We start from the raw sequence: 56,877 nt of genomic DNA on the forward strand, positions 1-56,877 counted from the left end.
GCGCTTTACGTTGCTGGTGACCGATGCCAACACCGATCAGCAGGTGAGTCAGACTCTGGAGCGTCCGGTTGAGCACATGGTAAAAGTACGCGGAGCCGGCGGCATGGAGCAGAGACCCACTGTCACCATGACCATTTGCCTGGGTGACAAGGTGTATGAAGATTGGTTCACCCTGCGGGATCGCAGCAAGATGAACTACCCGGTGCTGCTCGGTCGTCGTCTGCTGGAAGACCTGGGGGCGGTCGATTCGAGCCGGACCTTTACGGTGCAACCCAGCTGCCGCTGACGGGTGTCGCGCAGGGACGTTGAGTAGGTACTGCAAACAGAATAAACGGGGGCTCAGGCCCCCGTTTTCTATGTGTGCGGGTTGGCGTTATAACAAAGGCGACGGCGCGGGCAACAACACGCTCACCTCCAATCCCCCCTCTGGCCGGTTGTGGATGTCCAGATCCGCGCCGTGCAGCTGGGCGATGCGCGAGACGATGGCCATGCCAAGGCCGACTCCGTCCCCTTGCTGGGGATTGACCCGAAAGAAGCGCTCGCACAGGCGTGACAGGGCGGCGGTGGGAATGCCGGGACCGTTGTCGCGGATATCGACTCTGACCCTGTGGCCTTCGTGCTGCACCTCGACCGAAATCTCGCCCCGAGCCGGGGTGTAGCGCAGGGCGTTGTCGATGAGGTTGCTGAACATCAGATCCAGCAGGGTAGCCTGGCCCATCACCGTCAGCGGCTCCGCCCCTTCCAGCGACAGCTGCTGATCTTTTTTCAGGGCGATGGGAGCCAGGGTCGCCAGCGTGCCTTGCAACAGCTGGTTCAGGTTGAGTTCGGTGAGCTCCAGTCCCTGCTGGCTGTCGATGCGGGCCTGGGTCAGCAGCTGGCGCAGCAGGCGATCGCTGCGATCGAGTGCCAGCAGCATTTTTTGCAATGACTGCTCGCGGCTGGTGGCATCCTCGGCCGCCAGCGCATTTTCACTGTGAATGCGCAACACCGCCAGCGGGGTGCGCAGCTCGTGGGCTGCCTCATTGGTGAACTGTTTCTCCCGCTCTATGGTGTCGGCCAGGGCGTGCATCAGCCGGTTGATCTCGTTGGTGAGCGGGGTCAGTTCCTGGGCGCGGATCTTCAGGTTGAGCGGGCTCAGGTTGGCCGGGTGGCGCTCACCGATGGCCTGGGCCAGCAGCCGCAGCGGTGCCAGGCCACGGGAGATGAGCCACCACAGCAGGCCGAGCAAGAAGGGCAAGGTGATGAGCAGTGGCAGCATGGTCAGGGTAGCCATCTTGCTGGCCAGTTCGCTGCGCTCGTCGTCCCGTTCCGCCACGATGAGCCAGGTATGCTCGTCCTGGTTGTAGAGAGTGAAGGTCCGCCACTCGTGGTTGTCCCTGGTGACGTTGTTGAAACCGGGGGCCAGTTCACCGAGAGGCTGGGTTGGGGCGCTGGGGGATCGCAGCAGAATACGCCCCTGATCGTTGAGCAGCTGGAAGTAGAGGTTGCGCTCGAACTCGTGACCGAAGGGCGTCAGCTCCCTGTCCTCACCTTTCAGGTTGAGACTGGTGTCTTTCTGCCACTGGTCCGGGTTGCGCTGCTCCCAATCTTCGTAGACGGTGCCGTTGGCGGGCAGATCACCATTTTGCTCCATATAGCGACTGAGCAGCTGATTGGTGATGCGGGAAGATTGGGCGAGACGGGCATCGAACAGCTCCTCCATTTCATGGCTGGCCTCGAGATAGCCGATGAGGGCGCTGATGGCCAGACTGGCACTGACCAGCGCCAGTATGCCGGAGAGCAGAAAACGGCGGATGGAACGGGGACGATTCATGCCCGGTTGTCTCGGCGTTGTGGCTGCTCAAGCTGGGGAATGATGTAGCCGACGCCGCGAATATTGCGGATGAGGTCGCTGTAGAACTTCTTGCGCAGATGGTGGATATGCACCTCCACCGCATTGCTCTCGGCGCCTTCGTCCCAGCCGTAGAGGCTCTGTTGCAGCTGATCCTTGCTCAGCACCCGGCCACTCTGGGTAATGAGCTCCTGCAGCAGTTTGTATTCATGCGGGGTCAGCTTGACCGGCTCGCCCAGATAGGTGACCTGTTGTGACTCGGGATAGAGCAGCAGTTCGCCATATTCCAGTATCGCCTGGGCCTGGCCCTTGCTGCGGCGCACCAGGGCGCGCAGGCGGGCATTGAGCTCCTGCAGGGCGAAGGGCTTGACCATGTAGTCGTCGGAGCCCGCGTCCAGGCCCAATACCCGGTCGTCCAGGGCATCGCGGGCGGTGAGGATCAGCACGGGCAGCACCTGCCCCTCCCGTCGCAACTTGCGCAGCAGGCTGATGCCGTCAATGTCGGGCAGGTTGAGATCCAGAATGAGCGCGGCAAACTCTTCGCTCTTGAGCACCGACAGGGCGGGCAGCCCCTGCTGCAACCAGTCCACGGTATAGCCACTGCTGCGCAGGGCATCCACCATGCCATCTCCCAGCATCACATCATCTTCCACCAACAGGATCCGCATAGTCACTCCCCTTAAACGACGCTGCCCACCAGTATGCAAGCGGGCGGGCAGAGTTTAAATAGCTGTTTGATCCAGCTTGATTTTATAGCTTGGCGAGGCGGTCGCGGATCTCGATGCGGCGACCCTGATCCGCCAGCTCGCGGCCGGGGCGGTCCGGCGCCGCGAGTGCCTTGTTCAGATAGGTTTTGGCTTCGTCCTTGCGGCCCTGATCGAGCAGGAAGTCGCCGTAGAAGAAGTTCGGATCTATGCCGGTCGGGTTGAGGGCCAGCGCCTGCTTGAGCAGCAGCTCGGCCTTCTCGTCATCGCCAAATCCCACCGGCCAGCCCGGCACCTGATAGTAGAGCGAGCCCAGGCTGGTGTAAGCGGAACCTTCCAGCGCCTTGGGATCCTGCTTGAGGGCTATCTCCAGCTTGGCCTTTGCCTCCTTGACCAGACCGAGGGCACCCAGTCCACCCTTGGCGCCGGCCCAGGTGCTCTTGACGATGGCCGACCAGATCAGCAGATCGGTACGAAAGGCTTCCTTGGCGCTGGCCTGATCGGCCTGGCTGCTCAACTGGGCCAGGCAGTTCTCCTTGGCCTTGCCGGTCTGCTGATACTGGCAGACGGCCCACTGTTGCTGAATGGTGGGCAGGGCGTCGGCAGCCTGAGCCATACCGGTGCCCAGAGTGAGCAACAGGAGTACGCTGTGACCCAAATGGGGGCGGAAAGTGGCGTGCTTCATCTTAACGTTCCTTCTCTGTCATGGCGGCGGTGGGGTTGCCTTTGCCTGTGGTGGGGGGGGGCGAGTGGCGGGCGTAGCGTTCTATGATGGTTTTTTGCCTGGCCAGTGCCTTGTCGACGAGGCCGGGCAACAGGCCGTTGAGCCGCACGAACAGCTTCTCCGGCCAGCCGAGCCAGCTGCGGCGAGTCTCGTTGCACAGGGCGATGACGGCAGCCTCCGCCACGTCCTGCGGGCTGTCGGTCTGGGTGCCGAGCTCGGCATTCATCTCGTAAGCCGCCTCCGAGTTGAGGCGGGTACGGGTGGCGCGAGGAGCAAAGTGCAGCACCTTGATGCCGGTGCCTTCCAGCTCGCGACCCAGCGCCTCGCTGAAGCCGCGCAGGGCGAACTTGCTGGCGCAGTAGACGCTGTAGCCGGCATAGCCGATGGCGCCAAAGCTGGAGCCTATGTTCATCACCACGGCGGGCTTGCGCAGCCGGGGCAGCAGGACGCGGGTGAGCTGGATTGGCACCTCTATGTTGAGCAGCAACTGGCGCTCTACCTGTTCGCTGCTCTGATCCTCCAGCCAGGCAAACTGGTTGCAGCCGGCGTTGTTGATCAGCACGTCCAACCCTTCGTCCAGTGCCGGATGTTGCAGCAAGCGGGCCCGCTCCTGAGGAGAGCCGAGATCGGCGATCACCGTCTGGTGGCGCTCCGGATGGGGTAGCTCCTTGCAGAGGCGATCCAGCGCGCTGGCCCTGCGTCCGTGCAGCAACAAGTGCGCCCCTTGCGCCGCCAGCTCCTGGGCCAGCGCTTCGCCGATCCCGCCGCTGGCGCCCGTGAGCAGCACGAGTTTTCCTTCCAGTTTCATAGTTCAGATCCAGTGAGCTGATAGAGCATATCGGCGTAGAGGCGGTAGACCACCTTGGCCGAGTGAATGATGGCGGCCTGATCAGCCGGGTCTTCTACCCGGTTCATTAGGGATTCGAAAAACTTGAGGTGCTCCTGATCCAGCGCGCCGTGAGAGCTCAGATAGCTCATTGCCTGAGGCGGCAGGCCGAGCCCCGCCTTGAGCTGGTCCGCCACGGTCAGGGCGATGGCGACACTGGTGCCTTCCAGCACCTGCACCATGCCAAAGAACCCCATGGGGTTGCCGCGCTGTATCTGGTCATAGAGAAATGCCACCATCAGCTCGATGGGCAGGCCAGGCTGGCCGTGGCGCACAGCCTCGGCATCGCCGCCACAGGCGCGGATGTCGCTCAGGATCCACTCCTGATGGCCGTATTCCTCGTTGATGTACTCGGCAATGGCGCCGCGTACCCATTCGTATTCCTGACCCAGCTTGCCGCCGGTGGCCATCAAGAGCGGCACAGTGTGGCGCACGTGATAGAAGGCCTGGGCGAGAAAGCGCAGATAGATGTCGCGGGAGATCTCTCCCTTGCGGCACGCCTCTATGATGGGGGCCTTGAACAGATGTTCCCTGGCCGGGGCAGTGGCTTGTTGCAGCACGTGATAGAAGCTCATGAGGTCTCTCCTGTGAGGCATTGGCTGATTTGCCGGGAAAAGTGGTGATAGATCCGCTCGCGGCGGGGGCGACCGTTGGCAGTCAGCAGATCGGGATGCTGATCCAGTGCCACCGGCAGCCAGTGATGGATGCGGGCGTAATCGGGCAGACGGTGGTTGAGCTGCTCGATCTGTTGTGCGAGCAGGGCGTCGGCACCGGGCAGCGGTTGGATCAGGGCGACGTTGGCCGGCTGGCCGTCGCCGAAGATCACGATGCGGGCGATGGCCGGACAGAGCTGGGCTTCCGCCTCTATCCACTCGGGGGAAAAGTTGCGGCCGAAGGCGGTGATCTGCACGTTCTTCTTGCGCCCCGTGATGTGCAGATAGCCCTCCTCATCCAGGTGGCCCAGGTCGCCGGTGGCAACCAGCGCGTGAGCCGGTTCATCGCTGCCCAGATAACCGAGCATGGTGGCCCCTTCCACCAGGATCTCGCCGTCGGCGGCGATCGATACCCGGCAGTGATGCAGCGGCTGGCCGACGCTGCCAAGGCTGTGCCCGTCCGGGCCATTGAGCGCCACGACGGAACCGCACTCCGACAGGCCGTACCCCTCGTAGACAGGCAGCCCCAGCTTGCGAGCGCGACTGATGAGCTCGGGCGATACCTTGCCGCCGCCCACCGCGACGAAGCGCAGCGCCGCCAGTTGTTTGGCCAGCGCCGGATTGGCGCTGCACAGGGCCAGCAGCAGACGCAGCAATTCGGGGACCAGCACCAGGCTGTGGGCGGGCCAGCGCAGCAGGGCCTGAGCCAGGGTGGCCGGGTCCAGCTTGCTGGAGCCGGAAAAGCCCAGCTCTCCCAGCGAGGGGATGTGGCTGCAGGCGCCGGTGAGCAGCGGTACGTAGAGGCCGGTCAGGTTTTCCAACAGGGTGGTCAGCGGCAGCAGGGTCAGGTGTTTTTCAACTTGGGCGGGCGCGACGCGCTGTGCCAGTGAATCGCATACCGCCACCATATGGTCAAGGGAGAGGCAAACCCCCTTGGGCTGCCCCGTGCTGCCGGAGGTATAGGTGATCTTGGCCGTGCCGATGGGCAGGGGGGGCACACGGGCAGGTTGTTTGCGCCACAGCGGCAGCTCGCCGACCGAGAGAAGCAGCGGCGTGCTTGCCTGCCAGCCTGGGTGATGAGGGCCGATCAGGGCGTCGGCTCCACTGCTCTCCAGCAGCCACTCCTGTTGATCCGGGCTGAAGAAGTGGGGAACCGGGATCACCACTATGCCGGCCTTGGCGCAGGCCAAGTCGATCAGAGCCCAGGGCAGACCGTTGTCCAGTTGCAGCGCCAGCCGGTCAATGCCGGCCTGTTGCAGGCGTTCGGCCAGGGCGGAAATCTGCAGCCACAACTGTTCGTAGCTGATGCGATGCTCGCCGCCGCTCAGGGCCGGGCTGTGGGGCGCATGGCGGGCGAAGTGGGCTATCTGGTCAAACAGCATCATAAGGCGCTCCGATGCTGGCAGTTGAACAGGGATGGCATGGGCGCCAGCAAGGAGAGCAGCAGGCTGCCCTGGGCCAGCGCCTGGCGTCCCAGACCGAGATCCCCGACCATCACCTTGGGCTGGCAGTGGTAATAGGCGCCCCAGGCACTGGCATCGTCACCCACTTTGTCGGCCTGGGCAGGAGCCAGCTCGACCGGGGTGAGGTGCAGGCGATGGAAGCTGTTGCGCAACTTGGCGGTGCCGGTGAACACCACGTAGTCGAGGGCGTTGTCACACAGCAGGCGGCACAGCGCCGCAAACATCAGGCGGGCGTTGCCCGGTTCGCTGCAGGCCAGATTGCCCACCTCGACGATGCGATCCCGCCGGGCGCGCACCCCCAGTCGGGTCTCGATGGCGGCCTCTATGGGGTGGTCCAGATACTGTTCCAGATAGAGGCGCTCGGTGCTGGCCAGCTTGAGGCCGCAGGCGCCGACCAGCAGGCCGTCGGCCCGGTAGAGACCGAGCAGGCAGGGCAGAAAATGGGGAATGCGGGCATCGAATTCGTGGCTATAGGCCGCCTGTATGTAGGCCTGCAACGCCATGACCTGCTGCTGGGTATCGGCCAGTACCAAACGGTAGGGGGCTTGAATGTCTGTGGTCATGGATGGCTCCTTCTTGTCTGTTGCTGTCAGACTAAAGGGGCAAACTTAAGAAACACTTAAGAGTGGGGAAATCAGTGCCTTTTTGTAGCGGAATACCTTGAGAGCCATGGTTGTCAGCGGAGGTGAGTGGTCGTGAATCCATGAGACAAACTCCTTGTCAGCGGCGGTCTGGGCAGGCAAGCTGGCGCCCATTTCGAGCCCATCCCGGATTGGGCCAGCCACTCTCGTGAGGAAACCCCATGTGCCCGTCCCCTTGCCCGCTGTGCGATGCAGTCGACACCTATGTCCTGCCGGTGGCCGGCAAGCAGTACCATCGTTGCCGGGCCTGCGAGCTGGTCTGGCTGGATGCGGCAGAGCACCTTGATCCCGAGTGCGAGAAGGCGGTCTATGACGGCCACGACAACCGGGTGGACGATCCCCATTACCGCCGCTTTTTGATGCGGGCCTTCGGCGAGGTGCTGAACCGCCTGCCCCCGCCGGCCAGCGGCCTCGACTTCGGTTGCGGCCCGGGCCCGGCGCTCATCGCCATGGGGCGGGAGGCGGGCTACCAGATGGCGGGCTACGACAAGTTCTATGCCGACCGGCCCGAGCTGTTGACGCAGCAGTATGACTTCATCACCAGCACCGAGGTGATTGAGCACATCGCCACCCCGCGTGCCGTGCTGGACGGGCTTTGGGACTGCCTCAAGCCCGGTGGCCTGCTGGTACTGCAGACCCAGCGGGTGCTGGGGGACGAGCGCTTCAAGAGCTGGCGCTACCGCCATGATCCGACCCACATCGTCTTCTTCGCCGAGGCCTCGTTTCGCGCTCTGGCGGCCCGCTGGCAGGCGGCAGTCTGTTTTCCCCATGCCGATGTGGCTGTCATCACCAAACCCTGAACGGGGCATTTTCATTTGGCGGTGGCTTGGGCATGCTGATGGCCTGATTGCCGGGATCCTCTTGCCTGTTTCCCTGCATTGACCCATAGGCGTGGCGAGCTGCAAGCCGCCTGCCCCCCGACACCAAGGAGTGGTTCGTCATGTCGATTCCCCATCTTTCGCTGCAGGATGTCCGTCATCTGCAACTGGCGGCCCAGGGCCTGCTGACGCCGCGCCGCGGCAAGGCGCGACCGACCGACGTGCTGGCCGCCATCCGCCGCATGGCGCTGCTGCAGATAGACACCATCTCTGTGGTGGCCCGCAGCCCCTATCTGGTGTTGTTCAGCCGGTTGGGGCAGTACGATCCGCGCTGGCTGGAGCAGTTGCTTGCCGATGGCGATCTCTTCGAATACTGGGCCCATGAGGCCTGCTTTGTTCCCCGCGAGGATTACCGGCTGCTGCGCCATCGCATGCTGGATCCCGCCACCATGGGCTGGAAGTTTTCGGCCAACTGGCTCGCCACCCATCAGCAGGAGATAGGCGAGATCATCGAGCGCATTCGCCAGTACGGCCCGGTGCGGGCGGCCGACTTTGAACGCAAGGGGGAGAAGGGCAACGGCTGGTGGGACTGGAAGCCGGAGAAGCGCCATCTGGAGGTGCTGTTTACCGCAGGTCAGCTGATGGTGCGCGAGCGGCGCAACTTCCAGCGGGTCTATGATCTGGCCGAGCGGGTGATGCCCGAGTGGCGCGACGAGCGGGATCTGCCGAGCCCCGAACTTGCCCGGCGGGACATGGTACGGACCAGCTGCCGGGCGCTGGGGCTGGTCAAGACCGGCTGGGTCGCCGACTACTATCGGCTGCGGCGCGGCAAATACGACGCCCTGCTCCATCAGCTGGCGGACGAGGGGGAGCTGTTGCCGGTGCGGGTGGAGGGGTGGCAGCATGGCGCCTTCGTGCATGTGTCGCTCGCCGATGAGCTGGCGAGGGCGCAAGCGGGCACGCTCAAGGCGACCCACACCACGGCGCTGTCGCCGTTTGATCCCCTGGTGTGGGATCGCAAACGGGCCAGCGAACTGTTCCAGTTCGACTATCGCATCGAGTGCTATACCCCGGCACCCAAACGCCAGTACGGCTACTTCGTGCTGCCGCTGTTGCATCGTGGCAAGCTGGTGGGACGCATGGACGCCAAGGCCCATCGCAAGGAGGAGGTGTTCGAGGTCAAGAGCCTCTATCTGGAGCAAGGGGTCAGGGTAACCGCCAGCCTGGCGCAGGAGCTGGAGAAGGCGCTGCAAAAACTGGCCGACTGGCACCAGACCCCGCTGCTTCGTCTTGGTGCCATGCCGGCGCCCTTGCAGGCCCTGTGGCCAACGCCACGTCCTTAGTCCGCACGCTGAATATCAGCCAAACAAAAACCGGGCACTGGGCCCGGTTTTATCATCTGTTGCTGGCAACGGATGGATTACTGGAAGACCAGCACCATCAGCAGACCGACGGTGATGGCAGACACCAGAAAGGCGAAGCCATAGAACACATAGTGGTGCAGCTTGGTGGTGTGGATCCCCAGATCATGCAGGCCGTGGTAGATACGGTGCATGCCGTGCCAGATTGGCAGCGCTATGATGACCAGCAGGATGCAGGCACCCCACCAGGAGCTGGCGAACTCGAGTGCGCGTTCGTAGCTCATGGTCTCCACGTCCATGATACCCATGGGCACCAGCAGACCTGTGATGAGGACAATCACCGGCAGCAGCATGGCGACCACCATGCCACCGGCACCAAACAGACCCCAGTAAATGGGTTCGTCAGAACGTCTCATTATTTTCTCCTCAAGCCACGATGATCAGGATCAGCAGGGATACCGCCGCCAGCGCCACATACTGGGCGATAACGATCGGCTTCTCCGGCACCAGGTCTTCACCACGGAAGATGCGCATGGCCTTCGGTGCCAGTGCGAACCAGGTCTTGGCGTGGAACAGGCAGGCGGCCAGGGCGATGACGTGGAACAGAATGGCGATCGGGCTTTGCAGGGATTCCAGCCAGCCGTTGAACGCCTCCTGACCCTGAACCAGGCGCAGCAGGCCCCACATCAGCACGACGGCATAGATGGAGACGAAGATGCTGGTGCCTTCGCGGATCATGTAACCGGTGTAGAAGGCATTCTTCAGCCACCAGTCTTTTTTCATTTCGCGGACGTAAGGCTTACGTTTGCTATTGGTGTTGTTCATGGTCTCATTCCTGATCTCAATCTGGCTTGAACATGGCGATCATGTAGTCCTTGGCGCTTTCGACCTTGCCAAGCTGGATGGCAGCGGCCGGATCCACGCCTTTCGGGCACACTTCGGAGCAGTAGCCCACAAAGGTGCAACCCCAGACGCCTTCGTCCTGGCTGATGATCTTCATCCGCTCTTTGGACGCGCTGTCGCGGTTGTCGGCGTTGTAGCGATAAGCCAGTGCCAGTGCCGCCGGACCGGTGAATTTCTTGTTGATGCCATATTGCGGGCAGGCTGCGTAGCACAGACCACAGTTGATGCACATGGAGAACTGGTGATACTTCGCCATGTCAGCCGGGGTCTGGGTGTATTCGCCCTCGCACAGGCTGCGCGGCTCGGACGGGATGATGTAGGGCTTGATGCTCTCCAGCTTCTCGATGAAATCGGACATGTCGACCACCAGATCGCGCTCGATCGGGAAGTTGTTGAGCGGCTCTATGGTCATCTTGCCCGGCAGATAGTCACGCAGGAAGGTCTTGCAGCCCAGCTTGGGAATGCCGTTGACCATCATGCCGCAGGAGCCGCAGATCGCCATCCGGCAGGACCAGCGGAAGCTCAGGGTAGAGTCCAGATGATCCTTGATGTATTGCAGCGCATCCAGCAGGGACATCTCTTTCAGATAAGGCACCTGGAAGGTCTGCATCCAGGGCTCGTTGTCCTGCTCAGGGCGATAACGCAGGATTTCAATTTCGATCATCTCAGCCATTCTTCTTAGCCTCGTCTTGTTTCTCACCCTCGGAACCGTATACGCGTTTTGCCGGTTGGGATTTAGTGATCTTCACATCGGAGTAATCGATGGTCGGGGCGCCTTCCTGGTTGTAGAAGGAGAGGGAGTGCTTGAGGTAGTTCACGTCATCCCGCTCTTCATAACCGTCCAGACGCTGGTGGGAACCGCGGGACTCTTTCCGGTTGATGGCGGAGTGCGCCATGGCTTCGGCCACGTCCAGCATGTAGCCCAGTTCGATGGCGTACAGCAGATCGGTGTTGAAGACAGAGGACTTGTCGTTGATCTTGACCTTCTTGTAACGGGCCTTCAGCTCGTTGATCTTGTCGATGGTGCCTTGCATCAGCTCCTCGGTACGGTAGATACCGACACCGGCTTCCATGGACATGCCCAACTCGTTGCGGATGTCGGCCGGGTTTTCGGTACCGTCTATGTCCATCAGCGAGAGGTGTTGCTTGATCAACTGCTCGGCCTTGGCGGCCAGCGCCTGCGTGTCGCCGTGCGCCTGGGTCTTGGCGAATTCACCGGCGTGCTCGCCCGCTACCTTGCCGAATACCACTATCTCGGACAGGGAGTTGGAGCCCAGACGGTTGGCGCCGTGCAGACCGACGGAGGCACACTCGCCTAGGGCATACAGACCCGGCATGCGGGTGGCGCACTGACCGTTGGTCTCGATCCCACCCATGGTGTAGTGGGCGGTCGGGCGTACCGGGATCGGTTCCTTGACCGGATCCACACCCACGTAGGCCTTGGCCAGCTCGCAGATGAAGGGCAGACGCTCTTTCAGGTACTTCTCGCCAAGGTGGCGCAGATCGAGGTGAACCACGTCGCCCATCGGGCCCTGGATCACGCGGCCTTTCTGCTGCTCTTGCCAGAATGCCTGGGAGAGGCGGTCGCGGGGACCCAGCTCCATGTGCTTGTTCTTCGGCTGGCCGACCGGGGTTTCCGGGCCCAGGCCGTAGTCTTGCAGGTAGCGGTAACCATCCTTGTTGACCAGGATACCGCCTTCACCACGACAACCTTCGGTCATCAGTATGCCGGTGCCCGGCAGACCGGTCGGGTGATACTGAACGAATTCCATGTCGCGCAGCGGCACGCCGTGGCGGTAGGCCAGCGCCATGCCGTCACCTGTGACTATGCCACCGTTGGTGTTGTAGCGGTAAACGCGACCGGCGCCACCGGTGGCCAGAATGACGGACTTGGCCTGGATGAAGCGGGTGATGCCGTTCTGGATATCGAAGGTCAGCACGCCCTGCACGCGACCGTCGTCCACGATCAAGTCCATGCAGAAGTGCTCATCGAAGCGCTTGATGGTCGGATACTTGATGGAGGTCTGGAACAGGGTGTGCAGAATGTGGAAACCGGATTTGTCTGCCGCGAACCAGGTCCGCGGGATTTTCATCCCGCCGAAACGACGCACGTTGGCCTTGCCGTCCGGCTTGCGGCTCCAGGGGCAACCCCAGTGCTCCAGCTGGATCATCTCGTTGGTGGCGTTGTTGACGAAGTAGTCGACCACGTCCTGCTCACACAACCAGTCGCCACCGGATACGGTGTCGTTGAAGTGGTTTTCGAGGGAGTCATCATCACGGACAACGCCGGCGGCACCGCCTTCTGCGGCCACTGTGTGGCTGCGCATCGGGTAGACCTTGGAGATCAGGGCGATGTCCAGATCCGGGTGTGCTTCTGCTATGGCGATTGCGGCACGCAGGCCACCACCACCAGCACCGATGATGGCGACATCGGTCTTGATAATATCCACATCTGCCTCCTTAGGGATAGATTTGCTGGGCACGATTTTGCTCTATGAAAAAAATTCAGGCTTGATGCAAGTCAAACTGGTTTGTTTTAGTGCTTGGCAATGGTGACTTTTATCAAAATCACCCCATTCCTTGGATGAAAACGCCGTAATTATCGCCATCCTTCAGTTATCGGTATCAGCCGCTGTCATTGCTATGGTTATTTTAAGCTCAGGATTATACGTAGTTTTCTTTCAAAAAAATGAGAAACACCTCTCTTTTTAGGTATTACCCATAAAGTTTTTAAGTTTTTTATCAAAAATATTTAATAAGAATTATTCACGGATTGGCTAATGGCGCGGGTGGGTTCAAAAAACTAATCCGAATATAGGTATTGATGCGTTGCTTTATGACGAGATACCGCTTCATATGAGCATTTTCATCCCCATAGCCCCGATCGTTGATGTGGTAATAACTATTGAAACAAAAGCATTTTTTCATAAAAAAAGGGGCCTGTGTGGCCCCTTTGATTTGTGTCGATCAGATACGGAACATGCCGACCTGATTGCTCAGTTCACCTGAAATATTTTTAAGTTGTTCAGACAGATGACGAGAACTGTCGGCGTCCACTGCCAGTTCGTCCGACACATCCTTGACCGCCTGGATGTTGCGGCTCACCTCGTCGGTCACGGCGCGCTGCTCTTCGGCTGCACTGGAGATCTGGGTAGCCATGTCGGAGATCTGGTTGATGGAGGCGGTGATCTGCTCCAGCGCCTGCGTGGCATCATTTGCATCTTCCACGCTGTTCTGGGCCAACAGCTGGCCTTCGTGCATGGTGCTGACGGCGCCCTGGGTGTTGCGTTGCAGTGTCTCTATCATGCTGCGGATCTCGACGGTGGAGCTGTGGGTACGCTGTGACAGCACCCGCACCTCGTCGGCCACCACGGCAAAGCCGCGACCCTGTTCACCGGCCCGTGCAGCCTCGATGGCGGCGTTCAGCGCCAGCAGGTTGGTCTGCTCGGCTATGCCCTGAATGGTGGAGAGTATGGTGTTGATCTCCTGCGCGTTTTTCTCCAGCTCCTGAATGATGCCGGAAGCCTGTTTGACCTGGGTGGCGAGATCCGTGATGGAGCGCTGGTTGCGGGCGATGACCTGCTTGCCATGATCACAGCTGCTGGAGGAACTGCGGGCCGCATCTGCGGTCTGTTCGGCATTGCTGGCCACCTCCACTGCGGTGGCGGACATTTCGTGCACCGCAGTCGCGATCTGGGAGATCTCGTTCTGTTGACGTGCCAGACCCTGACTGGATTTCTCCGCCATGTTGTGGGAGGACTTGGCTTGCTGGTTCAGCTGGCCGGAAGAGTTGGAGATATCCTGCACCATCACGTGAATGCGCTCGATGAAGGTGTTGACGTGTTTGGCGACAATGCCCACCTCGTCTTCACGCTCGATCTTGATGCGACGGGTCAGGTCACCGTTGCCGCGGGAGAGATCGGCGATGGCCTCCCCCAGGGTTTTAAGCGGAGCCAGAGAGCCGTTGATAGCAACATAGGAAAAGCCCGCCACAATGATGATGGTGATAAGCCCTTGCAGCAGAGCCGAAGTGATCATGCGTCTGACTGACTGGTAGGCGACGGCCTCATCAACCACTATGCCGTAATACCAGTTGGTGTTGGGGATCTGGTTCAAGTCAAAGACGCTGAGCTTACCGCTCACTTCAATCTCGGAGATAGTTCCGTCAGTGGCAATACGATTGACCCCGGAAGCCGTGAGTTCTGGAGATAGCGCCGTAGCCGGCTTAAGGGTCAGTGAGGCATCAGGGTGTGCGATGATGGTGCCATTGCTGTCAACCAGAATGGCGTAGGTACCCTCTGTGTTGACCGCCAGAATGTCGGAGACCAAACCGCTGATGGAGACATCACCGGCAATCACTCCTTGTGTATTGCCGCGGGTGAAAGGCTCGGCGATGGTAATAATCAACTGGCCCGTGGTGATGTCGGCGTAGGGGGACGTTATCGTCATCTTGCCAGCGGCCATGGCATCCTTGTACCAGGGGCGTTGACGAGGATCATAGCCTGCGGGGAGATTCGTCGGTTTACTCTGGATCATGCGACCGTCTTTGGTGCCAACGTAAACCAAGTCAAAACCACCTGCATTCATGGATTGCGCCAGATGGCTGATGGGCTCGTCTTCCTTGGTGAAGGCTTCCTTGGTGGAGCTGATCATGCTGACTCTGGAGTCGATCCAGCGGGAAATGCCCTTGACGTTGGCCATGGAGCTCTCATCAATGGTGTTCCAGACTAGACGTTGAGTTTCACTTCTCAGTTGGGAGGTGTTGTACCAGACCTGCAGGCCTGTGATGACCAGGATAATGACCCCGATGGCGAGGACAAGCTTGTTCTTGATCGATAAGTTCATGTGTACATCCTTGTGGGCGTCAATCTGCGATGTGTCGTTTTATTGTTATGAGCCAACTGTGTATCGGCCAAAGTAGAACTTTTTGTATCCCGGTACGCACTTAAATTTATAGTCTAAATCAGCGTTTATCGATCACCTGCCTAAATAATGAGTCCGTTTGGGCGAGGCAGGAAGTAGTCCGGCCGGTTGGTAAAGATGCCATCTACCCCCAAGGCGGCCAGGTCGGTCTGGTCGGCAGGATGATCGACCGTATAGACCAGCACTTGCAATCCCCGCCGATGGGCATCCATCACCAGTATCTCGTCCACAAAATCCACATCGCAGTTGAGCGACCAGGCTCCGAGCTCGGCCGCAAATGCAGCCAGGGTGAGTGGAATGGTAGCAGTCAGCGCTCCTAGCCGGATCCCGGGCCGCAAGGCCGCAAAACGAGCGAGCTCAGGATGATGGAAGGAGGAGACGATCCAGTGTGCTGGCGTGAAGCCCAGCTCCGCCTCGGCCCGTCGGGTCAGCACGGCTACCTCGTCAGCCGTGTTGGCGCCTTTGAGTTCTATGTGCAACTCGGCTTGGCCAGCGATGGCTTCCATCACCTGCCACAGCGTCGGGATCGACTCTCCTTCCCCCGCGTCGAGGCCTGCCAGATAGGCACGGGATTGCGCCGTCAGCACGCCGCAGCCGTTGGTGCAACGCTCCAGTCGTCGGTCGTGGAATACCCACAGCTCGCCGTCGGCCCGCTGTACGTCTATCTCGATGGCCTTGGCCCCCAGTGCCAATGCCAGCCGGATGGCCTTGAGGGTATTTTCCGGTGCCAGCCCGCTGGCCCCGCGATGGGCGATGATCTGCATGATATGACTCCTGTTGCGCCCTGATCAGGCGCGGCTCAGTCGAATGTCGATCTGCTGGTGCGGCAGCCCCAGCCCCTGTTGTTGCAGCTTCTCCAGCACCAGCGAGTGCACCTCGTGGGTGATGGGCATGCGGTGATCCATGCTGTTCACATAGAGCCGGATCTCGTAGATCAGCGCCGAATCGGTGAATTCGATCAGGAACACCTCGGGGGAGGGGGTCTCCAGCACCAGAGTGGAGGCCCGGATCGACTCTTCCAGAATGGTCTGTATCTTTCTGGGCTCCTGGGTCAGGCCGATGCGGATGCGCAGCCGTACCCGGGTGATGGCATCGGACAGGGACCAGTTGATGAACTGCTCGGTGATGAAGGCCTTGTTGGGGACGATGATCTCCTTGCGATCCCAATCCACTATGGTGGTGGCGCGAGTCTTGATCTTGGTGACCGTGCCGGTCAGATCGCGAATGGTGACGGTATCGCCGAGCCGGATCGGTTTCTCGAACAGTATGATGAGGCCGGAGACGAAGTTGGCGAAGATCTCCTGCAGGCCGAAACCCAGGCCGAGAGAGAGCGCCGCCACCATCCACTGCGCCTTGGACCAGTCGATGCCGAGGATGGAGAAGCCGGTCAGCGCCCCCACCACCAGTACTATGTATTTGGTGACTGTGGTGATGGCAAAGCCGGTGCCGGGGGAGAGGCTCAGGTGCTGGAGCAGGGTCAGTTCCATCAGGCCCGGCAGGTTGCGGGCGGTGACCACGGTCAGGATGAAGGCAAAGGCCGTCAGCATCAGATCCTGCAAGGTGATGGCGGAGAGCTGCTCTATGCCGCCAATCTTGCTGGTGACCTGCCACACCTCGATGCTGCGCAGGAAGCTGAACGCCGAGTTGAGTTCTGACCACTGCACCACCACCAGCATGGTGAACCCCAGCATCAACAGGGTGCGCACCAGCCCGAGCGACTGGGCGCTGATGGTATCCAGATCCAGCTCGGTGTCTTCCACTACGTCCGGGATCTCCGAGCTGAGCTCGTCGTGCCCCTCTTCCCGGCCGCGCTGGGCCAGGATCTCGGCCCGCTTGCTCTTGGCCCGCTCGAAGGCGAGACGGCGGCGCTGGATCAGCATCCAGCGGTGCGCCAGATAGTAGACGAGCAGACAGCCCAGCCCCATCAGCAGGCTCAGCTCCAGCTGGCGCAGCAAGATGCGCGAGGTGTAGAAATAGCCGAGCAGGGAGCCGATCACCGCCAGCAGCGGGGCCAGCATCAGGCTGTTCCAGATGAAGTGGTGCAGCAGGTGGGGCTTGCTCATGTCGGCCTGGCCCCAGGTGAGCGGCAACCGCTCCCGGTTGAGGCGGGCGAAGAACAGCAGCAGCCAGAGGGCGCCGACGATGAAGGCCAGTCTGCCGAGGGAGTCGTAGAAGGCGTGATCCTGATAGCTGTTGGCCATCCCCTGCACGAAGAAGCTGGGGATGATCACCAGCAGCAGGGTGCGAAACTGGCTCCATACCTTCTGTACCCGTTCCTTCTGCCAGCGAAAATGGAGGATCAGGATCCCCTTCTCCAGCGTCAGGTGGCGCGCCATCAAGAGCGCCAGCAGCAGGAACCAGATCTCGCCGAGACCGCGGGCCACCGCCATCGCGAACGGATATTGCCAGGCGCCATCGAGCAGGCCGCGCACCATCAGCACCATGGCGGGCAGGGGCAGGGAGGCGAGCAGGGAGCGCATCAGCAACCGGCTGGTGAGGCTGAACTTGTCCTGGGTCACCTTGCCGATGCGTGACGCTATGTGCTGGCTGTATTGAGTCAGATGGCGAGCCAGCTTGAACCAGCACCAGGCCAGCACCAGGATGCCGATGCCGGCTAAGGTGAGGGTGATGGGGTTGTTCTCGGCAATGGCCCGGGGCAGTTGCAACCAGTTGACCGGATTGAGGACGAGGCTGAGGGCCGCCGGTACACCGAGCAGCACGGCCGGGGTGAGCGGGCGCACGTCCGGCATCCAGAACAGGTGGCTGGCGCTGAGATCGCGGATCTCGTCGATCTTGCTGTTCTGGCGGCTGTAGAGCAGCTTGAGCCGGGTCTGCTCCTGGATCAGGCTGTCGGAGGCGTCGTTGAGCCGGGTCAGCAGCTGTCGCCTGGCCTTGAGCAGATTGTCGAGCACGGCCTGCTGGGAGCGGTCGAGGGCCATGCCATCGGTGGCCATCAGTTGCTCGCGCAGCTGGCGCGGATCCTTGAGTGCATCCTGCTCCGTCTCGTACTGGTACTTCGCCATGCGCGCGTTGACGATGGCGGATTCCAGCTTGTCGAGGGGGAAGTAGGCCGGCAGGTCGGAGAGCTTGCTGCGCAGGTTCTCACCGTAGGCGTTGCTTATCTGCAGCCACTCCAATTGCTCGCGCACCGAGTTGACCAGATCGTTCAGGGTCGAGAGGTTCTTGTCGATGGCCCTTTGATCGTCCTGTACCCGTTCTATCTGATCTTCCAGTGCGCCGAGCTGGATGGAGAGCGCCTGGTTCTGCTGTTGCTGTTCCAGCAGCAACGGCATGTCGGAGGTGAGCTGCTTGCGCAGACGCTCGCTCTCCGCCAGCGCCTGTTCCGTCTTGTCGCGGCGCAACTGGTTTTGCTGGTTGAGCAGGCTGGTCTGCCACTCATCCTCGTCGGTGATGGCGAGGTTGAGCTCCTGCAGCCTGAGCTTGCCGAGGTCGTTGCGCTGCTGGGCGGAGAGCTGCTCCAGCTCCAGCATCTGGATCCGGTCGGACAGGCTCTGCTCCTTGAGGCGGGTGACCAGCTGTTGGGCCTCCTGCTGGCGATCCGATTCGCTGCTGAAGCTGAGCCGATCAAGCAGGGTGCGGGTCTGCTGCAACTGCTTGCGCAGCTCGTCGACCCGCAGGTGATACTCCTGACCCGTGCTCTCCAGCTGGTTGAGGCTGTCCATCACAGCCTGACGCTCCTTGCGCAGGTTGAGCTGGCGGTTGCTGCTCAGGCCAATGGCCTGGCGCAGCGCCTCTTCCTTCAGGGAGGAGATCTGCGGGCGGGGCTGGGGCTGGTAGTTGTGCAGGCTCTCCTTGAGGCGGGCCGACTCCTTGGGGTAGTCGATGAGGATCTGCTGATAGGCCTTGCCCTGTTCGCGATAGCGCTGGGCCTCCCGGGCAAATTGCAGCGCCTGCTGATAGCTCTCCCGCAACTTCTGGTTTTCCGGGGTGTCGGTCTTGGGCACGCTCTGCAGCAGCTCTTCGACCTGAGCGATGGCGTCATCGGCCTGAGCGAATGCGGGAAGGAGACAGAAGGAGAGCAGCAGCAGAGAGAGCAGGCGTTGCAACATGGCGCACGTTTCCGTTCATGAGAGGTCGGCCTAGCCTAAAGCAGGGGCCGAGTCGGGTAAAGTTTTCCATATTAATGATTTGTAACATAAATAACGGGCACTCCAGACCTTGTTTGGCTATTATTCCGGCCGTTTTCCCCTCCTTCGAGCATCTCTATGTCTGCAGTCGATCTGGGCACGGCCCCTCTTTCCCGCCTGTTTTGGCGCTACGTCACCCCGACCGTGGCCGCCATGCTGGTCACCGGCATCTATGTCACCATAGACGGCATCTTCGTCGGCCATATCCTGGGCCAGGACGGGCTGGCGGGCATGATGTTGGCCTATCCCATCTGCGCCGTACTCTATGCGGTGGGGGCGCTGATCGGCATGGGGTCCTCGTCGCTCGCCTCCTTCTACCTCGGCAAGGGGGAGCCGGCGAAGGCGCGGCACATAGTCGGCAATGCGCTGGTGATGGTGTTGCTCACTTCGGCAGTGCTTGCCTTCATCGGTATCAGTTACGGCGAGCCCATGCTGGCCTGGATGGGGGCCGAGGGGGAGATCTTCGATGCCGGCCTCGCGTATCTGCAGTGGTACGCCTGGCTCGGGGTGTTTGCCGTGCTCTCCATGGCGTTCACCGCCCTGCTGCGCAATGACGGGCGACCCGGTCTCGCCACCTGGATCCTGGTGGGCGGCGGCGTGCTCAATGTGCTGCTCGACTATCTGCTGATGGCGGTCGTCCCCTGGGGCCTCGCGGGAGCGGCCATCGCCACCATGCTCTCCCAGGCGGTAACCGGCGGGCTCTGTCTGTGGCACTTCTTCACCCCGCGCAGCCAGTTGCGCATTCGCCTGGATACGCTGGTACCGGACTGGCGACTGATACGGGAGACGCTGCGGCTCGGGGTATCCAGTTTTCTGATGTACCTCTACCTGTCGGTGGTGCTGGCGCTGCACAACAAGGCGCTGCTGGCGGTGGGCACCTCGCTGCACGTGGCCGCCTATGGTGTTATCAGCTACAGCGAGGCCTTCTTCTATCTCATCTTCGAGGGGATCGCCATGGGCATACAGCCCATTGCCAGCTTCAACGCGGGGGCGGGCAACTGGCAACGGGTGCTGCGGGTGCGCAACCTGGCGCTGGGCGTCACCCTGTTGGTGGCGCTGGGCGGCATGATCCCGCTCTATCTGTGGCCGGAAGGGGTCGTCTATCTGTTTGCCGGTGACAACGCGGCCCTCTTGCCGGTGGCGAGCCTCGGCATCTGGCTCTACTTCTGGGGCCTGCCGATGGAAGGGTTGTTGCTGGTGGGGGCCACCTACTTCCAGGCCATCAACCGGGCCCGCATCGCCTCCCTGCTCACCGGCGGCAAGTTGGTGCTGATCGGCGGCTTCCTGTGGGGCTTCTCCTCCCTGTGGGGGGTGGCCGGGGTCTGGCTGGCGTTGCCAACTTGCAGCACTGTGCTGGTACTGGTGATGTGGCGGGCCATGCGCAAGGAGGCCGGCCTGCACGCCGCGACCGCTTGATACGCCATCATCCGTCCATGAAAAAGGCAGCCCTGGCTGCCTTTTTCGTTTTATCCGGCCTGCTCATCACAGCAGATGGACGGGATTGGTTGTCTCGGGTCAGGGCTTGAAGGCCCCGATAAAGATGGCGGGATCGACGCGTGCATCGTTGAGGCTGACGTTCCAGTGCATGTGGGGGCCAGTGGCGCGGCCGGTGGCGCCAACCCGGCCGACTATGCCGCCACGGGGCAGGGTCTGGCCCAGTTTCACATCGATCTTCGACATGTGGCAGAACATGCTGATCAGCCCCTGGCCGTGGTCGACGAACACCGTATTGCCGTTGAAGAAGTAGTTGCCGATGAGGATCACCTTGCCGGCTGCCGGGGCCTTGATGGGCGTGCCGGCACCGACCGCAAAGTCGAGGCCCGAGTGGGGGTTGCGCTCTTCGCCGTTGAAAAAGCGGCGCAGGCCGAACGGGCTGGAGAGCGGGCCCTGCACCGGCTTGTCGAACAGCAGGTTGCTGGGTTGGGCAGGGCTGAAGGTCTGGTAGGCCCGGGTCTGCTCCGCCAGTTCGCGGTTGATGCGAACCATGTCATCGGCCAGCGGGTTGACCTGGCGGCCGTTTTTGAGCTTGATGTGCTGCTCGCGATAGTGCTTGCTGCCGACCGTGAAGCCGAGGGTGCGGCCATCATTCACCGTCAGTGTATGAGCTCCTGGCTGGCTTTTGAGGGGAATGCCGACGATGGCAATCCAGCGTTTGTTCTCTTCGTGCACCACCAGCACAGGTTTGTCCTGATAACGGGCTGCGGGGGCCTGCGCTGCATTGCCAAGCTGCACCACGGCAACGCCGCCCGGCACCGGATGGTTGAGCAGACGGCTGATAAATCCCTCGGCAAGGGCGGACTGGCTGGCCAGCAGCAACAAGATACAAAAAACGACTCTCATGATGGTTCCACGCTATGGGCTGGGTCAAACGAACAAGGAAAAGGGCATCAGGAGGCGGGCTGGAAGCGCTGATAGATGGCTTCCATCTGGACCGACACCTCCTGGCGCACCAGATCCAGCTCCAGCATGTCCTGCACGACTTTCAGCTGGCTCGGGTTGAGAAAGGCACGGCTGCTCTCCAGCACGCGCTGGGTATAGGCCTTCTGGTTCTCCAGATAGGTGCCGGCATCGCCACTCTCCTGCTGGGCCAGTTGCTGGTTGGCGTCGCTCAGCAGGCGCGTCAGGGATTGACGCTGGGCCGGGGCCAGCAGCTCGCCCCGCTCTGCCAGTCGGCCCTGGATCTCCAGCAGGCGATTGATATCACCCGAGTAGAGCTCCTGTTCGAGCCGGGTGCGTGTGTCGTCACCCAGCAGGTTGCTGATGTTGCTCCAGATGCGCTGGCTCTCCTGTTCGTAGGCATCGGGGTGATCGAAGCCGAGGCGATAGAGTTCACGCAACTGCTCCTGCACCTGACCGCGTACGTCCTCCACCACGTCCAGCCGATCGAAGACAGTGGTGAGCTGGCTGCCCTGCTCGGCATCGTAGAGTCGCTCTATCAGTACAGAACCGTCGCTGGACTGGCTCCACTGGCTGATGGCGGCCTCCAGCTCCGGATTGGGGGTTATGGTCTCCTGCACGGGGGCGGGCTCTCCCTGAGAGCCCTTGCCGGGCAGCTTGGTCATCGGGTTCTGGCTTGCGCTGGTGCTTTGGCTGGCCGCTGTGTCGCACTGGGCCACGGCTGGGCTGTCAGCGGAGCCGGATTGCGGCTGGGACGCTGTGGTGGTGGATTGAGCCTGCCATTGCCAGAGGTTGAGCAGCAGGGAAGCCAGCAGGATCGGCGCCAGATGAAGTGTACGCATCTTGGATTCTCTTGAATAAGTGAATGCCCCCTGGTGCGGGGGTCTCTTATGATAACCGTAACGTCTGATACAAGCAGCCCTGACATGCAAAGCATCAACCGACGAGCGTCCGTCATTGAGTCGGCCTGCCCATGGCTCTAGAATCGGCAGCCAGCCTGTCATTATCTGAGGAAATGTTATGAATGGATTGTCCCCCCTGCGTGCCGAGCCCGCCCGTCACCCCATCGGGCGTGGCTGGGTCTGGGTGCGATCCGGCTTCGATATTTTCAACAAGGGCATGGGCGTCAGTGTTGCCATGGTCCTGATCTGGTTCGTGGTCGGCCTGCTGCTGGAGCGTCTGCCGGCGGGCGGCCTCATCTCCCAGTTGCTCTACATGGTGTGGGGCGCCGGCTGGGTGGTGGTGGCCCAGCGCGGCTATGAAGGCAATCAGCTCAAGTTTGTCGACTTCTTCGCCGGATTTCGCAACAAGCTGACTCCGTTGATGCTTGGTGGCCTGCTGGTGCTGGCTCTGTTCACTCTGATCGGGCTCATCTGCCTGGGGTTGCTCTCCATGTGGGGGCTCACCTCCCTGCTGACCCAGGATCCCGAATCCCTGGTGGTGACGGCGGCGCAGGCACAAGGGCTGCTGCTCTGCCTGCTGCTGGGGCTGCTACTGTTGATCCCCGTATTGATGGCCATCACTTTTGCGCCCGCTCTTATCTATTTCCACGATGTCAGCATATGGCAGGCTGCCAAGCTCAGCTTCAAAGGTTGCCTGACCAATATGTGGCCTTTCTTCTGGTGGGGGTTGATCGCCGCCGGGTTGATGCTGTTTGGTGCCGCCCTGATGTTGATAGGCCTGCTGGTGGTGATACCGGCCCTCAATTACTCCATCTATGTGGCATATCGGGATATCTATCTGGATGTGTCCCAAGAGGGACAGTCAGAGGCGCCATTGACCGGCTTCGAAGCCTGATCCGGATACAGTTGACCGGAATGTCATGAACAAGGGGCCTGCGGGCCCCTTTTTGTATGGCGGAATTATTCCTGCCACATGGGGGCGGCCGCCATGCGTACCACCAGAAAATCGAGAAAGCTGCGCAGCAGGGGTGACATCTGTTTGCGGGTTCCATAGACCCCGTAGACCCCGAGCCGTTTGGGTTGCCAAGCCTCGAGCAGTGGTACCAGGGCGCCACTTTCCAGGTGGGATTGCACCGAGTAGCGGGGCTGCATGCTGATGCCGGCGCCACCCAGAGTAGCCTCCAGCAGCAGGTTGGATATATTGGCACTGAGATTGCCGCTGACCGGCACGGACTCAGGCCCGTCGGGTCCCTGAAACTCCCACAGGCTCTTGCCGAAATAGGTGTAGGTGAGGCAATTGTGCAGGGCGAGATCCTGTACCTTGTGCGGGAGCGGGTGTCTGGCCAGATAGGCCGGGCTGGCACAGACCACGGAGTGGCAGGTGCCGAGCCGGCGGGCCACCAGATTTGGATCCAGATCATTGGTAATGCGGATGGCCAGATCGATCCGCTCCTCCACCAGGTTGACGGTGCGATCCAGCAGCAGGATATCGATGGCGGTACCGGCATACTGGGCCAGATAGTCGTTGGCGGCCCCCACCAGCAGGGCTTCGGAGATTGAGTAGCTGCTGGTGATGCGCAGTTGTCCCTTGGGCGCTTCATCGCCCCTGATGGCGATCTGCTCCATCTCCTCCCCCAGTGCCAGCATGGCTCTGGCACGGTTCAGTGCCTCTTCCCCCGGGCCTGTCAGGCTCAGGCGCCGGGTGGTGCGATGCAGCAGACGGGCCCCCATCCATTGCTCCAGTTCAGCGAGGTAGCGCGTTACCATGGCGCGCGACATCTCCAGTTTCTCCCCGGCGCCACTCAGGCTGCCCTGTTCGACAACGCTGACAAAGACCCGTAATGCGGTCAGTCGATCCATGTGCAGCCCCTCTATATGCTCGATTAATGCAACAGTTATGCGCTCATTATGCTGTATTTGTACCGATAATGATCCAATAAACTGTGTCCATCTGATGAACCCCTGATGACTTGATGAGGAATACCTGATGAACAGCACCCTGATCCGCAACCTGGCCCTGGCCACCACCCTGCTGAGTGGCGCCGCCATGGCTGCTCCCCTGACAGTGACTGTCTACAACCCGGGCGAGAAGGCCATCTTCCCTGTCTCCTCCTCTCTGGTGGCCGGTGAAAAAGAGGCCATTCTGATCGATGCCCAGTTCGATGTGAAAAATGGTCAGGCCCTGGTCGACATGATCAAGCAAAGCGGCAAGCAGCTGACCACCGTCTATATCAGCGCGGGTGACCCTGACTTCTACTTTGGTCTGGAACCCATCATGGCGGCATTTCCTGGTGTCAAAGTCCTGGCTGACCAGCATGTGGTCGACCACATCAACAAGACCAAGGATGACAAACTGACCTATTGGGGACCTATCCTGGGCGCAGGTTCACCCAAGACCCTGACAGTACCGGAAGTGATGAGAGCCTCTTACCTGACCCTCGAAGGCGAGAAGATCGAGATCAAGGAGATGAACACGCCGACCGCTTATCTGTGGGCGCCGTCCATCAAGACCGCATTGGGTGGTGTGCCGGTTTATCACGGTGTCCACGTCTGGATGGCGGACAGCCAGACCAAGGAAGCTCGCGCTCACTGGGTGAAGACCCTCAACGAGCTGCTGGCCATGAAACCCGAGCGTGTCGTACCAGGCCACTTCCTGGGGGCCGCTCCCAAGGGCACCGAAGCCGTGACCTTTACCCGTGACTATGTCCAGCGCTTCGAGCAGACACTCGCCAAGTCCAAAAACGCTGGCGAGCTGATTGAAGGTCTGAAGAAAGCCTTCCCGTCCCTGCCTGTCGACGATGGTCTGGCCATCGGTGCCAAGGTCAACACCGGTGAAATGAAGTGGTAATTGCCTGACGCCTGCTTCCCTGTGTTTTTTACCGGGCCCTTGGGCCCGGTTTTTTTAGCCAAACAATCGAGAATGAATCACATGAATGAGACAAGCCTGCATTACGTATATGACCCTCTCTGCGGCTGGTGCTATGGCGCAGCCCCCTTGCTGCAGGCGGCGGCCGGGATCCCCGGTCTTCGCATAGAACTGCATGCCGGCGGCCTCTGGCTGGGCGAGCGTCGTCAGCCGATGGGTCAGGCCCTGCGTGACTACGTCCGCCCTCATGACGAACGGATCCAGGCCCTGACCGGCCAGCCCTTCGGCGAACGCTATTTCAATGAGCTGCTGCTGCGCGATGGTTTGTTGCTCGACTCGGAGCAACCCATCCGCGCCATCCTGGCGATGTCGGCGTTGGGCAGCAAGGGTTTGACCCTGCTGCATCGCATCCAGCAGTCCCACTACCGCGACGGCATCTGGATAGGTTCCCTCGAGCACCTGAACAGCCTGGCGGCGGAGCAGGGCATTGACGCCGCGGTATTTGCAGATGCTTATCAGAACGTGGATCTGGCCGGCCATCTGGTGGACAGCCAAGGCTGGATGCGTCGCCTCGGCGGACAGGGCTACCCCACGCTGGGTCTGGTGCAGGGGGAGAAGGTGACGCGGCTGTCCGCTGCTTCCTTCCTGGGTGAGCCGGCGGCCTTTGTTCGCCAGATCCAGTCGGTGATGGGACGCTGAATCCGAATCCGACGGCTGGCTCACGGGATAAAAGCGAACCTTTGCTGAAGGAGGCTGATTTTTACTATCTGCTTGGCCCTCATGCTATCTACGGGCATGACGATATATTGACTAGTGGATAGTTTGAAAATCATCCACTGCGATCATCACGCTATGCTCTATAGGGATAGCTCGGGAGTTCGGCTCCACGGGTTTGCGTCTAGCCGCCAAGGATACCAATCATGTTCAAAAATATGTCTATAGGTCAGAAGTTGAGCGCCGGTTTTGCCGTATTGGCCCTGCTAGTAGTTGGGCTTGCTTGGTTTTCCATCACTCAGCTCTCCCATCTCTATGAAGATACTGCAACCATCTCAGGAAATTTATTGCCATCGACTCGTTATGCCAGCCAGATGCATGTGGCCATTCTTGATGCCCGTCGCTCCGAGCTGGCTCAGGTCATCGGTGGCTTGAACAAGGACAATCAGGAGGTCAGTGACCGTACCGCCACCTTTAACCAGGCGAAGCAGGAGTTTGATTCTGCTGCGCAAAAATATGGTGCCTTGCCCTTCAGTACCAATGAAGAGCGTCAGACTTATGAGCAGCTGGTTTCCGCCGGTGCCAAATATTTCTCCGTGCATGAAGAGCTCCTTGCGGCATTCGCCAATGGCGACCTCGAACGGGTCAAAAGCCTGCGCAAAAACGAGACCCGTGCCGCGCTGGAAGAAGCGGGTGCCAAATCTATCCGCCTGCGTGAGCTTAACAATGAGTTTGCTGACGATATGGTGAAGTCGGTGGCCGATCTTTACAGCAGCTCGCGCACCATGAGCATCGTCGTGAGTCTCATGACAGTGCTATTCGTGGTGATCGTGGCCTGGTTGCTGACCGGTCAGATCCGCAATCCGGTGATGGCCCTGCTGGAGCAGACTCGCAAAGTATCTGCCGGTGATCTGGCGGCCCACCTCGACATGAATCAGTTTAATAACGACGAGCTGGGGCAGCTGGCCACCGGATTTGGCGACATGCAGAAAAATTTGCGCAACCTGGTCAGTGAAGTATCCGGTTCCGTGGTGCAACTGAGCTCGGCAGCCGAAGAGATCAGCGCGGTGGCTCGTCAATCCGCCAACAATATGAACAGCCAACAGCATGAGCTGAATCAGCTGGCCACCGCCATGAACGAGATGCAGGCAACGGTACAGGAGGTCTCCCGCAATACCAGCGATGCCGCCAGCGCCGCCAGCGCCGCCAGCAGCACGGCCGAACTGGGCGCACGTACCGTCAATGACTCCATCAAGCGCATCGAGCAGGTGGCCGGCGCCATCGAGAGCACGGCCGTGGTGATCCGTCAGCTCGGTGATGACAGCCGCAACATCGGCATGGTGCTCGAGGTCATCCGCGGGATCGCCGAACAGACCAACCTGTTGGCGTTGAACGCGGCCATCGAAGCAGCCCGGGCTGGTGAGCAGGGGCGTGGTTTCGCCGTGGTGGCCGATGAGGTGCGTACCCTGGCGAAGCGGACTCAGGATTCCACTTCCCAGATCAACACCATCATCGCCGAACTGCAGCAGCGGGCCGAGCAGGCCGGCACGACCATGCAGCAAAGTCAGGACATGATGAACTCCACCGTGAGCACGGCGCGAGAGGCGGGGGCGTCCATCTCCGAGATCAGTGGCTCTGTGGAGAGCATCTCCCACATGAACATACAGATTGCGACTGCGACCGAAGAGCAGGGCGCGGTGAGCGAAGAGCTCAACCGCAACGTGGTCAATATCAGCCATGCCTCGGAAGAGGTGGCGGCTGGCGCTACCCAGATGGCACAGGCCTGCAACGACCTCAACCACCTGGCGACCCAGTTGCAGGAGATGGTACGTCGCTTTCGGGTGTGATGACTTTTGCCGCTTGATCTGGCCGGGATCCTGGATCCCGGCCTGCTTTGTTTTTCCACCCAGCCCTCTTTTCCATTCAGTCGCCATCCCTTGTCCCTCTGGTCTTTCTTGGGCATGCTAATGGCCCCATTGGTTGGCAGGATTCTGGATGTATGAACCTTCGCGATCTCGAGTATTTGGTAGCACTGGAAGAGGAGAAGCATTTTCGCAAGGCAGCGGAGCGCTGTTTCGTCAGTCAACCCACTCTGAGCGGCCAGCTGCGCAAGCTGGAAGATGAACTGGGGGTGATCCTGATTGAGCGCACCTCACGCAAGGTTCTGTTTACCCCGGCCGGTGATGCCATGGCCCATCAGGCCCGCAAGGTGCTAAAAGAGGTACGTGAACTCAAGAGTATCGGCCAGCACTTTGCCGAACCCATGTCCGGCGAGATCCACATTGGTTTCATCCCTACCGTCGGACCCTATCTGCTGCCCCACATCATTCAGGATCTGCGCGAGCATTTTCCCAAGCTGGAGTTTTATCTCTATGAGGAGCAGACCCAGGTGCTGCTCAAGCGGCTGGAGGATGGTGAGCTGGACTGCCTCATTCTCGCTGAACTGGCTGGTATGGAAGGGTTTGGCTCCATTCCCCTCTATCAGGAGCCCATGTGGCTGGCAGTGCCGCAGCATCACCCGGAAGCCAAGGCAAGGGCCGTGCCGCTCAGCAATCTCAAGGGCAAGAAATTGCTGATGCTGGCCGATGGCCACTGTCTGCGTGATCAGGCGATGGGGTTCTGTTTTGCGGCCGGTATTGGTGAGGATCAGCGTTTCAAGGGCACCAGCCTGGAGACGCTGCGCAACATGGTTGCTGCCGGCAGCGGCATGACGCTGGTGCCTAGACTCGCCGTGCCCGCAAATACAGAGGAGGGGGGCGTCAGTTATCGCCCCGTGATCGACCCCGTGCCGGGACGAACCATTTCATTGCTCTATCGGCACTACTCGGTGCGCAGACCCTGCTTCAACGAGCTGGCCGCCCGTATCTCCAGCTTGATGAAGAGACAGCTTGGCTGAAACGACAAGAGTGAAAAAAAACCGGCGCCCTGGCGCCGGTTTTTTATCTTGAGCTTTCGCCTAGAAGATATCGTCGGTAGACACGGGCCCGTCAGTGGGGGAACCGTTACCGTCATACACCTGATTGCCGTCCGAGCTCTGGGTCGCATAGCGCGTTGGTTCTGTACCTTCCTTGAAGAACTCTTCCATGCTGCTGCCATCATTGCGGTTGGTCAGCAAACCAGTTTCACGGTCGATCCGTACAGTGATGATTCCCTCTGGAACTGGCATCTTGCGCTCTGGCACCTGTTTGAGTGCCGTCTTCATGAAGTCGATCCAGATGGGTTGTGCAGCACCGCCCCCAAACTCGGCTCTGCCCAGACCACGCTGGTGGTTGTCAAAACCAATCCAGGAGGTGGCGACCAGATTCGGGGTATAGCCGGAGAACCAGGCGTCACGGGATTCGTTGGTGGTGCCCGTCTTGCCGGAAATGTCATGCCGTTTGAGGTCGCGTGCCGCACGCCAGCCGGTACCACGCCAGCCGTTGCCACCCCAGATGGCGGTGGTCAGGGTATCGGTAATCAGGAAGGTGCTCTGGGTACTGATGGTCTGCGGTGCCATGTTGTTGGGCACGACCGGATCGATCGGGCACTGCGCCTTCCAGTCGGGGGTTGTGTTGACATAGGCATCGGCACTGTCGAGACCGGCTGCGGCCAGCACGCCACAATCACGACAGGCGGCGGCAGGGTTGGCCTGATACAGGGGCTCCCCGAAGCTGTCTGTCACGTCTGTGATGAAATAGGGGGTTACCTGGAATCCGCCGTTGGCCATCACAGAGTAGCCGCGAACCACTTCCAGTGGAGTGAATTCGGCAGCGCCCAGCGCCAGCGATTCATTGGGGGAGATGGTATCGCGTGCGAAGCCGAAGCGGGTCAGGCCATCAATATAGGTAGCCAGGCCAATGGCGCGCATCAACCTTACCGACATCACGTTTTTGGACTTGGCAAGGCCGAGGCGCAACGAGGTGGGGCCTTCATAGATGGCTGGGGAGTTTTTGGGCTGCCACATGGGGCCTTTTGAGGGATCCCACTGGTTGATCGGCGCATCGTTGATGAGAGAGGCAAGGGTATACCCTTGCTCAAGCGCGGTGGCATAGAGGAAGGGTTTGATGTTGGAGCCAATCTGACGGCGCGCCTGGTCGACCCGGTTGAATTTGGAGAGCTCGAAGCTGAAGCCGCCAACGAGTGCCTCAATTGCGCCATCCTGCGGATTCATGGCAACCAGTGCTGCGTTGACCTCAGGGATCTGGGAAAGCAGCAGCTCTTCACCTTTTTCCCGTACCCAGATTTGGGCGCCGACTTTCAGCACATCGCGAGCGGAGCGAGGAGCTAAGCCTTGGCGATCGTCGGTAATGAAAGCGCGGGCCCACTTGATGCCGTTCCAGCCGAGTTCAGCCTGCTTGCCATTTTTCAGCACCAGGGTTGCACTCTTGTCATCCAGTTTGGTGACAACGGCGGCCATCAGGGGGTCATAAGTGGGCTGTTTGGTCAAATGGGTCATGATTTGGTCATAATCCCAGTCTGTCTCCCCCGCTTTCCACAGCTGGGCCGTCGTGCCACGGTAGCCGTGACGGGTGTCGTAGTCGAACACGCCATCCATCAGGGCCTGGTGTGCCGCACGCTGGCGCTTGGCCGTGACAGTGGTGTAGACATGCAAGCCCATGGTGTAGGCATCTTCACCAAACTGCTCCACCATCTTCTGGCGCACCATCTCCCCTAGATAAGGGGCATTGAGGGTGATCTCGGCGCCATGATAACGAGCCTTGATCGGCATTTTGGAGGCTTCATCATACTGGGCCTGAGTGATCTTGCCGGTCTCCAGCATGCGGCCCAGCACTACATTGCGACGGGCAAAGGCCCGTTCAGGAGACCGGATCGGGTTCAGCATGGACGGTGCCTTTGGCAGGCCGGCGATGATGGCAATTTCATCCAGCGTCAGATCCTTGACCTCTTTACCGAAGTAGACCTGTGCAGCAGCCCCGACCCCGAATGCACGGTAACCAAGCGGTATCTTGTTGAGATAGAGCTGCAGAATCTCGTCCTTGGAGAGGTTCTGCTCGATGCGCCAAGCCAGGAACACTTCCTTGACCTTGCGCACTATGGTCTTTTCGTTAGTCAGGAAGAAATTGCGGGCGACCTGCTGGGTAATGGTACTGGCACCCTGACGGGCATGACCGGAGACGGCCCAGACGGTTGCGGCTCGAATGATACCAATAGGGTCTATGCCCGGGTGCTCATAGAAGCGAGCATCCTCGGTCGCGAGCACGGCATCGATCATGGGTTGTGGAATTTCATCCAGATGCAGCGGGATGCGACGAATTTCGCCAAATTGGGAGATCAATTCCCCATCCCGGCTGTACACCTTCATCGGGGTGGCCAGTTTGACGTCGCGCAGCGCGGTCACATCGGGCAACTGGGGTTTGATGTAGAAGTAGATACCGATGAGGCTGGCAACACCCAGCACAGCACCCAGTATCATGACAATAAACAGGCGTACGAGCCATTTCAGCATGGAAGAACTACCAATCGTCTTAAAATTAGCCAACGGGCGCAGAGTATAGCCCTTTTGCCTCCCTAAATTCGAGGTTTTCCTGACAGTCACAGGGGGCCTCGAGAAGAGGCGGGAGGTTAGCATTCTGTGGCGCAATAACCAAGGGGCAGCGGCCGTAGCAAGAAAGCGAGATTCATCACTTTTCGGTATAAACTTTATGACATTGATAGATAGAGCATTTAGGATGAGTTAAGCCATCACCTTGAGGTGGGCTGTCCTACAATCAATTCTAAAACCCAATAACGCATGGATGTGTATATGTTTGGGCTATTCAATAAAGGTTCGCTGCTCCCTCTGGCGGGTATTGATTTCGGGAGCCAGACCATCAAGGCCGTGACTATCACCGGACGCCTCGGCAAGCTGCATTTCGAATCGGTGGCCGAAGTCGTGACGCCAAAAGGCACCTTGGTCGATTATCAACTGCAGGATATCGAGCGGGTCAGTCAGTCTCTCAAGGCCCTCAAACGCCTTATCTCAGGTAATAGCCAGTATGTGGCAACGGCTGTTACCGGTTCCAACGTGATCACCAAGGTCATTCAGGTTGATGCAAGCCTGGGTGAGCACGAGCTGGAAAATCAGGTCCAGATGGAGGCCGAACAACTTATTCCCTTTCCCCTTGATGAAGTGAGCCTGGATTTTGAGATCCTCGGCAAGGTCAACGATCAGGATCGCCAGGAGGTGCTGTTGAGCGCCGCCCGCACCGAGAGCGTGAGTGGTCGGGTTACTGCCCTGGCCGAAGCCGAGATGACGACCAAGGTGGTAGATGTGGGGGCTCATGCCTTGGGTCGCGCCGTCCTTGCCTGTCTGCCTGATTTACTTGTCTGGGAAAAGCCGGTTGGCGTGATCGATATTGGTGCCAGCGCCATGACATTTGCCGCATTGGTCAAGGGCGAGGTGATCTACTCCCGTCTGCAGAATTTCGGCGGTGATCAATATAGCCAGGCATTGGCCTCTTTCTACAACCTGTCACTGGATGATGCCGAACAGGCCAAGCTGCAGGGCAAATTGCCGGTCGACCACGAGCTGGATGTGTTGCTGCCTCACATCAATGCCTTGCTGCAACAAGTCAGGCGTAACGTTCAGCTGTTTTGCAGTTCTTCCGGACACAGGGAGCTATCCAAGCTGGTGCTGACTGGTGGTGGCAGCTTGCTACCGGGGCTTGTCGCCCAGGTCGGTAATGAACTCAATTGTGAAGTATTGCATCCCGATCCTTTTGCCCTGTTTGGCAAACCCAAAGGGGAGGGGGGGCTTGCACACGGTGCCAAGTACATGACGGCGCTGGGTCTGGCATTGAGGAGCTTCACACCATGTCAAATATAAACCTCCTACCCTGGCGCGAAGCCAGAGCCCAGCGGCAGAAGAAACAGTTCGGGGTCATGCTCGGGATTTTCCTGGCGATCACCGCGTCCCTCGGTTTTGCGGCCGACTGGCTGGTTGAGCAGCAGATCAGCCATCAGCAGCAGCGCAATCAACGCTTGCAGCAGGAGATGACCATACTTGATGCGCAGCTCGGCGAGATCCGGTTGCTCAAGGAAAGGCGCAAGGAGCTGATCGATCGCATGCAATTGATTGAACACCTGCAGATGCGTCGCAATCTGCCGGTTCGGTTGTTCAACCAGTTGCCCTCACTGGTACCCAATGGGGTGTATCTGAACACGCTAGCCTTGCAAGACAACCGGATCGATATCAACGGCAAGACTGAAGCTTACGGTCGGGTTGCCAGCATGATGCGGCGTATCGATGGCTCCGGTTGGTTGGGGCAGTCACAGATCAGCACGATTTTTGCGGCCGATGTTGCACCTGTCTCGCTGAGCCAGTTTTCCATGATGTTCCAGGTTACAGCTGCGGCAGGTGCCGCTGTCGATGCGGTTAAGGGGCCAGAATGAACCTACAACAGCTCAATGAACTGGATCTCAACAACATTGCCAGCTGGCCCAAGTTGGCCAAGGGCATGTTCATCCTGCTTTTCTGTGCACTGCTGGGCGGTGCCATCTATTACTACGTGATTGCGAATTCATTGACCTTGTTGACCCAGGAAACCAGCAAGGAGGCTGAGCTGAAGGCGCAATTCGAGAGCAAGGCGATGCTGGCTGCCAATCTGGGTGCATACAAGATACAGATGGTGCAGCTTGAGCAGTTGGTTGATACCCAGCTCAAACAGTTGCCCAATACTCACGAGGTGGCGGGCTTGCTGGACGATATCAGCTTCATTGCGACCGACAATGGTCTCAAATTGAATCGAATCAACTGGGAGCCTGAGATAAAGCACGAGTTTTCCACCGAACTGCCGATGCGGATCGAGGTGGTTGGCACTTACCATGAGATTGGCAAGTTCACGGCAGACATGGCGGCACTGCCGCGGATCGTCATCCTGGAGTCGTTCACACTGGGTCAGAGCAATGAGCCGGACGAGATGATCAGCATGTCGATGCTGGCCAAGACCTACAAGTACAACGGCAAGACAGTGGGACAGAAAAAATGAGAATGATCTGCATACTGTTGCCCGCGTATCTGCTGACCGCCTGCGGTGGGCAGGATGATATGGATAACTATGTGGCCCAGACCAAGGCCAGACAGCCTGTGCCTATCGAACCGCTGCCTGAAATCAAACCCTTTTCTCCCATGCCCTATCACCTCAGCGATCAGCGCAGCCCCTTTATTGCGCCCCAGCCTGAGGCCAGCAGCGCCAAGGTGGATGCCAAGGTGAAACCGGATTGTGCCCAGATAGTCGCCAACAGGGAGAAGGAAGTATTGGAGAATTATTCGCTGGCCAGCCTGATCATGCAGGGATCGCTCGGCAAGCAGGGTCAGTTGTGGGCCTTGATCCGGACGCCGGATGGCCAATCCGTCCGTGTGGGACTCAACCAACATATGGGACTGGATCAGGGACGGGTGATCAGGATCACTGACACTTATGTGGATTTGATTGAGACTATACCGGATGGCAAAGGATGCTGGGTGACCCGAGAAACTCAGCTGGGCATGGCCAATCTTGAAGCAAAACGATAATCAGGGATGACTGCGATGAGAACAACAATCGGTACTGTAACCAGAGTTGCCCTGCTGTTTTGCGCCGGAGCATGGAGCCAGGCTTGGGCTGTGGCCACTTTGCAAGAGGTGAAGGTAAATCCGCTGATGGCTGATCAGCTGTTGCTGGAGCTGAGCTTCAGTGAACCGGTAAGCGGTTTTACCGACCGACTCTCCTATGAGCCCAATCAGCTGTTGCTACATGTGCCGGGGGCTGTGGGCGCGCTCAATGTCAATCCGCTGCCCATCAAGCAACAGGGGGTCGATAATCTCAAGGTTGAGGGCAAGGGGGCCGGGCTAGACATCAAGATCGCACTCGATCAATTGACCCCTTATCAGGTGCATCAGCAGGGCAACAAGCTACTGGTGGCTCTGGGAGACAAGGCGACCATGCCGCTGCCTGCCACGACTTCATCCTCTGGGTTGGTGGCTCCCCAGCCGAGCTCGTCTGCACTTATCAATACCCAGGCAACAACCTCATCGGCATTGATCAACAGCCAGCAGCTTGCCCGCCAGAGTGCGCCAGTGGCGGTGCCTGTGGCCAGCAAACCTGTTTTGCCATCCCCGCAAACGGCGACCAATAGTGCCTACTTCAACTCCGTCAACGGCGTTGATTTCCGGCGTGGCAAGGATGGGCAGGGGGAATTTCTGGTGACGCTGGACAACAGCTCCGCAGCCGTGGACGTCAGTAGCCGTGGTCAGACCGTGCTGGCCAAGTTTCATGGCACCCGGGTTCCGGACGACCTGCTTAATCTGATCAATGTGCAGGACTTTGCCACCCCGGTCTCTCAGGTGGAGGTGTTCCGCCAGGGCAATGACACCCTGTTTGAGCTCTCCGTCAACGGGCAGTTTGATTACCGCTACGATCAGGCGGACAAGATGTTCATCGTCGAAGTGAAAAAACGCACCGCAGCGACCGCTGGCAAGCAGTATCAGGGCAAGCCGATTTCGCTGAACTTCCAGGATATTCCGGTGCGCACCGTGTTGCAGCTGATCGCCGATTTCAACAATCTCAACCTGGTCACTACGGACTCAGTGGCGGGCAATATCACGTTGCGGCTGGATGGTGTGCCTTGGGAACAGGCGCTGGACATCATCCTCAAGGTGAGGGGGCTGGATAAACGACTGGATAACAACATTCTGCTGGTGGCGCCGGCAGAAGAAATCGCCGCCCGTGAGAAGCAGCAACTGGAGAGTCGCAATCAGGTAGCTGATTTGGCACCGCTTTATACCGAATACCTGCAGATCAACTATGCCAAAGCATCTGAGGTAGCGGCCCTGCTCTCCTCCGAAAGCACCAAACTGCTCTCTTCCAAGGGGGCGGTGAGTGTTGATGAGCGTACCAACGTACTGGTGGTCAAGGATACCGCCGACGTGATCAGCAACATCAAACGCATGCTGGACATCCTCGACATTCCGGTCAAGCAAGTGGTCATAGAAGCGCGCATGGTGACCATAGATGACGGCTTCGATGAGGCACTCGGGGTACGCTGGGGCGTGACCAAGAATGATGGTCACGGCAACAGCACCTCGGGCACCATCGAGGGCAACGACGGCTCCGGCAATAACAACGGTGGCTCTACCATCACCCGACCGGGTGTGGATGACAGGTTGAATGTCAACTTGCCGGTGACCAATGCCGCCGGTACCTTGGCATTTCAGGTGGCGCGTCTGGCGGATGGCACTCTGCTCGACCTCGAACTGTCGGCGCTTGAAAAAGAGAGCAAAGCCGAAATTATCGCGAGTCCTCGCGTCACCACTGCCAACCAAAAACCGGCGCTGATCGAGCAGGGGACCGAGATTCCCTATGTGGAGTCCTCCTCCAGTGGCGCTACCTCGGTCACCTTCAAGAAGGCCGTGTTGAGCCTCAAAGTGACGCCACAAATCACTCCCGACAACAGGGTGATACTGGATTTGACCGTGACCCAGGACACCAAGGGTGAAACCGTACCAACAGGGACTGGTGATGCCGTCTCCATCAATGCCCAGTCCATTACCACTCAGGTGCTGGTTAACAATGGTGAAACGTTGGTGCTAGGTGGTATCTATCAGCAGACTATCAAAAGTGATGTCAGCAAGGTGCCTCTGCTCGGTGATATCCCGGGGCTCGGGGTGCTGTTTCGCAAGACAACCAGCGAGAATAAAAAGCGGGAATTGCTGATTTTCGTGACACCGAAGATAGTCACCGACGCCTTCTGAATGCTTTACATGTGAGGGTAAAACACATATAACCTTACGCCCCAATGAGGCTGGGGCGTAAGGGCTGCGGTTGCCAGTCCCGATTTCTATTGAGATAATCCCCCTCCTGATCCATCGCAAGACAAGGTTCATAGGTACCCCGATCGAGTGTTTGTCGGGGTCGTACAGTTTGTAATTACTAATGAAAAGACATGGCTGAGAAACGCAATATTTTCCTGATAGGTCCCATGGGTGCGGGCAAGAGCACCATAGGTAGACATCTGGCAGAACAACTGCATATGGAGTTTTTCGACTCAGATCATGAGATTGAGCGCCGCAGTGGTGCCGATATCGGCTGGGTGTTCGATGTTGAAGGCGAAGAGGGTTTCCGGATCCGCGAAGAGAAGGTCATAGGCGACCTTTCAGAACAGCAGGGTATCGTGCTGGCGACAGGTGGCGGTGCCATCAAGAGCCGCGAAACACGGAACAAGCTTTCTGCTCGCGGTATCGTGGTGTACCTCGAAACAACGATTGAAAAACAGTTGGCACGCACACAAAGAGACAAGCGCCGCCCACTGCTGCAAACCGAAGAACCACCGCGTGAAGTACTCGAGCGTCTGGCTCAGGAGCGCAATGCACTGTATGAAGAAGTAGCTGATTTTGTCATCCAGACTGATGATCAGAGCGCTAAAATTGTTGCCAATCAAATTGTTAAGTTGATCGGCATGTAATCTAGAGGACGTCCATGGAAAGGTTGAAGGTCGAACTGGGTGAACGTAGTTATCCCATTGAGATAGCCGCAGGTCTGTTGCAGCATGCAGAGGTGCTGACACAAACCATCAAGGGCAAGCGGGTCATGATAGTGACCAACACCGTTGTCGCACCCTTGTACCTTGAGCGGATTATCCAGTTGCTGTCCGGATTTCAGGTTGAACACCTGATCTTGCCGGATGGCGAGGCCTACAAGACCCTGGCAACCTTCGAGCGGATCATGTCTGCTCTGCTGGAAACCAACCATGGTCGTGACACCACTCTGATCGCCCTGGGGGGCGGTGTGATAGGGGATGTTGTCGGCTTTGCTGCGGCAAGCTACCAACGTGGCATTCCTTTTATTCAAGTGCCTACCACACTGCTCTCCCAGGTTGACTCCTCCGTCGGCGGCAAGACCGCCGTCAATCATCCCCTCGGCAAGAACATGATTGGTGCTTTTTATCAGCCCAAGCATGTGGTCATCGATACCGAGTGTCTCAAGACTCTGCCTGCCCGTGAGTTTGCCGCCGGCATGGCCGAGGTGATCAAGTACGGCATCATATGGGATGCCGAATTCTTCTCCTGGCTCGAAACCAACATGTCCCGTCTGCAGGCGCTGGAACCGGCTGCTCTGGCGTATGCCATTCGCCGTTGCTGCGAGATCAAGGCCGATGTGGTAGGGCAGGACGAGACAGAACATGGTGTACGTGCCTTGCTGAACCTGGGCCACACCTTTGGTCACGCGATTGAGGCTGAAAAAGGCTATGGCAACTGGCTGCACGGCGAAGCCGTTGCCGCAGGCATGATGCTGGCGGCGTTTACGGCCGAGGCGCGTGGCGAGCTGGATAACCGGCAGCTAGTCCGTATCCGCGATCTGCTGCTGGCGGCCAATCTGCCCATCCAGGCGCCGGCCGAGATGGATTTTGATGCCTTTATTCGCCATATGCGCCGTGACAAGAAGGTACTGGAAGGCAAGCTGCGGCTGGTGTTGCCAGTCGGTATCGGTCATGCACAGGTGGTAGCCGATGTCTCTGATGCTGAATTGTTGGCGGTGATCGAGTCTGGTCGTGAGTAATAATAAACTGCTTAAGCTTCCTTCCCAGCGGCAGCTGGTTGACCGGCTGCTGCACCTGATTGAATTCAATCACCCTTTTATTTTTCTCTCCGGCAAGCACGGTAGTGGTCGCGGCACGTTATGTGAATCCGTGCTCGGTGCCTTGCCCGAAAAAGTACGGGTCGTGAGCCTGATTGGCAGCCCTGCCATGAAGATGGCGGACGTGCGCCAGTTGCTGTTACCGCAGGTGGTGGCAAGGCCGCTGTTCAATCCGCAGGATGCACTGGCAGACAGCTTCTTTCGTATGCTGGAAGGAAAATCCGCCACCCTGCTGCTGCTGATCGAGCGCGCCGATGAGTTGCCTGCTGAGTTGGTTGGCGAGTTGTGGAGCCTCTGTCGTCACAACGATACCCTGCCCGTGCCGCATCAGCTGGCCATAGTGCTTTCCGGCAGTGACGTCTGGTGTCGCAACCAGAAGGCCCTGTTGAAAGGACGGGCCATGCCGGCCCTGGAGCTGGAAGTCGCGCCGCTGAGCGCGCCAGAGCAACGTATCTTCTTGTATGAGAAAGCCAAAGAGCTCAAGATCCCGACGGCCCTCTTGCCCAAGCTGAAAGTGGAAGAGATCCTGAATGCGGCAAATGGACATCCGTCCACCATCATGCAGTTACTGGAGGATATCATGACCGACAGAAGGCCCAAGAAGCGTCAGGCCGAGTTGCCCGTCAAGAAGATTGCGACCGTGCTGGCACTGGTCGCCGCAGGTTTGCTTGCCCTTAGCTATCTGCTGCCAGCCCTGTTCAACAACGAGAACAAGGGCACTGCGCAGGACTCCTCGCAAACCGAGGCCTTGCCTATTCCTGTTTCCGGGGGAGATCCCCTGACGATTGATGGTGAACGCGATAAGCAGAAAGGTGGGCAGGACAGCACGAATGCCAACGGTGATAACCCGAGCGGCGTGGTACGCGACTGGCAACCCGATGCCAAGGCATTGCCCAAGTCAGTCGAGAGCGAGACGTTGACCACCGAATCGACCAATTACGAGGGTCGCCGGGTGGTGATCTCCGATGAAGTGGTCGAGAAACTGATGAAACAACCCCATGTCAGCGGCGCCTTGCCCACGGCTGTGGTGGACGAACTGACGGGTGCCGACTCTCAGGCAACCCCGACCCAAACCGCTCAGACCCAGAATGCATCGACCCAGGATACACAGGCCAAGTCGGCCACCACATCGAACCAGAGCACTCCCATTGCCCCCCAATCTGCTGTCAAGTCAGCCGAACCGGTTGTAGAAGCACCCAAGGTAGCATTGACGCCGGCGGCGACCCTGAACAAGAAGCCCAAGAATCATTACAGCGTCCAGCTGATGGGGGCAAGCAACACTAATGCCGTGGACAAGTTCGTGGCCGAGCATGCACTGGCCGGCAATATCTGGGTCTACAAAACCCAGTTCCGTGGTAGCCCCTGGTACGTGGTGCTGCAGGGAGATTACGCCAATACCACCCAAGCCAAGGCTGCCATTCGCAAGCTCTCCCCTGCTCTGCTCAAAGGGCAGCCCTGGCCCAAGTCGTTCGCTCAGATACAAAAAGAGTTGAAGCAATAGCCATTGCGCCCGGTAAGGGGGTAGAATCGTCCCCCTTTTTTGGTCGATGCCTTCTTAACACCGGATTTCCATGAAAAAAACACGCGCTTTTTTAAAATGGGCCGGGGGAAAATACTCCCTGGTTGAAGAGATTGCCGAGCGTTTGCCGGCCGGGCGTGTGTTGCTGGAGCCCTTCGTCGGGGCCGGGTCCGTGTTTCTCAACACCGACTACGATGCCTATGTGCTCAATGACATCAATCCGGATCTGATCTGCCTTTACAATCATCTCAAGGTGATGCCAGACAGTTTTATCGCCGAAGCGCGCAAGTTGTTTGTGGCCGAGCACAATCACAAAGCGGCCTACTATCGGCTGCGCACCCAGTTCAACCAGACCGAGACTACTTTCGAGCGGGCACTGCTGTTCCTGTTCCTCAACCGCCACGGTTTCAACGGGCTGTGCCGCTACAACAAGAAAGGCGGTTTCAACGTACCGTTCGGTTCCTACAAGAAGCCCTACTTCCCGGAGAAAGAGCTGTGGGCTTTTGCCGAGAAGGCGCAGAAGGCGACCTTCATCTGCGAAAGCTACGCCGATGCAATCAAGCGTGCCGAACCGGACTGGGTGATCTACTGCGATCCCCCCTATGCGCCGCTCTCCACCACGGCGAGCTTCACCACCTATTCCGCAGGTGGCTTCACCCTGGATGATCAGGCCATACTGGCGCGACTGGCCCGTCACACGGCGGCCCGCAAGGGGGTGCCCGTGCTCATCAGCAACCACGACATAGAGCTGACCCGCGAGCTCTACCGTGGTGCGCGACTGGACGAGATCCTGGTCAAGCGTACCATCAGCCGCAACGGAGGCAGCCGCAACAAGGTGGCCGAGCTGCTGGCGCTCTACCCGCCCGGTATCGAGCCGGAGCAGGGTTACTACCCCAGCGATGCCGAGCTTGTCTCACTCGGCTGACCTTCTGGCGGCACCTCCGGGTGCCGCTGCTGTTTCCAGCTTCTGCCGCTCTTTTCCCAGAGTCTATGTGGGGGACTGAGGTCACAGAGGAGGGAAGTTGCATCTGTCATCCTTTCCAGAGGTTGGGTGTTTCCACCGGACATTTGCGGTAAAGCGGACGGCCCATTTTTTCCTCCCTGTGTTCGGGTCGTTTTCATTGGATATTTGCGGTAAAATTGCGCCGCTTTTTCTGCCCGCTAGCCAATGGATGACGCTGATGAAAGACTTTCTGATTGCCCCCTCGATCCTTTCCGCCGATTTCGCCCGTCTGGGCGATGATGTTGCCAGGGTGCTGACCGCCGGTGCCGACGTGGTGCATTTCGACGTGATGGACAACCACTATGTCCCCAACCTGACCATAGGCCCCATGGTCTGTCAGGCCCTGCGCGACTATGGCATAGAGGCGCTCATCGATGTGCACCTGATGGTCAAGCCGGTGGATCGCATCGTTCCGGACTTTGCCAAGGCGGGCGCCAATCTGATCACCTTCCACCCGGAAGCGTCCGATCACGTGGATCGCACTCTGGGCCTTATCAAGGAGCAGGGCTGCCAGGCGGGTCTGGTGCTGAACCCGGCGACGCCGCTCACCTGCCTCGAATACGTGATGGACAAGCTGGATGTGATCCTGCTGATGTCGGTCAACCCGGGCTTCGGTGGTCAGAGCTTCATCCCCGGCACCCTCGACAAGCTGCGCCAGGTGCGCCGCCTGATCGATGAGAGTGGCCGTGACATTCGTCTCGAGATCGACGGCGGCGTCAAGGTCGACAACATTCGCGAAATTGCCCAGGCGGGTGCCGACATGTTCGTGGCCGGTTCTGCCATTTTCAGCCAGCCGGACTACAAGGCCGTGATCGACCGGATGCGCGCGGAGCTTGCCCATGTCGAACGCTGAGCGTGATTTTGATCTGGTGCTGTTCGATCTGGACGGCACCCTGATCGACAGCGCCCCTCAACTGGCGCTGGCGGTCAACCGTACCCTCACCGAGCTGGGACTGGCCGAGGCCGACGAGGCCGTGGTGCGTACCTGGGTCGGCAACGGCGCCGACAAGCTGATCCAGCGCGCGCTGGACTATCGCGCGGCGCCCGAGCTGTTTGCCAACGCCCGTCCGCTGTTTGACCGCCACTATCAGGCCTGCCTGCTGGAAGGGCTGGCCATGTATGACGGGGTAGAGCAGAGCCTGCGTCGCCTGCAGGCGCTGGGTTACCAGCAGGGGATCGTGACCAACAAGCCGAGCCACTTCGTGCAGCCGATCCTCGATGCCCTCGGCATCGGCGACTGTTTCGCACTCTGGCTGGGCGGCAACTGCGTGCCCGTCAAGAAGCCGAGCCCGGATCCGCTGCTGCACGCCTGCCACGAGCTGGGCGTCAGCCCGTCGCGCACCCTGATGGTGGGCGACTCCGAGAATGACGTGCTGGCCGCTCAGGCCGCCGGCATGAAGGTGGTGGGACTGACCTACGGCTATAACTATGGCCGCCCCATTGCAGATTCTCGCCCGGACTGGGTATGCGAGCAGTTTGCCCAGCTTGATGCACTCTTGGCCGAATAGGGCCGCTGGGCTGGCCGAATAACAAGGATTAATACTCTCATGACTAAACCTATCGTACTGAGCGGGGCTCAACCGTCGGGTCAGCTGACCATCGGCAACTACCTGGGGGCCCTGCGTCAGTGGGTCAACATGCAGGACGACTTCGACTGCCTCTACTGCATCGTCGACCTGCACGCCATCACCACCCGCCAGGAGCCTGCCGCTCTTCGCAAGGCATGTCTCGATGCCGCCGCCCTCTATCTGGCGGTGGGGATCGATCCGGCCAAGAGCACCGTCTTCATCCAGTCTCACGTGCCACAGCATGCCGAGCTGGGCTGGATCCTGAACTGCTACACCCAGATGGGTGAGCTGTCACGCATGACCCAGTTCAAGGACAAGTCCGCCCGTTTCGAGAACAACGTCAACGTTGGCCTGTTCGGCTATCCGGTGCTGATGGCGGCAGATATCCTGCTCTATCAGGCCAATCAGGTGCCGGTCGGCAACGATCAGAAGCAGCATCTGGAGCTGACTCGCGACATCTGCACCCGTTTCAACAACCTGCACGGTGAGGTGTTCACCCTGCCAGAGCCCTTCATCCCCACCGACGGGGCACGGGTGATGAGCCTGCAGGATCCGACCAAGAAGATGTCCAAGTCCGATGACAACGAGGCCAACTTCATCGGTCTGCTGGAAGATCCCAAGCAGATCGTCAAGAAGATCAAGCGTGCCGTGACCGACTCCGACGAGCCGGCCGTGGTGCGATTCGATCCCCAGAACAAACCGGGTGTTTCCAACCTGCTGACCCTGATGTCCGGGGTGACGGGTCGCTCCATCCCCGAGCTGGAGCTGCACTTCGAAGGCAAGATGTACGGCCACCTCAAGACCGAGACTGCCGAGGCTGTCGTTGCCTTGCTGGAACCCATTCAGGCGCGCTTCCGCGAGCTGCGTCAGGATGAGGCCCATCTGCAAACAATTTTGGCGGCAGGTGCACAAAAGGCACGTGAAAGGGCTGAAAAAACCCTGACCAGCGTATATGATGTAGTCGGCTTCGTTCCTCGAGCCTGACATACTGGGAAGGTGTAGTAGAAGAGAGCTGGGTATTTGCGCCTGGCTTTCTTTGTTTTACCCGTCCTGCTATTCGTGAATTCATCTTCCAATTTCAAACGCGGGCTTCTGCCCCAAGAGTAAGCATGTCTGTCGAATCCAATACCATGATTGAAGAGCTGGGTGACAAGGGTCACTGGCTGCGTAAATTCCGCAAGGCCAAAAACCTCAATACCCTGCAGCTGATGGTTTCCAATGCCATCGACAAATACCACAAGACCCCTGCCATTGCCGCCGCCATCTATCTCGCTGAGTGCCAGCGCGAGCGCGAAATGGAACAAGGTCGTTATCTGGATCGTTGATTAACTTTCCCTGATTACCCCATGCTGTTGCTGATCGATAACTACGACTCCTTTACTTGGAACCTGGTGCAGTATTTTGGCGCCCTGGGACAAGAGGTGGTGGTGAAGCGCAATGACGAGCTGACGCTGGACGCCATAGCCCGGCTCTCCCCACGTTATCTGGTGATCTCCCCCGGCCCCTGCACGCCCAATGAGGCGGGTATTTCCCTCGCGGCTATCTCTCATTTTGCCGGCCAGTTACCCATTCTCGGCGTCTGTCTCGGTCATCAATCTCTGGCCCAGGCCTTCGGTGCCAAGGTGGTGCGTGCCCGTGAGGTGATGCATGGCAAGACGTCGCTTATTCGTCATCAGGGCAAGGGTGTATTTCGCGGTCTGAACGACCCGCTGCGGGTCACCCGTTACCATTCGCTCATCGTGGATCAGGGCACGCTGCCCGACTGTTTCGAGATCACCGCCTGGAGCGAGCACGCAGATGGCTCCTTTGACGAGATCATGGGCCTGCGCCATAAGCAGTTGAATATAGAGGGAGTTCAGTTCCATCCGGAGAGTATTTTGAGCGAGCAGGGCCACCAATTGCTGGCCAATTTTTTAGCAAATTCCTGAATAGTTGTGACCGGTCTCCCAGAATCGAAATGAGGCCAAAAATATTTTTCATGACACTTTATTCACCTCCCTCCCTGTCCAAATTATCTCTTGCCAATACCCCCTGAGCCGTTATGCAATGCGGTTGCCTAAAATCTCACAGGTAATCGAACATTGTTCCCTGTAACTCGCTTTGTTGCAGACTTTTAGCTTTTTTTCTGTGACAATGCCGATGTGTTTACATGGATTTAACTTTTGGGCGGTGGATTATTCTGTCGCCAGATCGAAGGAGAGCAATATGTCAGAGTTGTTGGCAGTGACACGTGAAGTGTTTGATGAAGTGATGGTTCCCAACTATGCGCCCGCCAAGATCATCCCGGTGCGTGGTGAAGGGTCACGTGTCTGGGATCAGGAAGGCCGTGAGTATGTCGATTTTGCCGGCGGGATTGCCGTCAATGGTCTGGGCCATTGCCATCCCAAGCTGGTCGAAGCCCTGAAAACCCAGGGCGAGAAACTGTGGCACCTCTCCAACGTAATGACCAACGAACCGGCCCTGCGCCTGGCCAGGAAGCTGGTCGCCGCCACCTTCGCCGACAAGGTCTATTTCTGCAACTCGGGCGCCGAAGCCAACGAAGCCGCTCTCAAGCTGGCCCGTCGTTATGCCATCGAGAAGTTCGGGGCGCACAAGACCCAGATCATCGCTTTCCATCAGGGTTTCCACGGTCGTACCTTCTTTACCGTCAGCGTTGGTGGCCAGGCCGCCTACTCGGATGGTTTCGGTCCCAAGCCGGCGGATATCACCCATGTGGCCTACAACGATCTGGCGGAGCTGGCTGCGGTCATCTCCGACAATACCTGCGCCGTGGTGATGGAGCCGCTGCAAGGGGAGGGCGGCATCATTCGTCCGACCGACGAGTTCGCCAAGGGCGTGCGTGAGCTGTGCGACAAGCACAATGCCCTGCTGGTCTATGACGAGGTGCAATCCGGGGTCGGCCGTACCGGCGATCTGTTTGCCTATATGGGTTTGGGTGTCACGCCGGACATCCTCACCAGCGCCAAGGCGCTCGGCGGCGGCTTCCCCATCGGCGCCATGCTGACCACCAATGAAATCGCGGCTCACCTGAAAGTGGGTACTCACGGCTCCACCTACGGCGGCAACCCGCTGGCGTGTGCGGTGGCCGAGGCGGTGATCGACGTGGTCAACACCCCGGAAGTGCTCAGCGGCATCAAGCACCGTGAACAGCTGTTCCGCGCCGGGCTCGACGCCATCAATGCCAAGTACCACTGCTTCAGCGAAGTGCGTGGCAAGGGCCTGTTGCTCGGCGCCGTGCTGAACGACGACTACAAGGGCCGTTCCCGTGACTTCCTGCTGGCCTCCATTGATCAGGGGCTGATGGCACTGGTAGCGGGTACCAACGTGGTGCGTTTCGCTCCGTCCCTGGTTATCCCGGAAGCGGACATCAAGGAAGGGCTGGCCCGGTTCGAGAAAGCGGTTGCCCAGGTGGTTAACGCCTGATCCAAATTGAGGTGGGGAGCCCTCCCGGCAGGAGCCGGGACCCCACCTGTCGTCAATGAAAGGGAGTTGTCATTTATGTTGGTTATCCGTCCCATCGAGCAAAAAGATTTTGCCGGTCTCAAGACCTGTGCCATCGAATCCGGCACCGGCATGACCTCGTTGCCCGTCAACGATGAACTGCTGCAGCGCAAGATAGATGCCTCGACCCAGACCTTCTCGGACAAACCGGCGGGTAAGGGTGATTGCCTCTACTTCTTCGTGGCCGAGGATCTGGAGACCGGCGAAATGGTCGGTACCTGTGCCATCGATGCGGCCGTGGGCCTGTCCCAGCCGTTTTACAACTATCACATCGGCAAGGTGGTCCACTCTTCCCCCAAGCTCGGCATCTACAACGTGGTCGAGACGCTCACCCTGTCCAATGACTACACAGGCAATTCCGAACTCTGCACCCTGTTTCTGCGTGAATGCGCCCGCGAGGGGCTCAACGGCCGCCTGCTCTCCAAGCACCGTTTCCTGTTCATGGCCGAGCATCCCGAGTTGTTCGACGATACCGTCTTTGCCGAGATGCGCGGTGTCTCCGATAGCGACGGTCACAGCCCCTTCTACGAGTGGCTGCAAAAGCATTTCTTCTCGATGGATTTTCCCACCGTCGACTATCTCACCGGCATCGGCAAGAAGCGTTTCATCGCCGAGCTGATGCCCAAGTACCCCATCTACGTCAACCTGCTGAGCAACGAGGCCCGGGCCGTCATCGGCCAGACCCACGAGAAGACCCGTCCGGCCATCAAGATGCTGCAGGACGAGGGCTTTGTGAACCGGGGGTATGTCGACATCTTCGATGCCGGCCCCACCGTCGAGTGTGACGTGAAGAATATCCGCAGCGTGCGCCGCAGCCAGAGGCTGCGGGTGCTGGTGGGTGAGCCCATCGGCGGCAAGACCCATCTGGTCTGCAACACCCGCTATGAGCACTACCGCGCCTGCTACGGCAATATCCGGGTCGATCTGGACAAGCATGAGGCCATCATTCCGCCCAAGATGGCGACGGCACTCAAGGTGCAGGATGGCGACATGGTGCGTGCCGTCGATCTCGATTGAGCCGTATTGGCAGTAAAACCGCATATGAAGCAGGCAGCCGAGGCTGCTTGTGAACCACAGGGAGTGAATGGATGAGCCAGTTAGTACAACTGATAGACGGTCAATGGCTTGCCGGTGAAGGCAAGCCGTTCGAGTCAAGGGATCCGGCGAAGAACGAGGTGATCTGGCAAGGGGGCGCCGCCAGCGCCGCCCAGGTGGATGCCGCCGTCAAGGCCGCCCGCAGCGCCTTCTACCATTGGTCTGATATGAGCCTGGAGGCGCGTCTTGCCATAGTGCGCCGTTACGCCGAGCTGCTCGGCGAGCACAAGGAGGCGCTGGCGCTCACCATAGCCCGCGAAACCGGCAAACCGCTGTGGGAGACCCGCACCGAAGTGGCCGCCATGCAGGGCAAGATCGCCATCTCCATCCGCGCCCATGACGAGCGCACCGGCACGGTCGAAAACCCCATGCCGGGCGCCAAGGCGTTCGTGCGCCACAAGCCCCACGGCGTGGTCGCCGTGTTCGGCCCCTACAACTTCCCGGGCCATCTGCCGAACGGTCACATAGTGCCTGCGCTGATCGCAGGCAATGCCGTGGTGTTCAAGCCTTCCGAACTGACCCCCATGGTGGCCGAGGCCATGCTGAAGATCTGGCAGGAGGCGGGGCTGCCCAAGGGCGTGCTCAACCTGGTGCAGGGCGAGGTGGAAACCGGCAAGGCGCTGGCGGGCAACCCGGATATCGACGGTCTCTTCTTCACCGGCTCGTCCCGTACCGGCCACTTCCTGCACCAGCAGTTTGCCGGTCAGCCCGGCAAGATCCTGGCGCTGGAGATGGGCGGCAACAACCCGCTCATCGTCAAGGATGTGAGCGACATCGACGGCGCAGTTCACGCCATAGTCCAGTCCGCCTTCATCACCTCCGGTCAGCGCTGCACCTGCTCGCGCCGTCTGTTTGTCGAGCGCGGCGCCCGGGGCGATGCCCTGGTCAAGCGTCTGGTGGAGGTGGTCGGCCAGATCAAGGTCGGCCTCTATGACGCCGCCGAACAACCCTTTATGGGCGCCATGATCAGCGAGCGAGCTGCGCTCGGCATGGTCGAGGCGCAAGCCAAGCTGCAAGGGCTGGGTGGCGAGAGCCTGCTCACCCTCAAGCACCTGGAAGCGGGCACCGGCTTCGTCTCCCCGGGCATCATAGATGTCACTGCTGTGAGCGCGCTGCCGGACGAAGAGTATTTCGGCCCGCTGCTGCAGCTCATTCGTTACGACGATTTCGATGCCGCCATCGACCAGGGCAACGCCACCAGCTTCGGCCTCTCGGCCGGCCTGCTGGGTGACAGCGAGGCGGACTGGCAGCACTTCTTCAAGCGGATCCGCGCCGGCATCGTGAACTGGAACAAGCCCATCACCGGCGCCTCCAGCGCCGCGCCGTTCGGCGGCATAGGTGCCTCCGGCAACCACAGGGCTAGCGCCTACTACGCCGCCGACTACTGTGCGTACCCGGTGGCTTCCGTCGAAGACAGCAAAGCCGCCATGCCGGATCAGCTGTCCCCCGGCCTGACGTTCTAAGCAAGACAAAGGCGGGCGCTTTCTGCGTTGGAGCCAGCGCCTGACCACGACAATAAAAGGGGCACTGAACAGGTGCCCTTGTCTGTACCCGCAATCAAAGGAAAGAGAGATGCAAAAGGATATCGACACCCTGTTCGGTCACTTGTGGGATAACTACATTCAAGTCACCCCGAGTGCCCTCAAGGTCCACACCCTGCTGGGTGGCGGCGAGCCCATCGTCAACGATCACGTGGCGTTTCGCACCTACAACCTGCCCAAGCTGGGGCTGGAGAAGCTGGCCGCCCACTTCCTGGCGCTCGGTTACGAGCAGAAGGGCGAGTACGTGTTCAAGGCCAAGAAGCTCTACGCCAAGCACTTCGAGCATAAAGATCCGGATGCCCCCAAGGTGTTCATCAGCGAGCTGAAGGTGGAAGAACTCTCCGAGGCTGCCCAGGCCATCATTCACAAGCTGGCGGATCAGGTACCCGATCACCTGACCGATACCCAGGCATTCCTCTACACGGGCGCCCCCTGGCAGGTCTCCTGGGATGATTACCAGACCCTGCTGGCGGAGAGTGAGTATGCAGCCTGGATGGCGGCTTGGGGTTATCGTGCCAACCACTTCACGGTCAACATCAATCGCCTCAAGCAGTTCGATACCATCCAACAGGTCAACGCCGCCCTCAAGGCGGCCGGCTTCGTGCTCAACACCGTGGGGGGCGAGGTGAAAGGGGACCCGCAGGTGATGCTGGAGCAATCCTCCACCATGGCCGACAAGGCGGACGTGGCCTTCACCGACGGCGTGCGTACCATCCCGAGCTGCTTCTACGAGTTCGCCCTGCGCTACCCGCAGGCCGACGGCGTGCTCTACCGGGGCTTCGTCGAAGCCTCGGCCGACAAGATCTTCGAATCTACCAACGCCATGTAACGGCGATGGCTGGCAAAACGCCCCGCGAGGGGCGTTTTTTTATGGATTTTACGCAGGCCAGATGCCCCTTTACCCGCCTTGGCCCTGTGCTCCCGGGTTTTTCGCTGGCATGAAACTGCCCGCTTGAGCGGACCATCGCGCCCTCTGGCGGTGGATATCACACCTTGTGCGGAGTCATGTCATGAAGATCGTTCGGCCTGTTTGAGGCTGCGCTGGTTACCCATTCGGGGTGAGCCAGTTTGCAACCGCTGATGTAGAGTGGGGGTCCAACCCTTCGGAGCCCGCTATGTTTCGCTATCACTTCTTCAAACAAGGCCAGTCATTTACCTATCTCGATACCTGGGCGGTCGGTTATGGCGATGAGCGTCGCCAACTGGTCGAGCAGGGGTTTGTGACTGTCGTTGCCCCCTCTTTTGCCGATACCCCGTCCGAGACGCTGACGCTGTTGCAGGATCATGAGGCGCTGGAAGAGGAGTGCAGGGCGCACAATCCGTGGTATACCGTCACCGGCATTCTTGGCCAGCTGGGGGTGAGCTGATGGCCCCGTCTGGCAAGGGGGTTGGCGTTGTCACGCTGCTGCGCTGGTCCGTCTTGAAAGGGCCACTTTGTCGCGGCCTGTTCAGCGTCCTGTTTATCTATCTGGCGTCCCTGCCAGCGGATCTCTATTTCACTTTCCATTGGGAGATGGCCCTGGGCCTCTTCCTGCTCGCCTTCCTTGGCGGACTTTGGCAGCAGTGGCGAATGTTTCGCTAACCCGGTCTCACACCCGTTGCAGCGCACCTTCGGTGGCCAGCAAGGTGGTCATGCCGCCGGCCTTGCCTGCCTCAATGCCGATCTGGGTATCTTCGAACACCAGGCAGTTGGCGGGATTGGCACCGAGCAGCTCGGCCACCTTCAGGAAGGTGTCCGGGTGGGGCTTGTGGTTGTCGATATCATCGGCACTGACCAGCACCGAGATATAGGCATCCAGGCCGGTATTTTTCAAAATGCGCTGTGCATGATCCCGCGATGAGCCCGTGCCTATGCCCATGGGTACCTTGCCGTGGCAGCGCTTGACCAGCTCCCACATGGAGGGGAAGACGCTGACCTTGTCGATATGTGCCAGATAGAGAGCCACCTTGCGCCGGGTGAAGGCATCCACATCGATATCCAGCCCGTGCTGCTCAGCCAGGATGGTGACTATCTTGCGGGTGGGTATGCCGCCGTATTCATTGAGCTGCGCCCGATTGAACGGCAGACCGAATTCGGCGCTGGTTGCCTCCCAGGCATCCAGATGCAGGGGCATGGAGTTCACCAGGGTGCCGTCCATATCGAAAATCAGGGCGTCGTATTGATCAAACCGGAACTGCTCGGACATGGGTCTGCTTCCTCTTGAGCCAAAAGTTCACACTACCAGATCCACCGGGCATGTGCCGCGACCTTCGTCATGGTTGCACGCTGGCGGCGCCATGGCAGTGGTTTTGGCCATCGGTTGATGATTTATGAGACAATAATAAGCTCTGTGCCGCAGATTCTGGCATTTCAAATTAGCGAGCCCATATATGTCCCCAAAAACCATTTTCTCAAGCGTGGCCCTGGTGATCGCCCTGGGTTCACTGGAAAAGAGCATAGTCACCACCCCGCTGCCCATCATAGGCGCCGAGCTGAACGCCGGTGCCGCCCTCACCTGGGTAGTCACCGCCTACCTGCTGGCGGCCACCGCCGCCCTGCCCATCTACGGCAAGCTGAGCGACATGTTCGGCCGGGTGCGCATGCTCAACATCGGCATCGGCCTGTTTCTGGCCGGATCCGTGGCCTGCGGTCTGGCTCAGGATCTGCCGACCCTGCTGGCGGCCCGGGTGCTGCAAGGGTTGGGGGGAGGCGGCCTGATTGCGCTCGCCTTCACCGTCATCGCCGACAGCATACCGCCGCGGGAGGTGGGCAAGTATCAGGGTTATATTTCGGCCGTCTATGCGGTCTCCAGCATCGCCGGCCCCCTGCTCGGCGGCTACTTCACCGAGCAGCTGAGCTGGCGCTGGATCTTCTGGATCAACCTGCCGCTCGGGGCGCTTGCGCTCTGGCTGGTGAACCGCAACCTGGGCCACCTCAATGTGCGCCGCCACAGTCGTTTCGACTGGAAGGGGGCCGCGCTGCTCATTACCGTCACCACGCTGAGCCTGTTGCTGCTCTCGCCGGAGACTGCCCTGCCCGCCATCTGGCTGGCGGTGGGGTTGGCGATAGCCCTGCTGCTGCTTATTCTGGTGGAGCGGCGTGCCCACGATCCCATACTGCCCGCCCATCTGGCCCGGCTGCCCGGTTATCTGGTGAGCGTACTGCTGGCGCTGGCCTCGCAACTGCTGATGTTCGCTGTGCTGGTCTATCTGCCGCTGCAGATGCAGTGGCAGAAGGGGATGGGAGCCAGCGAGAGCGGTCTCTACATGGTGATCTTCATGGTCTGCATCACAGCGGGAGCCTTCGTCGGCGGCAAGCTGATCGGCCGCACCGGTTACTACAAACGCTTCGTGGTGGTAGGTTTTGCCTTGGCGGCGCTGGCGCTGTGGCAGATCCACTTCGATGTTTGGGCCAATCTGGGGCTGGGCTTCGCCGGTCTGGGGCTGGGCCTGGTGCTGCCGGCGCTCTCTGTGGTGGTGCAAAACGCCCTGCCACGGGAGGATCGCGGTATCGGCATGTCGCTGTTCAACTTCGGCCGTGAGCTGGGGGGCGCGGTCGGGGTCGCCATCTGCTCCGTGCTGTTCCATGCCGCCCTGCCAGCGGGCACCAGCCACAATCTGGCCAGCCTGAGCCCGGCCGAGCTGGCTCCCGGTTTCAGTGCCACCTATATCGGCATGGCGCTGATCGCCACCGCCGCTTTCCTCATCACGCTGCTGGCGTTGAAGCGGCACGAGCTGGCCAGCATCCACGCCTGAGCAACCGTCGACATGCAATAGCAAGAGGGCTCCCTGCGGGGAGCCCTCTTTGTTATCCGGTGCCACCGGCCGGCCCGTTGCACTGATGGGCGTGTGCCCAGAGCGCACACCTGCCGGGATCACATGGCGGGTTTTACGGGGCACAGCAGAGCAATGGCGCTGCCGAACAGCAGCATGGCCAGGGCGGCCATGGCAAAGGCGATGGACAACATGCCGGCACTGGCCAGACCGGTGAGCACCCGGCTTGCCAGTCCCCATTCAAAGCTTTCCACCAGGCCCGTGACGACAGAGGCGGCGCCAAACAGCAGGGTGGCAGGCAGCATCATCTTCATTCGGCCCAGACGATCCGAGAGGGTACCCAGCATAAGCTCATCGGCCCCCACCAGAAATGCAATCAAGAACAGCAATATTTTCAATAACATATCTTCTACCTTAACCATGCTCAATGTGGTCGGCGGCGGTGAGGGACGAGGTCTCCACCACCCGATCTGGCCAGTGGGCGACGAACTCCCGTTCGTGGCAAACCAGCACCACAGTGCCTGGATAGCCCTGCAAGGCCTGCTTCAGGGCCGCTTTGACGTCGGCATCCAGGTGCGTGGTCGGTTCATCCAGCACCAGCAGGTTGCTGGGTTGCAGGGCCAGTCGGCACAGTTTCACTCTGGTCTGCTCGCCGCCACTGAGGGAGGCAATCGGCTGCACGGCCTGCTTTCCCGTGATGCCAAACCGCGCCAGATGCTGCCGGGCCACCTTGTCATCCACGCCCGGGCACACAGCTTTCACCAGATTGACAGGTGTGGCATCCGGGTCGTGCCAGCACAGCGCCTGCTCGAAATAACCGAGCTTGAGCGCCGGTGACAGGGCGAGCTGACCGGCCAGCGCGGGCAGTTCACCCACCAGGGTTTTCAGCAGGGTGGATTTGCCTATGCCGTTGAAACCGGCAATCACCAGCTTGTCGCCACGGCTCAGGGTCAGCGAGATGGGCGCCAACAGGGGGCCTTGATAGCCAATGACCAGCTCAGTGGCGGCGAGCAGCTGCTGGCCACTGTGCGGGGCCGAGCGAAACGAGAAGGAGAGGGACTTCTCCTGCTCCGGTGCGGCCAGCCTGTCTATGCGTGCCAGCTGCTTCTTGCGGCCATTGGCGATGCTGGCATTGACCCCGGCCCCGTTTTTGTCGATGAACCGTTCCAGCTTGTCGATATGTCGCTGCTGCGCCAGATATTGCCTCCCGTGGGCGGCATCCTCGCTGGCTTTCTGGGCCATGGCCTTGTCGACATTGCCCTTGAATTTGCGGATTTGCTGCCGGTCTATGTCGCAAATGGCCGTGGCAATCCGGTTCAGGAAGGCCTGGTCGTGGGAGACCAGCATAAAGGCTCCCTTGAAGCCGCTCAGATAGTTCGCCAGCCAGTCGAGGTGACGGGTATCCAGATAATTGGTCGGCTCGTCCAGCAGCAGGACATCCGGCGCGAGCAACAGCAGGCGGGCCAGCATGACCTTGTGCCTTTGTCCGCCGCTCAATTCCCCCAGCCGGGTATGCATGCCCAATGGCGTGATCCCCAGGCCATCAGCCACCGCATCGATGCGGCTGTCAATCTGATAAAACGACCGGCTTTCCAGGCTGGCCTGCAGGGTGGCGGCGCGTGCCAGATGGCGGGCTTGGACACGTTTCGCCGGGCAGGCGTAGATGGCCATCATCTCGGCCTCCTGCCGGTAGAGATCCGCAAAGGCGGATTGCAGCTGATCGCGCACCCTGGTCTGCGGATCCATCTCGCCATGCTGATCCAGATAACCGAGGCGCACTGCGGGCTGCCAGAGGATATCGCCCCCGTCGGGCAACAGCTCCGCCTGCAGCAGTTTCAGCAAGGTGCTTTTACCTGCCCCGTTTTTTCCCGTGACGCCGATATGCTCGCCGGCGAAGAGGGTGAAATTGGCCTGCTGGTAGAGGGTCTTGTCACCCATGTGACAAGTCAGGTTTTGAATGGTGAGTAAACTCATGATGCTACATCCATAAAAAAACGGGGGGCGGTACTTGGCGTACCGGCCCCCCGTTTCAAGCAATATTGAAACTTTGTCCTGAATATCAGAAACAAAAAGGCCGGCGATGAAGCATCTCGCCGGCCTGAGTCTCCTGTTTTCATCAGATGCGGGGTCGCCTCCCTGTGAGAGGGCATGCACGCAGCTGATGAAGATTCAGAAGAGGAATGGCTCCGGGCAACACTTCATCGTGTCAGTGCACGGAGCACAGCCTCCTGACAGAGCATTTGAACAGGATGTACAACATGGAAAAGCGGTCCAACAAAAATTCTGCTCGCAAAGTACGCATGTTTCTGGCGTCAGTCAACCGGATGCCCTGCAATGAGCTCGATGCTCAACCCGCATATATCCCCCCTGGCGCTATCAACAGGCACCTGATTTTCACCCGCGCCTCCTCGGTTTACGGCTCGTACAGCCAGACGGCGGCCTGATAGGGAGCGAAGGTGGTCGTGGGCACATCCGGGTAGTTGCCTATTAGCAGGGTGGCACTTTCTTCCACCTGGTCAAAGTGCGGCATGACCAAGGGACGCTCTGTGAGGTTGGCGAGCAGCAGCAGGGTGTGCCGCTCTCCGCTTGCCGGATCCTGCCAGCGGCGGCGGTAGCTGATGCGCTGCGGATCGTCACCATCGAGCAGCTCGAAGTCGCCATGGCGAATGACGGGGTGGGCTTTGCGCAGGGCGATCAGCTGGCGGTAGCAGTGAAACAGGGAATCGGGGCGGGCCAGCTGCTCGGCGGCATTTATCTCGAGGTGGTTGGTGTTGAGCACAATCCAGGGCGTGGCGGTGCTAAAGCCTGCGTGATGGCCGGCATCCCACTGCATCGGGGTGCGGGCGTTGTCGCGGCCGATGGCATCGAGCCGGCGGGCGAGCTCGGCAGGATCCAGCCCCGCCTGGCTGGCACTGTAGTGGATCGCTTCCACGTCGCGCAGCTCATCGGTTTGCCAGTGACGGTTGGTCATGCCCAGCTCCTCTCCCTGATAGATGAAAGGGGTGCCCTGCATCAGGTGCAGCACCATGGCCCACAGCTTGGCGCTGGTTTCGCGCCACTTCGGGCTGTCGTTGCCAAAGCGGGAGACGGCGCGGGGCAGGTCGTGGTTGCCGAGAAACAGGCTGTTCCAGCCCCGGTCGTGCAGCCCCTGCTGGTGGCGGGCCATGGCCCGCTTGAAGGCGAGAGGGTCAAAATGCGATGACCACTTGTCCTGCCCCAGCCCCAGATGTTCGAAGTTGAACACCATGCTGAACTCGCTGCCATTCGGGTTCGAATAGTGCTGCATGTGGGCGAGATCCGCTCCCCAGGTTTCACCGACCGTGATGATCCCCTTGTTGCCGAAGCTGGCGTGGTTGAGCTCGCGGATATAGTCGTGCAGGCGCGGGCCGTTGCTCATGGCAAGGGGCGACCACTCCTTGCTCACCATGTCGATCACATCGAAGCGAAATCCTTTGATTCCTTTGCCCAGCCAGAAGTTGATCACCTGCGCCATTTCGGCCCGCACCGCCGGGTTGTCCCAGTCCAGATCGGCCTGGCTTATGTCGAAGTTGTGCAGATAGTAGAGATCGAGCTGCGGTACGTATTGCCAGCCGCTGCCGCCGAAGATGGACTGCACCGGGTGGGCGTCGACGAAGGCCCGGTCCCGGAATACGTAATAGGCCTGATAGCGGGGATCCCCCGCCAGCGCCTCTACAAACCACTCATGCTCGGTGGAGGTGTGGTTGGCGACGATATCCATCATGATGCCGATGCCGATGCCGATGCCGTGAGCGGCCGCGTCGGCTATTAGCTGTTCCATCTCGGCCAGGGTGCCGAAGGCGGGGTCGATGGCGCGGTAGTCAGCCACGTCATAGCCGTTGTCACGCTTGGGGGAGCGATAGATGGGAGTGAGCCAGAGCATATCGACCCCCAGGGTGGCCAGATAACCGAGGCGCTGGCGGATGCCGTTGATGTCGCCCATGCCATCGCCATCGCTGTCCTGAAAGCTCATGGGATAGATCTGGTAGATGACGCACTGGTCGAGGTGGAGCGGGTCTCTGTTCATCAGCTGGGCCGGTTGGGGGAAGCGATGTTTTATCTTACGCAGATGCGCGGGTACTCGACAGGGTGAGGGAAGGTTTGAAAAGGGTTCCATAGTTGGCTGATTGCCAAAAGTGAGGGGAGGGTCACAGCGCCGCCATCCTGTGCCGGGACAGGGATGGCGGCGCCTTGGTGCAAGATGTTTGGACGTGTTATTGGGCAGCCCTGGCCGGTTCGCCGTGCTGCTCCTGCTGGCGTTCCGCTTGCGCCTCCAGCTCCTTGCCGAGGAAGTAGTTCAGGAAGGTACGGATCACCGCAATGATGGCGAGGCGGATCAGCTCCTCCTTGCT

Annotated in this window: 52 protein-coding genes and 1 pseudogene (2 of these 53 running past the window's edge); 30 read left to right on the forward strand and 23 right to left on the reverse strand. The window is 59.7% G+C overall.

All coding sequences use genetic code 11. From position 1 onward, the window contains the following. On the forward strand, positions 1 to 286 hold the 3' portion of the coding sequence (rloA3, locus tag ACW5XD_RS06175; protein WP_456494119.1) for a retropepsin-like aspartic peptidase RloA3. The gene continues 221 nt to the left of window position 1, outside the view; the window shows 286 of its 507 coding nt (coding positions 222-507); its start codon lies beyond the left edge, outside the window; its stop codon occupies positions 284 to 286. Positions 287 to 373: 87 nt separating this feature from the next. Here the strand turns inward: rloA3 and ACW5XD_RS06180 are convergent, their stop codons facing one another. The 7 genes from ACW5XD_RS06180 to ACW5XD_RS06210 form a co-directional block, all read right to left on the reverse strand. Next, positions 374 to 1,813, reverse strand: coding sequence for an ATP-binding protein (locus ACW5XD_RS06180; RefSeq protein WP_456494120.1), 1,440 nt, complete (start codon positions 1,811 to 1,813; stop codon positions 374 to 376). Then, on the reverse strand, positions 1,810 to 2,499 hold the full coding sequence (locus tag ACW5XD_RS06185; protein WP_456494121.1) for a response regulator: 690 nt from the start codon (positions 2,497 to 2,499) through the stop codon (positions 1,810 to 1,812). Before ACW5XD_RS06185 ends, ACW5XD_RS06180 begins: the two co-directional genes overlap by 4 nt. 82 nt (positions 2,500 to 2,581) lie before the next feature. Next, entirely contained in the window at positions 2,582 to 3,220 is a 639-nt protein-coding gene (locus ACW5XD_RS06190; RefSeq protein ID WP_456494122.1) for a tetratricopeptide repeat protein, read from the reverse strand. A 1-nt stretch (position 3,221) separates the two neighbouring features. Next, positions 3,222 to 4,067, reverse strand: coding sequence for an SDR family oxidoreductase (locus tag ACW5XD_RS06195; RefSeq protein ID WP_456494123.1), 846 nt, complete (start codon positions 4,065 to 4,067; stop codon positions 3,222 to 3,224). Next, positions 4,064 to 4,720, reverse strand: coding sequence for a TenA family transcriptional regulator (locus tag ACW5XD_RS06200; RefSeq protein WP_456494124.1), 657 nt, complete (start codon positions 4,718 to 4,720; stop codon positions 4,064 to 4,066). Before ACW5XD_RS06200 ends, ACW5XD_RS06195 begins: the two co-directional genes overlap by 4 nt. Beyond that, positions 4,717 to 6,183: an AMP-dependent synthetase/ligase gene (locus ACW5XD_RS06205; RefSeq protein WP_456494125.1), complete on the reverse strand. Its 1,467-nt coding sequence runs from the start codon at positions 6,181 to 6,183 to the stop codon at positions 4,717 to 4,719. The genes ACW5XD_RS06200 and ACW5XD_RS06205 overlap by 4 nt, the downstream gene beginning before the upstream one ends. Next, positions 6,180 to 6,824 (reverse strand): thermostable hemolysin, encoded by a 645-nt coding sequence (locus ACW5XD_RS06210; RefSeq protein WP_456494126.1) that lies wholly within the window; start codon positions 6,822 to 6,824, stop codon positions 6,180 to 6,182. Before ACW5XD_RS06210 ends, ACW5XD_RS06205 begins: the two co-directional genes overlap by 4 nt. A gap of 239 nt (positions 6,825 to 7,063) precedes the next feature. Here ACW5XD_RS06210 and ACW5XD_RS06215 point away from each other — a divergent pair, with 239 nt between their 5' ends. Beyond that, complete coding sequence (locus ACW5XD_RS06215) at positions 7,064 to 7,702, forward strand: class I SAM-dependent methyltransferase (protein WP_456494127.1); 639 nt, start codon at positions 7,064 to 7,066, stop codon at positions 7,700 to 7,702. Positions 7,703 to 7,842: 140 nt separating this feature from the next. Next, positions 7,843 to 9,063 (forward strand): winged helix-turn-helix domain-containing protein, encoded by a 1,221-nt coding sequence (locus ACW5XD_RS06220; protein ID WP_456494128.1) that lies wholly within the window; start codon positions 7,843 to 7,845, stop codon positions 9,061 to 9,063. Positions 9,064 to 9,140: 77 nt separating this feature from the next. Here ACW5XD_RS06220 and frdD read toward each other — a convergent pair whose 3' ends face one another. The 7 genes from frdD to mscM form a co-directional block, all read right to left on the reverse strand. Then, positions 9,141 to 9,497, reverse strand: a complete 357-nt coding sequence (gene frdD / locus ACW5XD_RS06225) for a fumarate reductase subunit FrdD (RefSeq protein WP_042867662.1) — start codon at positions 9,495 to 9,497, stop codon at positions 9,141 to 9,143. Between the two features lie 10 nt (positions 9,498 to 9,507). Then, a complete protein-coding gene (locus tag ACW5XD_RS06230) occupies positions 9,508 to 9,906 on the reverse strand; it encodes a hypothetical protein (protein ID WP_005317207.1) in 399 nt (132 codons plus the stop codon). Between the two features lie 16 nt (positions 9,907 to 9,922). Then, entirely contained in the window at positions 9,923 to 10,657 is a 735-nt protein-coding gene (locus ACW5XD_RS06235) for a succinate dehydrogenase/fumarate reductase iron-sulfur subunit (protein WP_456494129.1), read from the reverse strand. Beyond that, positions 10,650 to 12,434: a fumarate reductase (quinol) flavoprotein subunit gene (gene frdA / locus ACW5XD_RS06240; RefSeq protein ID WP_456494130.1), complete on the reverse strand. Its 1,785-nt coding sequence runs from the start codon at positions 12,432 to 12,434 to the stop codon at positions 10,650 to 10,652. Before frdA ends, ACW5XD_RS06235 begins: the two co-directional genes overlap by 8 nt. 517 nt (positions 12,435 to 12,951) lie before the next feature. Then, entirely contained in the window at positions 12,952 to 14,829 is a 1,878-nt protein-coding gene (locus ACW5XD_RS06245) for a methyl-accepting chemotaxis protein (protein WP_456494131.1), read from the reverse strand. A gap of 140 nt (positions 14,830 to 14,969) precedes the next feature. Continuing rightward, positions 14,970 to 15,671, reverse strand: coding sequence for a glycerophosphodiester phosphodiesterase (locus ACW5XD_RS06250; protein ID WP_456494132.1), 702 nt, complete (start codon positions 15,669 to 15,671; stop codon positions 14,970 to 14,972). 24 nt (positions 15,672 to 15,695) lie between these two features. Beyond that, the gene (gene mscM / locus ACW5XD_RS06255; RefSeq protein ID WP_456494133.1) at positions 15,696 to 18,977 is read right to left on the reverse strand and encodes a miniconductance mechanosensitive channel MscM; all 3,282 of its coding nucleotides are present in this window, start codon (positions 18,975 to 18,977) and stop codon (positions 15,696 to 15,698) included. 156 nt (positions 18,978 to 19,133) lie between these two features. Here mscM and ACW5XD_RS06260 point away from each other — a divergent pair, with 156 nt between their 5' ends. Continuing rightward, entirely contained in the window at positions 19,134 to 20,471 is a 1,338-nt protein-coding gene (locus ACW5XD_RS06260) for an MATE family efflux transporter (protein WP_456494134.1), read from the forward strand. Between the two features lie 99 nt (positions 20,472 to 20,570). On the opposite strand, the gene ACW5XD_RS06265 is transcribed toward ACW5XD_RS06260, so the two are convergent. Both ACW5XD_RS06265 and ACW5XD_RS06270 read right to left on the reverse strand, forming a co-directional pair. Further along, entirely contained in the window at positions 20,571 to 21,395 is an 825-nt protein-coding gene (locus ACW5XD_RS06265) for a peptidoglycan DD-metalloendopeptidase family protein (protein WP_456494135.1), read from the reverse strand. A gap of 47 nt (positions 21,396 to 21,442) precedes the next feature. Beyond that, complete coding sequence (locus ACW5XD_RS06270; RefSeq protein ID WP_456494136.1) at positions 21,443 to 22,294, reverse strand: hypothetical protein; 852 nt, start codon at positions 22,292 to 22,294, stop codon at positions 21,443 to 21,445. Positions 22,295 to 22,472: 178 nt separating this feature from the next. Between ACW5XD_RS06270 and ACW5XD_RS06275 the strand changes: the two genes are divergently transcribed. Next, on the forward strand, positions 22,473 to 23,249 hold the full coding sequence (locus ACW5XD_RS06275; RefSeq protein WP_456494137.1) for a BPSS1780 family membrane protein: 777 nt from the start codon (positions 22,473 to 22,475) through the stop codon (positions 23,247 to 23,249). 65 nt (positions 23,250 to 23,314) lie between these two features. On the opposite strand, the gene ACW5XD_RS06280 is transcribed toward ACW5XD_RS06275, so the two are convergent. Further along, positions 23,315 to 24,214: a LysR family transcriptional regulator gene (locus ACW5XD_RS06280; protein WP_456494138.1), complete on the reverse strand. Its 900-nt coding sequence runs from the start codon at positions 24,212 to 24,214 to the stop codon at positions 23,315 to 23,317. 127 nt (positions 24,215 to 24,341) lie between these two features. Here ACW5XD_RS06280 and ACW5XD_RS06285 point away from each other — a divergent pair, with 127 nt between their 5' ends. The 4 genes from ACW5XD_RS06285 (at position 24,342) to oxyR (ending at position 28,830) form a co-directional block, all read left to right on the forward strand. Beyond that, the gene (locus ACW5XD_RS06285; protein WP_456494139.1) at positions 24,342 to 25,202 is read left to right on the forward strand and encodes a Vmh family MBL fold metallo-hydrolase; all 861 of its coding nucleotides are present in this window, start codon (positions 24,342 to 24,344) and stop codon (positions 25,200 to 25,202) included. 81 nt (positions 25,203 to 25,283) lie between these two features. Next, on the forward strand, positions 25,284 to 25,919 hold the full coding sequence (locus ACW5XD_RS06290; protein ID WP_456494140.1) for a DsbA family protein: 636 nt from the start codon (positions 25,284 to 25,286) through the stop codon (positions 25,917 to 25,919). Between the two features lie 221 nt (positions 25,920 to 26,140). Next, positions 26,141 to 27,781 carry a methyl-accepting chemotaxis protein gene (locus ACW5XD_RS06295; RefSeq protein WP_456494141.1) on the forward strand — a complete coding sequence of 547 codons (1,641 nt, stop codon included), beginning with the start codon at positions 26,141 to 26,143 and terminating at the stop codon, positions 27,779 to 27,781. 152 nt (positions 27,782 to 27,933) lie between these two features. Further along, complete coding sequence (gene oxyR, locus ACW5XD_RS06300; protein ID WP_456494142.1) at positions 27,934 to 28,830, forward strand: DNA-binding transcriptional regulator OxyR; 897 nt, start codon at positions 27,934 to 27,936, stop codon at positions 28,828 to 28,830. A 60-nt stretch (positions 28,831 to 28,890) separates the two neighbouring features. Here oxyR and ACW5XD_RS06305 read toward each other — a convergent pair whose 3' ends face one another. Next, a complete protein-coding gene (locus tag ACW5XD_RS06305) occupies positions 28,891 to 31,380 on the reverse strand; it encodes a penicillin-binding protein 1A (RefSeq protein WP_456494143.1) in 2,490 nt (829 codons plus the stop codon). Between the two features lie 285 nt (positions 31,381 to 31,665). Between ACW5XD_RS06305 and tapM the strand changes: the two genes are divergently transcribed. The 20 genes from tapM to ACW5XD_RS06405 all read left to right on the forward strand — a co-directional run bounded on the left by tapM (position 31,666) and on the right by ACW5XD_RS06405 (position 50,336). Further along, complete coding sequence (tapM, locus tag ACW5XD_RS06310) at positions 31,666 to 32,739, forward strand: PilM family type IVa pilus assembly protein TapM (protein WP_456494144.1); 1,074 nt, start codon at positions 31,666 to 31,668, stop codon at positions 32,737 to 32,739. Continuing rightward, positions 32,727 to 33,305, forward strand: coding sequence for a PilN family type IV pilus biogenesis protein TapN (gene tapN / locus ACW5XD_RS06315; protein WP_456494145.1), 579 nt, complete (start codon positions 32,727 to 32,729; stop codon positions 33,303 to 33,305). The genes tapM and tapN overlap by 13 nt, the downstream gene beginning before the upstream one ends. Then, the gene (gene tapO / locus ACW5XD_RS06320) at positions 33,302 to 33,901 is read left to right on the forward strand and encodes a PilO family type IV pilus biogenesis protein TapO (RefSeq protein ID WP_456494146.1); all 600 of its coding nucleotides are present in this window, start codon (positions 33,302 to 33,304) and stop codon (positions 33,899 to 33,901) included. The genes tapN and tapO overlap by 4 nt, the downstream gene beginning before the upstream one ends. Next, positions 33,898 to 34,428 (forward strand): pilus assembly protein PilP, encoded by a 531-nt coding sequence (locus tag ACW5XD_RS06325; RefSeq protein ID WP_456494147.1) that lies wholly within the window; start codon positions 33,898 to 33,900, stop codon positions 34,426 to 34,428. Before tapO ends, ACW5XD_RS06325 begins: the two co-directional genes overlap by 4 nt. A 15-nt stretch (positions 34,429 to 34,443) precedes the next feature. Further along, entirely contained in the window at positions 34,444 to 36,645 is a 2,202-nt protein-coding gene (locus ACW5XD_RS06330; RefSeq protein WP_456494148.1) for a type IV pilus secretin PilQ, read from the forward strand. A 191-nt stretch (positions 36,646 to 36,836) separates the two neighbouring features. Beyond that, positions 36,837 to 37,355 (forward strand): shikimate kinase AroK, encoded by a 519-nt coding sequence (gene aroK, locus ACW5XD_RS06335; protein ID WP_005317117.1) that lies wholly within the window; start codon positions 36,837 to 36,839, stop codon positions 37,353 to 37,355. Positions 37,356 to 37,369: 14 nt separating this feature from the next. After that, positions 37,370 to 38,449, forward strand: coding sequence for a 3-dehydroquinate synthase (aroB, locus tag ACW5XD_RS06340; protein WP_456494149.1), 1,080 nt, complete (start codon positions 37,370 to 37,372; stop codon positions 38,447 to 38,449). Beyond that, entirely contained in the window at positions 38,442 to 40,028 is a 1,587-nt protein-coding gene (locus tag ACW5XD_RS06345) for an SPOR domain-containing protein (RefSeq protein WP_456494150.1), read from the forward strand. Before aroB ends, ACW5XD_RS06345 begins: the two co-directional genes overlap by 8 nt. 70 nt (positions 40,029 to 40,098) lie before the next feature. Next, on the forward strand, positions 40,099 to 40,971 hold the full coding sequence (locus tag ACW5XD_RS06350) for a Dam family site-specific DNA-(adenine-N6)-methyltransferase (protein WP_456494151.1): 873 nt from the start codon (positions 40,099 to 40,101) through the stop codon (positions 40,969 to 40,971). 256 nt (positions 40,972 to 41,227) lie between these two features. Then, positions 41,228 to 41,902 (forward strand): ribulose-phosphate 3-epimerase, encoded by a 675-nt coding sequence (gene rpe / locus ACW5XD_RS06355; protein WP_108536660.1) that lies wholly within the window; start codon positions 41,228 to 41,230, stop codon positions 41,900 to 41,902. Then, positions 41,889 to 42,557: a phosphoglycolate phosphatase gene (locus ACW5XD_RS06360; RefSeq protein ID WP_456494152.1), complete on the forward strand. Its 669-nt coding sequence runs from the start codon at positions 41,889 to 41,891 to the stop codon at positions 42,555 to 42,557. The genes rpe and ACW5XD_RS06360 overlap by 14 nt, the downstream gene beginning before the upstream one ends. Positions 42,558 to 42,596: 39 nt before the next feature. Continuing rightward, positions 42,597 to 43,601, forward strand: coding sequence for a tryptophan--tRNA ligase (gene trpS, locus ACW5XD_RS06365; RefSeq protein ID WP_456494153.1), 1,005 nt, complete (start codon positions 42,597 to 42,599; stop codon positions 43,599 to 43,601). 125 nt (positions 43,602 to 43,726) lie between these two features. Beyond that, complete coding sequence (locus ACW5XD_RS06370; RefSeq protein WP_042867714.1) at positions 43,727 to 43,942, forward strand: hypothetical protein; 216 nt, start codon at positions 43,727 to 43,729, stop codon at positions 43,940 to 43,942. A 21-nt stretch (positions 43,943 to 43,963) separates the two neighbouring features. After that, positions 43,964 to 44,545 carry an aminodeoxychorismate synthase component II gene (locus tag ACW5XD_RS06375; RefSeq protein ID WP_456494154.1) on the forward strand — a complete coding sequence of 194 codons (582 nt, stop codon included), beginning with the start codon at positions 43,964 to 43,966 and terminating at the stop codon, positions 44,543 to 44,545. A gap of 277 nt (positions 44,546 to 44,822) precedes the next feature. Beyond that, the gene (locus ACW5XD_RS06380; RefSeq protein WP_456494155.1) at positions 44,823 to 46,040 is read left to right on the forward strand and encodes an aspartate aminotransferase family protein; all 1,218 of its coding nucleotides are present in this window, start codon (positions 44,823 to 44,825) and stop codon (positions 46,038 to 46,040) included. Positions 46,041 to 46,115: 75 nt separating this feature from the next. Continuing rightward, complete coding sequence (astA, locus tag ACW5XD_RS06385; protein ID WP_456494156.1) at positions 46,116 to 47,135, forward strand: arginine N-succinyltransferase; 1,020 nt, start codon at positions 46,116 to 46,118, stop codon at positions 47,133 to 47,135. 71 nt (positions 47,136 to 47,206) lie between these two features. Continuing rightward, on the forward strand, positions 47,207 to 48,676 hold the full coding sequence (gene astD, locus ACW5XD_RS06390; RefSeq protein WP_456494157.1) for a succinylglutamate-semialdehyde dehydrogenase: 1,470 nt from the start codon (positions 47,207 to 47,209) through the stop codon (positions 48,674 to 48,676). Positions 48,677 to 48,785: 109 nt separating this feature from the next. Then, positions 48,786 to 49,583, forward strand: coding sequence for a 2-oxoadipate dioxygenase/decarboxylase family protein (locus tag ACW5XD_RS06395; RefSeq protein WP_456494158.1), 798 nt, complete (start codon positions 48,786 to 48,788; stop codon positions 49,581 to 49,583). A 286-nt stretch (positions 49,584 to 49,869) separates the two neighbouring features. Then, positions 49,870 to 50,121, forward strand: a complete 252-nt coding sequence (locus ACW5XD_RS06400; protein ID WP_456494159.1) for a hypothetical protein — start codon at positions 49,870 to 49,872, stop codon at positions 50,119 to 50,121. Then, positions 50,121 to 50,336: a hypothetical protein gene (locus tag ACW5XD_RS06405; protein WP_456494160.1), complete on the forward strand. Its 216-nt coding sequence runs from the start codon at positions 50,121 to 50,123 to the stop codon at positions 50,334 to 50,336. The genes ACW5XD_RS06400 and ACW5XD_RS06405 overlap by 1 nt, the downstream gene beginning before the upstream one ends. Before the next feature lie 7 nt (positions 50,337 to 50,343). Here ACW5XD_RS06405 and ACW5XD_RS06410 read toward each other — a convergent pair whose 3' ends face one another. Then, the gene (locus ACW5XD_RS06410; protein ID WP_456494161.1) at positions 50,344 to 50,940 is read right to left on the reverse strand and encodes an HAD family hydrolase; all 597 of its coding nucleotides are present in this window, start codon (positions 50,938 to 50,940) and stop codon (positions 50,344 to 50,346) included. Between the two features lie 184 nt (positions 50,941 to 51,124). Here ACW5XD_RS06410 and ACW5XD_RS06415 point away from each other — a divergent pair, with 184 nt between their 5' ends. Beyond that, positions 51,125 to 52,489, forward strand: coding sequence for an MDR family MFS transporter (locus tag ACW5XD_RS06415; RefSeq protein WP_456494162.1), 1,365 nt, complete (start codon positions 51,125 to 51,127; stop codon positions 52,487 to 52,489). Between the two features lie 182 nt (positions 52,490 to 52,671). Here the strand turns inward: ACW5XD_RS06415 and ACW5XD_RS06420 are convergent. The 4 genes and pseudogenes from ACW5XD_RS06420 to ACW5XD_RS06435 form a co-directional block, all read right to left on the reverse strand. After that, positions 52,672 to 52,911: pseudogene (locus ACW5XD_RS06420) on the reverse strand (MFS transporter); the annotation flags it as partial. Between the two features lie 10 nt (positions 52,912 to 52,921). Next, a complete protein-coding gene (locus ACW5XD_RS06425; RefSeq protein ID WP_456494163.1) occupies positions 52,922 to 54,481 on the reverse strand; it encodes an ABC-F family ATP-binding cassette domain-containing protein in 1,560 nt (519 codons plus the stop codon). A 439-nt stretch (positions 54,482 to 54,920) separates the two neighbouring features. After that, complete coding sequence (locus ACW5XD_RS06430; protein ID WP_456494164.1) at positions 54,921 to 56,552, reverse strand: alpha-glucosidase; 1,632 nt, start codon at positions 56,550 to 56,552, stop codon at positions 54,921 to 54,923. A 187-nt stretch (positions 56,553 to 56,739) separates the two neighbouring features. Then, on the reverse strand, positions 56,740 to 56,877 hold the 3' portion of the coding sequence (locus ACW5XD_RS06435) for a DUF1622 domain-containing protein (RefSeq protein WP_456494165.1). The gene runs 243 nt beyond the window's last position; the window shows 138 of its 381 coding nt (coding positions 244-381); its start codon lies beyond the right edge, outside the window; its stop codon occupies positions 56,740 to 56,742.

Source organism: Aeromonas enterica, from assembly GCF_054052465.1.

Bases quoted from the DNA above. Each gene is read 5' to 3' on its own strand.
- ACW5XD_RS06180 (WP_456494120.1), bottom strand. From the start codon at position 1,813: ATGAATCGTCCCCGTTCCATCCGCCGTTTTCTGCTCTCCGGCATACTG.
- ACW5XD_RS06185 (WP_456494121.1), bottom strand. From the start codon at position 2,499: ATGCGGATCCTGTTGGTGGAAGATGATGTGATGCTGGGAGATGGCATG.
- ACW5XD_RS06190 (WP_456494122.1), bottom strand. From the start codon at position 3,220: ATGAAGCACGCCACTTTCCGCCCCCATTTGGGTCACAGCGTACTCCTG.
- ACW5XD_RS06195 (WP_456494123.1), bottom strand. From the start codon at position 4,067: ATGAAACTGGAAGGAAAACTCGTGCTGCTCACGGGCGCCAGCGGCGGG.
- ACW5XD_RS06200 (WP_456494124.1), bottom strand. From the start codon at position 4,720: ATGAGCTTCTATCACGTGCTGCAACAAGCCACTGCCCCGGCCAGGGAA.
- ACW5XD_RS06205 (WP_456494125.1), bottom strand. From the start codon at position 6,183: ATGATGCTGTTTGACCAGATAGCCCACTTCGCCCGCCATGCGCCCCAC.
- ACW5XD_RS06210 (WP_456494126.1), bottom strand. From the start codon at position 6,824: ATGACCACAGACATTCAAGCCCCCTACCGTTTGGTACTGGCCGATACC.
- ACW5XD_RS06215 (WP_456494127.1), top strand. From the start codon at position 7,064: ATGTGCCCGTCCCCTTGCCCGCTGTGCGATGCAGTCGACACCTATGTC.
- ACW5XD_RS06220 (WP_456494128.1), top strand. From the start codon at position 7,843: ATGTCGATTCCCCATCTTTCGCTGCAGGATGTCCGTCATCTGCAACTG.
- frdD (WP_042867662.1), bottom strand. From the start codon at position 9,497: ATGAGACGTTCTGACGAACCCATTTACTGGGGTCTGTTTGGTGCCGGT.
- ACW5XD_RS06230 (WP_005317207.1), bottom strand. From the start codon at position 9,906: ATGAACAACACCAATAGCAAACGTAAGCCTTACGTCCGCGAAATGAAA.
- ACW5XD_RS06235 (WP_456494129.1), bottom strand. From the start codon at position 10,657: ATGGCTGAGATGATCGAAATTGAAATCCTGCGTTATCGCCCTGAGCAG.
- ACW5XD_RS06245 (WP_456494131.1), bottom strand. From the start codon at position 14,829: ATGAACTTATCGATCAAGAACAAGCTTGTCCTCGCCATCGGGGTCATT.
- ACW5XD_RS06250 (WP_456494132.1), bottom strand. From the start codon at position 15,671: ATGCAGATCATCGCCCATCGCGGGGCCAGCGGGCTGGCACCGGAAAAT.
- mscM (WP_456494133.1), bottom strand. From the start codon at position 18,977: ATGTTGCAACGCCTGCTCTCTCTGCTGCTGCTCTCCTTCTGTCTCCTT.
- ACW5XD_RS06260 (WP_456494134.1), top strand. From the start codon at position 19,134: ATGTCTGCAGTCGATCTGGGCACGGCCCCTCTTTCCCGCCTGTTTTGG.
- ACW5XD_RS06265 (WP_456494135.1), bottom strand. From the start codon at position 21,395: ATGAGAGTCGTTTTTTGTATCTTGTTGCTGCTGGCCAGCCAGTCCGCC.
- ACW5XD_RS06270 (WP_456494136.1), bottom strand. From the start codon at position 22,294: ATGCGTACACTTCATCTGGCGCCGATCCTGCTGGCTTCCCTGCTGCTC.
- ACW5XD_RS06275 (WP_456494137.1), top strand. From the start codon at position 22,473: ATGAATGGATTGTCCCCCCTGCGTGCCGAGCCCGCCCGTCACCCCATC.
- ACW5XD_RS06280 (WP_456494138.1), bottom strand. From the start codon at position 24,214: ATGGATCGACTGACCGCATTACGGGTCTTTGTCAGCGTTGTCGAACAG.
- ACW5XD_RS06285 (WP_456494139.1), top strand. From the start codon at position 24,342: ATGAACAGCACCCTGATCCGCAACCTGGCCCTGGCCACCACCCTGCTG.
- ACW5XD_RS06290 (WP_456494140.1), top strand. From the start codon at position 25,284: ATGAATGAGACAAGCCTGCATTACGTATATGACCCTCTCTGCGGCTGG.
- ACW5XD_RS06295 (WP_456494141.1), top strand. From the start codon at position 26,141: ATGTTCAAAAATATGTCTATAGGTCAGAAGTTGAGCGCCGGTTTTGCC.
- oxyR (WP_456494142.1), top strand. From the start codon at position 27,934: ATGAACCTTCGCGATCTCGAGTATTTGGTAGCACTGGAAGAGGAGAAG.
- ACW5XD_RS06305 (WP_456494143.1), bottom strand. From the start codon at position 31,380: ATGCTGAAATGGCTCGTACGCCTGTTTATTGTCATGATACTGGGTGCT.
- tapM (WP_456494144.1), top strand. From the start codon at position 31,666: ATGGATGTGTATATGTTTGGGCTATTCAATAAAGGTTCGCTGCTCCCT.
- tapN (WP_456494145.1), top strand. From the start codon at position 32,727: ATGTCAAATATAAACCTCCTACCCTGGCGCGAAGCCAGAGCCCAGCGG.
- tapO (WP_456494146.1), top strand. From the start codon at position 33,302: ATGAACCTACAACAGCTCAATGAACTGGATCTCAACAACATTGCCAGC.
- ACW5XD_RS06325 (WP_456494147.1), top strand. From the start codon at position 33,898: ATGAGAATGATCTGCATACTGTTGCCCGCGTATCTGCTGACCGCCTGC.
- ACW5XD_RS06330 (WP_456494148.1), top strand. From the start codon at position 34,444: ATGAGAACAACAATCGGTACTGTAACCAGAGTTGCCCTGCTGTTTTGC.
- aroK (WP_005317117.1), top strand. From the start codon at position 36,837: ATGGCTGAGAAACGCAATATTTTCCTGATAGGTCCCATGGGTGCGGGC.
- aroB (WP_456494149.1), top strand. From the start codon at position 37,370: ATGGAAAGGTTGAAGGTCGAACTGGGTGAACGTAGTTATCCCATTGAG.
- ACW5XD_RS06350 (WP_456494151.1), top strand. From the start codon at position 40,099: ATGAAAAAAACACGCGCTTTTTTAAAATGGGCCGGGGGAAAATACTCC.
- rpe (WP_108536660.1), top strand. From the start codon at position 41,228: ATGAAAGACTTTCTGATTGCCCCCTCGATCCTTTCCGCCGATTTCGCC.
- ACW5XD_RS06360 (WP_456494152.1), top strand. From the start codon at position 41,889: ATGTCGAACGCTGAGCGTGATTTTGATCTGGTGCTGTTCGATCTGGAC.
- trpS (WP_456494153.1), top strand. From the start codon at position 42,597: ATGACTAAACCTATCGTACTGAGCGGGGCTCAACCGTCGGGTCAGCTG.
- ACW5XD_RS06370 (WP_042867714.1), top strand. From the start codon at position 43,727: ATGTCTGTCGAATCCAATACCATGATTGAAGAGCTGGGTGACAAGGGT.
- ACW5XD_RS06375 (WP_456494154.1), top strand. From the start codon at position 43,964: ATGCTGTTGCTGATCGATAACTACGACTCCTTTACTTGGAACCTGGTG.
- ACW5XD_RS06380 (WP_456494155.1), top strand. From the start codon at position 44,823: ATGTCAGAGTTGTTGGCAGTGACACGTGAAGTGTTTGATGAAGTGATG.
- astA (WP_456494156.1), top strand. From the start codon at position 46,116: ATGTTGGTTATCCGTCCCATCGAGCAAAAAGATTTTGCCGGTCTCAAG.
- astD (WP_456494157.1), top strand. From the start codon at position 47,207: ATGAGCCAGTTAGTACAACTGATAGACGGTCAATGGCTTGCCGGTGAA.
- ACW5XD_RS06395 (WP_456494158.1), top strand. From the start codon at position 48,786: ATGCAAAAGGATATCGACACCCTGTTCGGTCACTTGTGGGATAACTAC.
- ACW5XD_RS06400 (WP_456494159.1), top strand. From the start codon at position 49,870: ATGTTTCGCTATCACTTCTTCAAACAAGGCCAGTCATTTACCTATCTC.
- ACW5XD_RS06405 (WP_456494160.1), top strand. From the start codon at position 50,121: ATGGCCCCGTCTGGCAAGGGGGTTGGCGTTGTCACGCTGCTGCGCTGG.
- ACW5XD_RS06410 (WP_456494161.1), bottom strand. From the start codon at position 50,940: ATGTCCGAGCAGTTCCGGTTTGATCAATACGACGCCCTGATTTTCGAT.
- ACW5XD_RS06415 (WP_456494162.1), top strand. From the start codon at position 51,125: ATGTCCCCAAAAACCATTTTCTCAAGCGTGGCCCTGGTGATCGCCCTG.
- ACW5XD_RS06425 (WP_456494163.1), bottom strand. From the start codon at position 54,481: ATGAGTTTACTCACCATTCAAAACCTGACTTGTCACATGGGTGACAAG.
- ACW5XD_RS06430 (WP_456494164.1), bottom strand. From the start codon at position 56,552: ATGAACAGAGACCCGCTCCACCTCGACCAGTGCGTCATCTACCAGATC.